Genomic DNA, 51,119 nt, shown 5'->3' with positions numbered 1-51,119 from the left:
GGCGCCTCGACGCCACCCGGCTGCGCTACCCGCCGGGCGAAGGCTGGTGCTATTCCAATGTGGGCTATCTCTATGTGGTGCGGTTGATCGAGCGACTGACCGGGCTCGGCCTTGCCGAGGCGCTGGCGCAGCGTGCGTTGGCGCCGCTCGGCCTGAAGCAGGCTCGTCTCGCCGGCACGCCGGCCGATCTGCAGTGGGTAAACCTGGGGGCAATCACTGTCTACGACCCGCGCTGGGTTTATCACGGCCTGTTGGTCGGGCCGTTGGCGGAGGCCGCCATTTGGCTGGAACGGCTGTTGTCCGGGCAGCTGTTGCCGAGCGGCTTGCTGCAGGAGATGCAACGCGTGAAAACCCTCGGCGGGCCGCTTGCCGGGCGCCCGTGGCAGGCTCCCGGCTATGCCCTGGGCCTGATGCAGGGGCCGGTCAATGGCGGGTTGGTCCTCAGTGGCCACACTGGCGGTGGACCGGGCAGCGTGGTGGCGGTGTACCGCGCCGTCCGTGGCGAGGGCTCGGCCAGCTGCGCGGTGTTCCACGCCGGCAGCGAACAGGGCGTGCTCGAGGACGAGGTCGTGACCCGGCTGCTGGCAGCTTGGGATTAGTAGCGCGGCTGCCTCGACTACTTGGCGCGCAACGCCTCCAACCGCTGTTTCTGCAGCCCCTGTGCATCGAAGTTGTCCGCCGCCAGCCAGCGCTGGAAGGCGGCGCGGCAGGCTGGCCATTCCTTGTCGATGATGGAGAACCAGGCCGTATCGCGGTTCTGCCCCTTGATCACCATGTGCTGGCGGAAGGTGCCCTCGAAGGTGAAACCCAGGCGCTCGGCGGCGCGCATGGAGCGGGCGTTCAGCGCGTTGCATTTCCATTCCAGGCGGCGGTAGCCCAGCGTGCCCAGGGCCAGCTCGGCCAGCAGGTAGACCGCCTCGGTGGAGGCCGGGCTGCGCTGCATGGCGCGGCCGAAGGCGACGTGGCCGATCTCGATGCAGCCGTCCCTGGGCGTGATGCGCAGGAAGCTGAGCAGGCCGACGGCGCGCTGGCTGGCCAGGTCGATCACGGCGAAGAACTGCGGATCGGCGCTGGCCGCGTGCCCAGCTAGCCAGGCATCGAAGGCTGTGCGCTCAGGGAAAGGGCCGTAGGGCAGGTAGTCCCACAACAGCGTATCGCTGTCCGGCCCTTGCAGGGCTTGCCACAGCTCGTCGCCGTGGCGCCCGGTTTCGAGCGGCTCCAGGCGGATATGGCGCCCGTGCAGGGTTTCGCGGGCGGGGGCGGCGACGGGCTGCCAGTCGAGTTGAGTTTGCGGGGGCATGGGGCGACTCCTGGTCAGAACAGCTTGCGGTACTGGATGAAGCCGGAGCGGTCGGCGATGCGGTCGTACAGCTGGCGGCCGGCGTAGTTGTCTTCCTGGGTCAGCCAGTGCACCCGCGAGGCTCCGGCGGCGCGCGCCTGAGCGTAGACATGTTCGATCATCTGCCGGCCGATGCCGCCGCCGCGCAGGTTTTCGTCGACGTACAGGTCCTGCAGGTAGCAGTAGTCACCACTGGTCCAGCAGGAACGGTGGAAGATCCAGTGCACCAGGGCCACGGCGTGGCCGTCCTGCCAGGCCAGGGCGGCGTGCATGGGCTCGGCCGGGTCGAGGAAGCGCTGCCAGGTAATGGTGCTGGTCTCGGCGGCGATCTCGGTCTTGTAGAAGCGCTGGTAGGCCTGCCAGAGCGGCAGCCAGTTGGCGTGGTCGGCGGCGCTGACGGCGCGGATATCGAGTTTGGACACGGGGGCTTCCTTGGTCATCATGGTTGCAGGGGCATGCGTGCGGCCAGCGCGCGGTCGCGGCTGTCGGGGCTGTTGTTCAGGCCGTCGCGCACGCCGTGCTGGTCGGCAGCGCTGCGGTTCTGGCCGAGTTTCCACTTGCCTTCCAGGCGCTGGATCGGCAGGGCGAAGCCGACGATGGCGCGCAGCATGCTGTCGATGTATTCGCGCGGCGCATCGCTGACGGCCCAGGGCTGGGCGCGGCCGGCCTCGTGCTGGTCGCTGAGGCGGCTGACCAGTTGCAGCAGGCGTTCGGGTTCGTCGAACACCTCGGCCTGGCCGTGGGCGTGCACGGCGATGTAGTTCCAGGTCGGCACCACCTTGCCGTGCTCGGCCTTGGCCGGGTACCAGGACGGGCTGACATAGGCCTCGGGGCCCTGGAAGGTCACCAGCACCTCATGACCTTCGACCAGGTCGCGCCATTGTGGGTTGGCTTTGGCGAAGTGGCCGTAGAGGGTGCCGAACTTGCCTTCGTCGGCGACCAGCAGCAACGGCAGATGGCTGGCCTGCAGGCCGCTCGGGCCGTGGCTGATCAGGGTGGCCAGGCGCGTTTCGGCGATCTGCCGGTGCAGTTCGCCGAGGTCGTCCTGGCGGAAGGAGGAGGGCAGGTACATGGGTGATCCTCTGGCGTGATGGAGCCATGCTAGGCAGGATATTGGTCTGTTGTAAGAGCCATTTCCTGTGACTTTCATGGAGCCAATTCATGGCCATGCCCGCTCCGCTGCCGGTCGACCTGTCCGGCATTCGCCTCGATCCGGCCCAGGGCCTGGCGCGCCAGCTGTACCAGGCGTTGCGCGAGCGCATTCTCGACGGCCGGCTGGCGGGCGGCGCGCGCCTGCCGGCCAGCCGCGACCTGGCGGGCCTGCTGGCAATCTCGCGCAACACGGTGAACCGCGCCTTCGACCAACTGTACGCCGAGGGTTATGTCGAGGGGCGGGTCGGCGCCGGCACCTATGTGGTTGAGCTGAGCAGCGTGGTGCGACCGCCAGCGCAGGTCGCGGCCGGCCCGGCGCCGAGTGTGGCCCTGCAGCGCCTGCAGCAGCATCACCTGGCCGCTCCGCTGGAGGGCGCGCCACGGGCCTTTCGCGTCGGCGTGCCGGCGTTCGACCTGTTTCCCTTCGAGACCTGGGCGCGGCTGTCGGCGCGCTTCTGGCGTAAGCCCTCGCCGGCGCGCCTGGGCTATGGCGACCCGGCCGGCGACAGGCAACTGCGCGAGCTGATCGCCGCCTATCTGCGCAACAGCCGCGGCCTGCACTGCGACCCGGCGCAGATCGTGGTCACCTGTGGCGCCCAGCAGGCCATCAGCCTGTGCGCCCAGTTGCTGGTGCAGCCGGGCGACCGGGTGGCGGTGGAGAACCCCGGTTATCGCGCCGCCGGGCATGCCTTCGCCGTGGCTGGCGCCGAGCTGCAGGGTATTGCCGTGGATGGCGAAGGGCTGGATACGGCGGAGCTGGAGCGAGTCGGCGGCTGTCGACTGGCCTATGTCACGCCCTCGCACCAGTACCCGACCGGCGTCACCCTGTCGCTGGCGCGGCGCCTGGAGCTGCTGGACTGGGCCGAGTGTCACGACGGCTGGATAGTCGAGGACGACTACGATGGCGAGTACCGCTACAGCGGTACCCCGCTGGCGCCCCTGGCGGCGCTGGATCGGCAGGGACGGGTGCTCTACGTCGGCACCTTCTGCAAGATCGCCTTTCCCGCCTTGCGCCTCGGCTATCTGGTGCTGCCGCCGCAACTGGCCCAGGCCTTCGCTCGCCGCCGCGCACTGGACATGCGCCACTCGGAGATCGGCACCCAGGCGGTGATGGCCGAGTTCATCGCTGCCGGACATTTCCAGCGGCATATCCGCCGCATGCGTGGTGCCGCCCGCAGCCGCCGCGATGCGCTGCTGGCCGGCTGGCCGAGCGAGATTGCCGGTTGTGCACCGCTACCGGCGGTGGAGGCCGGCCTGCATCTGTGCGTGCGCGTCGCCAGCCTGGCCCGCGAGCGCGAGCTGATTGCGGCGGCCAGTCGCGTCGGGGTGGAGCTGAATGCCCTGAGCGATTACTGGCTGAGCGACAGCAGCACCGCGCCAGACCAGCGTGCCGGCCTGGTGTTGGGCTTCGCCGCCGTGCCGGAGGCGGCGATTGGCGAGGCCCTGCGAGCGCTGCGGGGTGCCTGGGGCGTGCGCGATTAATGTTTAGTGATGACGAAACTGAACATGTAAAGAATCCGATTTAACTGGCGCTAGGCGGCGTGCGAGTCTCCTTGTTCATGAGTTCTTCCATTCCTCATTCGCCCGCGCCGTACCGCGCCGCCCCGTCGCGGCTCGCGCCTTGCTTCGGTGCCGCAGCGCACTGCGAGCTGCTGGCCTTCTGGGCGCTCTGGCATTGCCGCCACGCGCGGCCGCCGGATGCGGCGCTCGCCCGAATCTGCTGACTGCAACGGCTGAGCCTGCGCCAGCCGCGCCCCGGAGTGACTCCGGGCTACCTCGGGACAATGCTCCCGACTCTCCAACAAGGAACACCCTGATGAATGCCGCCACCCACGCCGTGATTCCCGCTGCCTCGCGGGCCAAGTCCTACTACAGCGCCACGCTGAACGAGGAAACCAACTACCCGACCCTGCAGGGTCAGGTCAGCGTCGACGTCGCCATCATCGGTGGTGGCTTCACCGGTGTGGCCACGGCGGTGGAACTGGCTGAGCGCGGTCTCAAGGTGGCCATCGTCGAGACTCACAAGATCGGCTGGGGCGCCACCGGGCGCAACGGTGGCCAGGTCACCGGCAGCCTGTCCGGCGACGAGGCCATGCGCAAGCAGATGCGCAATAAGCTCGGCGCCGAGGTGGATGACTTCATCTGGCATCTGCGCTGGCGCGGCCATGAGATCATCAAGAACCGGGTGGAGAAGTACGGCATCCAGTGCGATCTCAAGCACGGCCATCTGCACGCGGCGATGAAGCCGGCGCACATGGATGAGCTGAAAGCCTCCTACGAGGAAGCGCAGCGCCGCGGCATGGGCGACGAAGTCACCCTGCTCGATGCCGCCGGGGTGCGTGCGCACCTGGCCAGCGACATTTACCAGGGCGCGCTGAAGAACACCCGCAACATGCACCTGCACCCGCTGAACCTGTGCATCGGTGAGGCCAAGGCTGCAGAGGGCCTGGGTGCGCTGATCTTCGAACACTCCGAGGTGCTGGAGATCGTTCATGGCGCCAACCCTGCGGTGATCACCGCGGGCGGGCGTATCGATGCCAAGCAGGTGATGCTGGCCGGCGACGTCTACCACAAGCTGGAGCCCAAGCAGCTCAAGGGCAAGATTTTCCCGGCGATGGGCGGCATCGTCACCACCAAGCCGCTGGGCGAGCTGGCCAAGCAGCTCAACCCGCAGGACCTGGCGGTGTACGACTGCCGCTTCGTGCTCGACTACTACCGCATGACCGCCGACGGCCGCCTGCTGTTCGGCGGCGGCGCCAACTACTCGGGGCGTGACTCGCGGGATATCGCCGGGGAACTGCGCCCGTGCATCGAGGCCACCTTCCCGCAGCTCAAGGGCGTGGACATCGAGTTCCAGTGGAGCTGCGCCATGGGCATCGTGATGAACCGCATCCCGCAGCTGGGCAAGCTGTCGGACAACGTCTGGTACTGCCAGGGCTACTCCGGCCACGGCATCGCCACCACTCACATCATGGGCGAGATCATGGCCAACGCCCTGACCGGCACCCTGGGCCACTACGACACCTTCGCCGCCTGCAAGCACATCAAGGTGCCGATGGGCGACGTGTTCGGCAACCCGATGCTGGCCGCCGGCATGTGGTACTACCAGATGATGGAAAAGCTGCGCTGAGGTTGCGCTAGCGACGGGCGGGCGCTGCTGTCTGGCGCCCGCCGCCGGCCTGGAACTAGTGGCCTGTTTGGCTAATTCAAATACTCAACTTCGGCGCCAGGCTTTACCACGCGTCGTTGCCACTCCTCGCCGTAGCCCTGCTACGACTCGTCGCGGCGCCTAGCCTGGCAAACCCTGACACTCGAATTTGAGTGCACGAATTAACCGCACAAGCCACTAGATGAACGCCTGGCGCGAGAGGCCACGGGGCAGACGATTGCGACCCGGCAGCTGCTCCAGGCGCTTGCGCCATTCGGCGCGCGCGCCCTGGCCTGCAACGGGCTTGGCCACGGCTGCGACTGCCGGCATGCTTGGGGCGATCTTCTCGATCTTCTCGATCTTCTCGATCTTCTCGGCTTTTGCTGCGGCTCTGAGCTCGGCAAGGCTGGGCGTCTTGCGTACCGGCTCGGCAGTTTTCTTCTCCATGGCACGCAGGCATAGCTTGCATGAAACCTGAGCCGTATCCGCCGTGCTGGTGAGGCTGGCGCCAGTGCGCCCGCAGGCAACGGTATCGGATGAGGCTGCGTAGTGAATGGCCAACGTGTTGTCTCCTGAATTTCGGGCGCGGGATATTACAGGCTCATCCCGCGAGGGCCAAACATTGATGGGTCAGTCGTTGGGGGGGGGGCCGAATGGTTTCGCGCGTGGCAATGGCCACGGCTTGTGAACCCGGGCGTGGTCCTGCGGTCTGCACAGGGTCCGACCAACGATCCGGGAGCGCGGCGATGCATCGACCACTACTTTGTCTGGCGGGTCTGCTGCTGGGTGGCTGCAGCACCGATAAGGAGGGGCCCTACCAGGCGCCGGGAGCTCGCTACGATCTCTCGCACTGGAAGCTGACCCTGCCCGACGCCGACGCCAGCGAGGTGGACAGCGCCAGGCTGCGCGGCGGTTACGCCTCGCGCTACTTCCATCTGGCCGGTGACGGCAGCATGGCCTTCGTCGCGCCGGCCGGCGGCGGCAGCACCAGGAACTCCGATTACCCGCGCGCCGAGTTGCGCGAATTGCTCGATCCCGCCGACGACAACCGCAACTGGTCGGTCGCCGGCTCCCACCAGCTCAACGCCAGTGCCCAGGTGCTGCGAGCGCCGAGCACGCAGAAGATCATCGTCGGCCAGATCCACGGCTTCGACGCCCGCCCGCTGGTCAAGCTGCAGTGGCACAAAGGCCAGCTCAAGGCACTGATCAAGCGCCACCCCAAGGGTAGTAACGAGGAGTACAAGCACAGCTTCGCGGCGCAAGTGGGCAACGCGCCGTTCAGCTATGCCATCACCATGCGCGATGGGGTGGTGACGGTGCAGGTCGAGGGCGAGCGCATTCAATACGATGTGTTGGCCAGCGATCCGGCCTGGCGCGAGGTGCGCTTCTATTTCAAGGCCGGCGCCTATGTGCAGGACGACGACAGGGACGGCGACGAGGATGTTGGCGAGGTGCGTTTTACTCAGCTGGCGGTGCGGCACGGTGACTAGTTGGGCCCCGGCCTCTGTGGGAGCGGCTTTAGCCGCGATAGAGGCAACGCAACAGCATCGCGGCTGAAGCCGCTCCCACAAGAGCGGATGTGTACTGGCCCTGGAACTGAGTCTTTCCTTAGCCGCTGGCGGCCGCGCCAGCTATCCTATGCGCCCGATGTCATCGCCCAGGATCGCCCGATGAAAGCCCAACTCCTCGAACTCATCACCCTGATCAGCTCCGGCTGCATGACCGACGAGGAGATCGCTCGCATCGCCGACGAGGCGGCTCAGGCCTATGCCGACCCGGCGGCGTTCCTCGCCGCCAATCCCGATATCAACTACGACGACGATTTCCCCATCCCCCTGGGCGAGTGGGTGGTGATCGGCAGCCTGCCGGACACCGTGCTGTTCCAGGCCGACAGCTACGAGCAGCTGCTGCAGCAGATCATCGACTCCTTCGGCCCCGATGTGACGTTCAACATCAAGCCCAAGCAGCTGCAGAAGGTCGAGCCGCTCAAGGCGCTGAACCGCATCCAGGTGCAGCTCTCGGCGCTGTACAAGGAAAAGGGCGGCTATGTGCTGGTGGATATCAGCGAGCCGCTCGACGACGAGCTGCAGTGCGTACTCGTCTACACCAGCGACCTGCCGCGGGTGCTGGAGCTGGCGGTGGAGGTCGGCATCTACGCCGCACCGGCCTATGAGGCGCTCAAGGCCGAGCTGGATCAGGCCCAGTAACCTTCAAAGCCCTCTCTTCGCGTGCTTCGAGCAGGCCTGTCGTGTGGCCAGGTTGGCGCGTGCCCGGCGTCTCTGGCATCGAGGCACTCATACTTAGTAGTGATTGAGCGGATCACTCTTTCATCCGTTACCTAGGTAGAAATGATTCATTAGCTTCTGCGGCTGTCCGACACACCCAACAAGGGATAGCCTCATGACTACAAAAACAACAGGGCGCACACACTTCCGGCTGCATGCGCTAGCCGCAGCGGTAGCACTGAGCGGCGCTGCCAATGTGCACGCCGTGAGCTTCGATATCGGCGAGATCGAAGGGCAGCTGGACTCGTCCCTGTCCGTCGGTGCCAGCTGGTCGATGCGCAGTGCCGACCCGGACCTGATCGGCGCCAACAATGGCGGCGACGGCCTGTCGCAGACCTCCGACGATGCCCACCTGAACTTCAAGAAGGGCGAGACCTTCTCGAAGATCTTCAAGGGCATCCACGACCTCGAACTGAAGTACGGCGACAGCGGCGTATTCGTGCGCGGCAAGTACTGGTACGACTTCGAGCTGAAGGACGAGAGCCGCCTGTTCAAGGACATCGACGACTCCAACCGCAAGGAAGGGGCGCAGTCCTCCGGCGGGCAGATCCTCGACGCCTTCGCCTACCACAACTACTCCATCGGCGATCAGCCCGGCACCGTGCGCCTGGGCAAGCAGGTGGTGAGCTGGGGCGAGAGCACCTTCATTCTCAACTCGATCAACTCGATCAACCCGATCGACGCGGCGGCCTTCCGCCGTCCGGGCGCCGAGATCAAGGAAGGCCTGATCCCGGTCAACATGTTCTACGTGTCGCAGAGCCTGACCGACAACCTGTCTGCCGAGGCCTTCTACCAGCTGGAGTGGGACCAGACCGTTATCGACAACTGCGGCACCTTCTTCGCCCAGGCTGACGTAGCGGCCGATGGTTGCGATGACAACCTGCGTGTACTGGCGCCGCGTTCGGTGCTGGCGGGCCTGGGCGGTGGTGCGTTGCTGCCCTTGCTGGAGCAGAATTTCGGCGTCGACGTTAACGAGGAAGGTGTTCTGGTCAAGCGTAACGGCGATCGTGATGCGCGCGACGGCGGCCAGTGGGGCGCTGCCTTGCGTTACATCTTCGAGCCGCTGGACACCGAGTTCGGTGCCTACTTCATGAACTACCACAGCCGCACGCCATTCCTGGGCATTGCCGTACCCGATGCGGCGACCCTGGCTGCGATTGAGGCTGCCTTCCCGGCAGCTGGCCCGACGGGGGCTCTGCGGCCGATAGCCGGTGCCGCCCAGGCCGGCTATTACCTGGAGTATCCGGAAGATATCCAGCTCTACGGTCTGAGCTTCTCCACCACGCTGCCCACCGGCACCGCCTGGCAGGGGGAGATCAGCTACCGCCCCAACGCGCCGGTGGCCCTCAACACCACCGACGTTCTGTACGGGGGCCTGACCAACCTGGTGGGCTTGGGCAACGCGTCTCTGCTCAACCCTGCTCCAGGTCAGGACAATACCGGCTATCGCCGCAAGGAAATCACCCAGTTCCAGACCACCTTTACCCACTTCTTCGATCAGGTCATGGGCGCCAGCCGCCTGACCCTGGTTGGCGAAGTCGGCGTGGTGCATGTCGGCGGCCTGGAAAGCACCTCGGATGTGCGTTATGGCCGCGACCCGATGTACGGACCTGGTCCGTTGCCGGGCACCTTGGCTAACAGCGCCGGCCCGCTATTCGGTGCGGGTGTGTCCGCCACCTGCGTGGGGCTGAACAAGGGCACCCTCAACAACGGTTCCGGCGCCGGGGCCTCTGGCGAGAACGTCAGCAAGTACTGCGAGGACGACGGCTTCGTCACCAGCACCTCCTGGGGCTATCGCGCCCGCGCCATCTGGGATTACCCGGACGTGTTCGCCGGTGTGAACCTCAAGCCGAGCATCGCCTGGTCGCACGACGTCGACGGCTACGGCCCGAATGGTCTGTTCAACGAAGGTGCCAAGGCCGTGAGCCTCGGCCTGGATGCCGAATACCAGAACACCTACACCGCCAGCCTGTCCTACACCGATTTCTTCGGTGGCGACTACAACACGCTGATTGATCGCGACTTCCTCGCCTTCAGCGTGGGCATGAGCTTCTAAGCGCAGATCGGAATCTAGGATGACTATGCAGATGAAAGCGACAAATACCCTGTTTCAAGCTGGCGCCCTGGCACTGAGCCTGCTGGCCAGCAGCGTGGCCATGGCCAAGGTGTCCCCGGAAGAGGCTGCCCAGCTGGGCACCAGCCTGACCCCGATGGGGGCCGAGAAGGCTGCCAACGCCGACGGCAGCATTCCCGCCTGGACCGGTGGCCTGCCCGTTGACGCCGGTGCGGTCGATGCCAAGGGCTTCCTGGCCGACCCGTTCGCCAGCGAGCAGCCGCTGTTCACCATCACCGTGCAGAACGCCGAGCAGTACAAGGACAAGCTGTCCGCTGGCCAGCTGGCGATGCTCAAGCGTTACCCCGACAGCTACAAGATCCCGGTATATCCGAGCCACCGTACGGCGGCCCTGCCGGACGATATCTACGCAGCGATCAAGACCAGCGCCCTGAACACCTCGACCATCGGTGGTGGTAACGGGCTGGAGGGCTTCAGCGACAGCCGCTACTACGCCTTTCCGATTCCCAAGTCGGGCGTCGAGGTGGTGTGGAACCACAGTACCCGTTACCGCGGCGGTAACGTCAAACGTTACATGACCCGCGTACAGCCGCAGGCCAACGGCTCCTTCAATATGGTCGAGTTCACCGACGAGGTGTCCTACCCCAGCGAACTGCCGGACCTGGATAAGAGCAAGGCCGAGAACATCCTGTTCTATTTCATCCAGAACGTGACGGCGCCGGCGCGCCTGGCCGGTAACGTGCTGCTGGTGCACGAGACCATCGACCAGGTGAAAGAGCCGCGCATGGCCTGGCTGTACAACGCCGGCCAGCGCCGCGTACGCCGTGCTCCGCAGGTGGCCTACGACGGTCCGGCGACTGCCGCCGACGGCCTGGCCACCTCGGACAACTACGACATGTACAACGGTGCGCCGGATCGCTACGACTGGCAGCTGGTCGGCAAGAAGGAGATGTACATTCCGTACAACAACTACAAGCTGGACTCGCCGAAGCTGAAGTACGCCGACATCCTCAAGGCCGGCCATATCGACCAGGACCTGGTGCGCTACGAGCTGCACCGCGTGTGGGAAGTGGTGGCCAAGGTCAAGCCGGGCGAGCGTCACATCTACGCCACCCGCCACATGTACTTCGACGAGGACACCTGGCAAGCCGCGCTGATCGATCATTACGACGGCCGTGGCCAGCTGTGGCGCGTGGGTGAGGGGTACGCCCAGCAGTACTATCACAAGAAAGTCCCGGGCTATACCGCCGAGGGCCTGTATGACCTGATCTCCGGTCGTTACTCGGTGCTCGGTCTGAAGAACGAAGAGAAGCAGGCCTACGAGTTCGGTGCCAAGGCCACCGCTTCCCAGTACACCCCGGCGGCCCTGCGCCAGGCCGGCGTGCGCTGATTCAAACGAGCTACTCCAAGTCTTGAGCGGCCTCCGGGCCGCTTTTTTTATGTTTTGTACATTTGCCTAGCGCAGCGGGGCTCTGTAAGGATGAAGGCACACCAACAAGAATCGAGCACCTACACGATGCATGCCCCGCGTAACCTGCCGCGTCCACGCCTGAGAGATGCGTTGCTGGAAGCCGATTGCCGCCTGCGCCTGTTGTGGGCACAAGCCGGCAGCGGCAAGAGCACCCTGCTCGACGAGTGCATGGAGCAGTGCCCGGCCGATACCCGCTTGGTCCGTCTCGATCTGCGTGGCCAGCCGCTTGCGGCCGACACCCTGCTGGCTCGGTTGGGGCGAGCCCTGTGCCTGCCCGGCGACGATCCGCAGCGGGTTCGCGACCTGCTCATTGATCAGGCGCAAGCGCTCTGGCTGGTGCTGGACGATTACCCGCGCACCCCAGATGAGGCGCTGGATCAGCTGCTCAACGAGCTGGTGCAGGAATCCTCGACCTCCGTGCGCTGGTGGATCGCCAGTCGCCGCCGCCCCCACCTGCAACTGACACGGATGCTGCTCAGTGGCGATCTGTTCGAGCTGGACGGTCGCGAGCTGGCCTTCACCCCGGACGAGGTCTGTGAGTTGGTCAGCCTGGCCGGGCATGCCTGGCAACGTCAGGAGCTGCTTGAGTTGCACCGCTGGTCGGAGGGGTGGTGTGCGGGTGTACGGTTGCGCCTGCTGGGCCTGAAGCCGGGCCAGCCGTTGCCGGCCGAATGCAACCACGAGCTGATGCTGGACTATCTGCGGCGGGAGGTGCTCGACGAGTTGCCGGGCGACTGGCAGCTGGCGCTGTTTTCCCTGGCGCACTTTCCCCAGTTCGATGCGCCGTTGTGCGAGCAGCTGCTGGGGGTGGGCGAGGGTGCTGCGTTGCTCAAACACCTGCGCGAGTGTGCGCTGTTCGTCGAACCGGTCGACCAGGACGAGCAGGCCCTGCGCATTCAACCGGCAATAGCGGCCCTGCTGGCCGAGCAGTTGCCGGCCAGCATGACCAAGGCCTTGTTCCGCAAGGCCTGCCAGCACTACCTCGGCCTGGAGCATGTGCGACCGGCACTGGAGTACGCGCTGCGCGCCGGGCAGCCGGAGGTGGCGGCCAGTCTGATGGAGCGCTACACCGAGGACCGCCTGCTGCAGGGGCGGGGGATTGCCCTGCTGCTGGAATGGCAGCATGAGTTGCCGCAGGAGATGCTGGTCAGCACCTTGCGCCTGACGCTGCTCAATGGCTGGGCGACGGTACTCAGCGGCCGGCTCGACGAGGCGCAACACTATATTCACGCGCTGGAGCGTTGCCTGCCGCAACCCTCCGCGCGCCGCCAGCAGGAGCTGGTCGCCCAGATCAAGGCGCTGGCGGGCAAGCTGGCCTTCCATCGGGGCGACATCGCGCGAGGCGTGACGCTGCTGGCCGAGGCCGTGGAGGAGTTGCCGGAGCGGGCCTGGAGTCAGCGCCTGGTGTGTCGCTTGATGCTGGTGGAGCAAGCGCTGATCGAGGGGCAGTTCGAGCGCGCCCAGGAGCTCAATCGTGAAGCCATCAAGCAGGCGCGCGAGCATGGCAGCCTGGCGTTCGAGAGCCTGCTGACCCTGGAGCATGCCAAGCTGTTGGAGATGCGCGGTGAACTGCTGCGCGCCGAGAGCCTGTTGCGCCGCCTGCATGCCGAACTCACCCAGGCCTGGGGCGCCGAGCCGAGCCCCATGCGTGGCCGGACCCAGCTGTTGTGGGCCAGCCTGCTGCTGCAGCGCGGCCACTATGAAGAGGCCGAAACCACCTTTGTCGCGGGCATGCAGGAGTGCCGCGCCTGTGCCGACCCGGCGGTGGTCTGGGGCTGCCTGGGCCTGGTCGAGCTGGATGCGTTGCATGGCGACTATGCCTCGGCCTTTGCCCGTATCGCCGATGCCGAGCGTGAATTGCAGTACCAGCACATCGATGCCCAGCACTATCGCGGCGTGCTACTGGCTGCCAAGGCCAGGCTCTGGCTGGCCCAGGGGCAGCATGGGCAGGTGGAGAAGAGCCTGTTGAGCGCCCATGAGGCGGGTCGCCACTTGGCTCCCTTCGGCGTGCCCGATATGAATCTGCGCCTGAACCTGCTGCTCAATCTGACGCGTCTGCAGGGCGATGGCCGCCCCGACGCTCTGGCGACTCTGGAGCAGATGCACGCCGAGGCGCTTGCAGCAGGGCGCCGCCCGCTGGCCTGCGAGATAGGTTTCAGCCTGGCCGAGGGACTGCATGGCGAGGGCCGCTATGCCCAGGCCAAGCAGGCCTTTCTCGATGCCTTGGCGCTGGCCCGGCAGATGGGGCTGGTGAGTGTCGAGCAGGCACTGGCGCAGCGCAATCCGACGATGATGCGCTGGGCGGTGGAGAGCACGGGGACCGTGAATCCGCAGCTGGCGCTGCTCAGCAAGCGTGAGCTGGATGTGCTCAAACTGATCGCACGTGGGTTGTCCAACCAGCAGATTGCCGAGGAGCTGTTCATTTCCCTGCATACGGTGAAGACCCACGCCCAGCGCATCAATTTCAAGCTGGGCGTTGAGCGTCGCACCCAGGCGGTGGCGCGGGCCAAGGAGCTGGGGCTGACGGCCTAGACCGAGCGCTCCAGCAGTTGCCGACGGCGGGCGCCGGGCGTCATGGCGAACCAGCGGCGGCAAGCGCGATTGAACACGCTCTGCTCGCTGTAGCCGAGCATGCCGGCGATCTGCGACATGGGGATGTCGCGCTCGGCCAGGTAGAAATCCGCACGCTCGCGGCGAATGCCTTCGACCAGTTCGTCGAACCTGTGGTTCAGCTCGGCCAGCTGGCGCTGCAGGTTGCGTTCGTGCAGGCCGAGCTGCTCGGCGACCAGGGGCAGGCGGCACTGCTGAATCGGCAGCAGACGCAGCACCAGGCGGCGCACCTGCTCCAGCAGATCCGGTGCGCCGAGCAGATGGATCTGGCTGAGGTACTGCACCAGCGTGCGGTGCAGGGTCGGATCCTGGCGTTCGATGCGTTGCCCCAGTTGGCGCTCGGCGAACACCAGGGCATTGCGTGCCTGGCCGAGATAGACCTCGCTACCGAAGTGGCGGCGATAGCGCGCCGCCGGCACCGGGCTGGCACTGGCCAGCTGCACCGCCTGAGGGGCGAAGGTCGAGCCGCAGAGCAGCTTCATGGTCTTCAGTGCCACGCCCATGGCCAGTTCCGCCATCTGCCGTTGCGCCCCCGGCAGGCGCAGTTCGATGACCAGGCAGGGCATGTGCGCTTCGCTGAGGTCGAGATCCAGCACGATGCCCGAGCTGTGGTAGCCGATGAAGCGCACGATCTCCGCCAGGGCGTGGCCAACGCTACTGGCGTTGCAGGCAATCAGGGCGATGGGGCCGAGCACGTGCAGGTGCTGGTATTCGCTCATGCGCAGGCCGAAGTCCGGGCACTCCAGCTCGTCGGCCGCCGCCTCCAGCATCCCCACCAGCGAGCGAAAGGGTACGCGCGCGTCTTCATCGTCGAGCAGCTCGGGGCGCACCCGGAAGCGTTCCAGATAGGGCAGTGGGTCGGCCCCGAGCTGGCTGACCAGTTCGCGAAAACCGGCGAAGGAGGTGGTGCGGATGAAAGGTTCCATGTCGTCAAGAGTCAAATCTGTGTCGTCAAAGATCAATCTAAACCGACCGTGCCTCGCCAACAATGAATTTCTGAATCCAAATTCACTGTCTGTTGGAGGGTGCCATGCAGTTCGACTACGTCATCGTGGGGGCAGGTTCGGCGGGTTGCGTGCTGGCCAACCGTCTGAGTGCGAATCCGGCGGTTTCCGTGTGCTTGCTGGAGGCCGGCCCGGAAGACCGTTCGCCGCTGATTCATGCCCCCGCAGGCGTGGCCGCCATTCTGCCGACCCGGCATGTCAACTGGGCCTTCGACACCGTGCCGCAGGCCGGGCTGGGCGGGCGCAAGGGCTATCAGCCGCGCGGCAAGACCCTCGGCGGCAGCAGCTCGATCAACGGCATGATCTACATTCGTGGCCACCAGACCGACTACGACGACTGGGCGGCGTTGGGTAACCAGGGCTGGGGCTTTCAGGATGTGTTGCCGTATTTTCGCAAGAGCGAGATGCATCACCTGGGTAACAGCGAGTATCACGGTGCGGATGGCGAACTGTACGTCGGCAAGATCGAGGCCCATGCCGCCACCCACGCCTTCATCGAGGCGGGCAAGCAGGCCGGTTATGGCCACAACGACGATTTCAACGGCACCGAGCAGGAAGGTATCGGCCAGTACGAGGTGACCATCCGTGACGGTCGCCGCTGGAGCGCTGCCGCCGCCTTCCTCACGCCGATCCGCGGCAAGCGCGAGAACCTCACCGTGCTCACCGGCACCCTGGCCGAGCGCATCCTGCTGCAGGGCAAGCAAGCCACCGGGGTGCAGGTACGGCTCAAGGGGCAGTCGGTTGCCATCAATGCACGCAAGGAAGTCCTGGTTTGTGCCGGTGCATTTGGCAGCCCGCAACTGCTGATGCTGTCCGGTATCGGCCCGGAGGCCGAGCTCAAGCCCCAGGGCATCGGTGTGCAGCACGAGTTGCCGGGGGTCGGGCAGAACCTCTACGACCACCCCGACGTGGTGCTCAGCTACAAGGGTACTGACAACTCGCTGCTCGGCTACTCGCTGGGCGGCAGCCTGAAGATGGGCTCGGCCCTGCTGCAATACCTGGCTAAACGACGCGGCCCTTTGGCCAGCAACTTCGCCGAAGGCGGCGGTTTCCTCAAGACCGATCCGAGTCTGGCGCGTCCGGATATTCAGCTGCACTCGGTGGTCAGCATCCTCGACGACCACAACCGCAAGCTGCACTGGGGCCATGGTTTCAGCTGCCACGTCTGCGTGCTGCGGCCGAAGAGCGTGGGTAGCGTCGGTCTGCATTCGGCCAACCCTGCCGACGCACCGCGTATCGACCCCAACTTCCTCGGCCATGACGATGACGTGCAGACCCTGCTCAAGGGCTATCGCATGACCCGCGACATCGTCGCCCAGTCGGCGATGGCGCGCTTTGGCCTGAAGGACATGTACAGCGCCGACCTGCACAGCGACGAACAGCTGATCGACCTGCTGCGCCGTCGTACCGACTCGATCTACCACCCGATCGGCACCTGCAAGATGGGCCACGACGAGATGGCGGTGGTCGATGGCCAGCTGCGTGTGCATGGCCTGCAGAACCTGCGCGTGGTCGATGCCTCTGTGATGCCGACCCTGGTCGGCGGCAATACCAACGCGCCGACCATCATGCTGGCCGAACGTGCTGCTGAGTGGATCGCCCGGGCCTGAGGCCGCGGCAGAACAGCCATAACAACAATTGAGGACCCACTACATGTTTCATCCCTTGAAATGCCTGCTGTCGGCCAGTGTCGCTGGCGCGTTGCTGATGGCAAGCGTGGCCCAGGCTGCGCCGCAACCGACCAAGCCCGCCACCGAGTTCACCGCCGCGGCCAACCACGCCGTGCTGGAGCAATTGCCATTCGCCAATCGCCAGGACTTCGAGAATGCCCATCGCGGCTTTATCGCCAGGCCCGATACGCTGACCATCAAGGATGCCAACGGCAAGGTGGTCTGGGACATGGAGAGCTACAAGGCATTCATCAAGAATGATCTGCCGGCCCCTGCCAGCGTCAACCCGAGCCTGTGGCGACACGCCCAGCTGAACCTGGAGTACGGTCTGTTCAAGGTCACCGACGGTATCTACCAGGTGCGCGGTTACGACCTGTCGAACATCACCTTCATCGAGGGCAAGAGCGGCTGGATCGTGTTCGACCCGCTGCTGACCCAGGAAACCGCCAAGGCTGCCTACGAGCTGGTCAGCCAGCACCTGGGCCAGAAACCCGTGGTGGCTGTGGTCTACAGCCACTCGCACATCGACCATTTCGGTGGGGTACGCGGCATCGTCGACGAGGCCGACGTCAAGGCGGGCAAGGTACGCATCATCGCCCCCGAGGGCTTCAACGAGCACGCCATCAGCGAGAACGTCATCGCCGGCAATGCCATGGCTCGCCGCGGCGTGTACATGTTCGGTGCTCTGCTGCCGCGCAGCGCCGAGGGTGGTGTGAACGCGGGGCTGGCACCGACCGTGTCCACCGGCAGCACCACGCTGATTCCGCCTACCGAGTTTGTCAGCAAGACCGGCCAGGAGCTGGAGGTCGATGGGGTCAAGCTGGTATTCCAGATGACGCCGGGTACCGAGGCTCCGGCGGAAATGAACACCTATCTGCCGCAGCACAAGGCCATGTGGATGGCCGAGAACACGACCAATACCCTGCACAACCTGTACACCCTGCGCGGTGCCCAGGTGCGCGATGCGCTGGAGTGGGCCAAGTTCATCGGCGAGACCGAGGCGCTGTATGGCGACAAGGTCGAGGTCAAGTTCCAGAGCCACCACTGGCCTCTGTGGGGCAAGACGCAAATTCATGACTATCTGAAAAAGCAGCAGGCGGTCTACAAGTACATCCACGACCAGACCGTGCACATGATGAACCAGGGCATGACTGGCGAGGAGATCGCCGAGGCCATCAAGCTGCCGCCGGAGCTGGAAAGCAACTGGCCGACCCGTGGCTACTACGGCACCCTCAAGCACAATGCCAAGGCGGTCTACCAGCGTTACATGGGCTGGTATGACGGCAACCCGGCCAACCTCGACAAGCTGCCGCCGCAGCCGGCCGCGAAGAAGTATGTGGAATACATGGGCGGTTCCGCTGCCGTGCTCAAGCGCGCTAAGGCCGACTACGCCAAGGGCGAGTACCGCTGGGTTGCCGAAGCCGCCAAACAGGTGGTGTTCGCCGAGCCGGACAATGCCGAGGCCAAGAACCTGCTGGCCGACTGCTTCGAGCAGCTGGGCTATCAGGCCGAGTCCGGTCCATGGCGTTCGGTGTATCTGCAGGGCGCTTACGAGCTGCGCAACGGCGTGCCATCGGGCGCCGCTACTGTGACCGCCAGTCCGGACATGATCCGTGCGATGCCGCCGGAAATGCTCTTCGATTATCTGGCCGTGCGCCTCAATGGCGAGCGTGCGGCGGGCAAGAAGCTGGTGCTCAATTTCACCTTCACCGACCTCGGCAAGAGCTATGCCCTGACCGTGGAAAACGGTGTGTTGACCTACGAGCCCAAGGCGAGCGACAAGGCCGATGTCGGGCTGAGCATGAGCAAGGGCACTCTGGAAGCCATCCAGCTGGGCCGAGCCACCCTGGAGCAGAAGGTTGCCTCCGGCGAGCTGAAGTTCGATGGCCGTCCTGCCGCCTTCGGCGAGTTCATGGGCCTGCTCGACAAGTTCGATTTCTGGTTCAACATCGTCACGCCATGAGGCTAACGGCGCCGCGCGTGGACGCGGCGCCCTGGCCAGGAGATCGATTCTGATGCGGCCGATCCAAGCTCCCCCGTGCTCAGCCCCGCGTATGCCTGCCGGTCGCCGCTTTGCCCTGGCGTTGAGCCTGATGCTGCTGGTGCCGGGTGCGACCCGGGCCTGCAGCTATGACGGTCTGGCCGTCGACCTCAGCCTTGCCCATCCCGCCTCGCTGGGTGTTTCCCTGGCGTTGCAGCAGGCCTACGAAAGCCGGCGTCTGGCGCGGCCGTTGCCACTGCCGGGGGGCTTCGGCATGCGCCGTACGTTGCATCAGCTGGAGGCGCTGCGCACCCGCTTGCCCCTGCTAGAGACAGGCTTCAGCCTGCTGCTGGTGGAGCCAGGGCTGTGGGTACGCTTCAGCGGCCAGGGCGTAACGCTGCATGCGCCGCCGCCCAGGCCTGGTGAGGCGCTGGTGGTGACGGGCGAGGGCACCCTGCAGGCCCTCCAAGCAGGGAAGCTGGATGCCCAACAGGCCATGCGCGAGGGTTTGCTGCACCTGGAGGGCACAGCAAGGGCCCAGTTGGTTGCCGCGTGGGAAGAGGCCTATCCGCCCGTCACGCTTGCCAGTGGTGGCTGAGCGATCAGGCGCTGTTTGAGCGCGTTGAAGTACAGCAACGGATCGCCGTGAAACACCTTCGGCAATATGCCGTAGTGCGCCAGCGTCACCTCGACGTTGTCCAGCCCGGCCTGTTCGGCCAACTCGTAAGCGTGCATGCCTTTCTCGATGCGCTCGGCGGTCGAGGCGAAATCGTGGAACTGCATGTTGCGGCTGCTGGTGAAGTAGGCGAAGCGGATGCGCGGGCGTAGCGCCACGCGGCGGATCAGCGGCCAGTCGAGTTGCGCCAGCGCGGTCGCCACGGCCGGTTCGACCACCTCGGCCTGTTCCCAGAGAAAGAAGGCCTCGAACAGGTTGCGGCGTTCGCCGGGCGTCAGCGCTCGCGCCTCGGCCTGGGCGCGATGGCAGTGGTTGAGCGCGTCCAGCAGGCGCGGCTGTATGTAGCGTTCGGCCCCCGCACTCAGGCCATGCAGTTTGCTGAAGTGATAGGCGCAGTAGGCCTCTACGCAAACACGCCGGTTGATCTCGCGGAAGGCATCGGCGAAGGCGTGCAGCTGACGCAGCTTGTCGCGGCGCCGTGCCGGGTCAAGCAGGAACTGGCCGGAGAGCAGGGCGCCGATACGCAGACCCAGGGCGAAATAGCCGCTGCCCCAGAGCGCGCCATGGGCGGCAATCAGCGGGAAGACGTTGCGCCCGCCGGAGTCCTGGTACAGATGGTGGTAGACCGTGGCGCGTTGGCCGAGGTCGGGGAGGCTGCCGGCGAGCAATACCGCCTCGCGGTGAATGCGTTGATAGTCGCGGGCAAGTGCAGCATCTGCTTCTTGGTCCATGTCCCTGGCTCCTGGAGAGATCTACTGATCACACTCTAAGAGCCAGGGTGCATTCCCGCGCGTGGCATTTCGCCTCAGGTCAAAGGGTGAAACCACCATCGATGGGAATGATGGCGCCGGTCATATAGGCCCCCGCCGCGCTGCACAGAGTGATGGCCAGGGCCGACATCTCCTCTTCGCGGCCCCAGCGCTTCATCGGAATCAGCGCCACGTCGGCGGCCAGTGCGGCTTCGTCGTTGGAGATGAAGCGGGTCATCTTGCTCGGGAAACGCCCCGGGGCGATGACGTTCACGTTGATGTGCTCGCCGACCAGCTCTCGGGCCAGGTTGCGCGACAGCTGGTGCAGTGCGGCCTTGCTCGGGCCATAGGCGTAGGCCTCTTCGCTCATCGAGCTGATACCGGCCACGGAGCCGATGTTGATCACCCGCGCCGGGTTCTGCTCGTTGCCGGCCTTGCGCAGCAGCGGCAGCAGCTGCTGGATGCAGCTGAACACGGCGGTGACGTTGAGCTGCATGACCTTTTCCCAGCCCTTGACCGGGTAGCTCTCCAGCGGCGCGCCCCAGCTGGTGCCGGCGTTGTTGACCAGGATGTCGAGCTGTTCGATGCGCTGGCCCAGTTCGGCGGCCAGGGCGCGGGCGCCTTCTTCGCCGGACAGGTCGGCAGCCAGGCCGATGCACTCGCCGTACTGGCTGAGCTCGGCGGCGGTGGCCTCACAGGCGGCGCCATCGCGCCCGCAGATGAACACCCGTGCGCCGGCTTCGAGCAGGCCCTGGGCAATCATGCGGCCGATGCCGCGGCTGCCACCGGTGACCAGGGCGGTGCGCCCGGCGAGACTGAAATAGCGATGCATGCTGGCAAATCCTCGTCGTGTTTGTGCTGCTAAAGCTAAACGAGGAGGCGTTGTGGCGGCTGCGTTATTGCGTGTGCAAATGCACGGGCATCAGCGTTTGCGCAGCGGTTCCAGCAGCGGCTTGAGACCGTTGTGGTCGATCTCCTGCATCAGCATGAGCAGGCGGCCGATCTCACCCTTGGGAAAGCCTTCGCGGGCGAACCAGTTGAGGTAATGCCCCGGCAGGTCGGCCAGCAGACGGCCCTTGTACTTGCCATAGGGCATGGTGCGGGTGACGAGGAGCAGCAGGTCTTCGGGATTCATGGGGCAAATCGAGAGCGGGGGGAGGCACAGTGTGCACTGTGCCTCGTCGACACAAAAGACCAGGGCAGGGTGAGGTTGCTGTCTCGATCAGGCCGGCCTGTCCGGTACACGGAAAGGCTCTTGTGGGAGCGGCTTTAGCCGCGATGCTTCTGTGCTGTTCCTATTGCGGCTGAAGCCGCCCCCACCAGAAGGATGCTCTAACCTGGCATGAAAAAGGGCCCCGAGGGGCCCTTTGCGAACAGCGGTATCGATCAGCTGTGGCGGATCAGGTGGTCGAAGGCGGAGAGCGAGGCCTTGGAACCTTCGCCCACGGCGATGACGATCTGCTTGTACGGCACGGTGGTCACGTCACCGGCGGCGAACACGCCGGGGATGTTGGTGGCGCCCTTGGCGTCGACGATGATCTCGCCGAAGCGGTTGAGCTCCACGGTGCCCTTCAGCCAGTCGCTGTTCGGCAGCAGGCCGATCTGCACGAAGATGCCTTCCAGCTCGACGGTGTGCAGTTCTTCCGTGGTGCGGTCCTTGTAGGTCAGGCCGGTGACCTTCTGGCCGTCGCCGACCACTTCGGTGGTCTGCGCGCTCTTGATCACGGTGACGTTGGGCAGGCTGTTCAGCTTGTTCTGCAGCACGGCGTCGGCACGCAGGGTGTCGGCGAACTCCAGCAGGGTGACGTGGGCGACGATGCCGGCCAGGTCGATGGCCGCCTCGACGCCGGAGTTACCGCCGCCGATCACCGCCACGCGCTTGCCCTTGAACAGCGGGCCGTCGCAGTGCGGGCAGAAGCACACGCCCTTGGCCTTGTATTCCTGCTCGCCGGGTACGCCCATCTCGCGCCAGCGGGCGCCGGTGGAGAGGATTACTGTCTTGGCCTTGAGGCTGGCACCGTTGTCGAACTTCACTTCGTGCAGGCCGCCTTCTGCGCTGGCCGGAACCAGGGCGGAGGCGCGCTGCAGGTTCATGATGTCGACCTCGTACTGGCGCACGTGCTCTTCCAGGGCGCGGGCCAGTTTCGGGCCTTCGGTTTCCTGTACCGAGATGAAGTTCTCGATGGCCATGGTGTCGAGCACCTGGCCTCCGAAGCGCTCGGCCGCCACGCCGGTGCGGATGCCTTTACGCGCGGCGTAGATTGCAGCGGCCGCACCGGCCGGGCCACCACCAACCACCAGCACGTCGAAGGCGTCCTTGGCGTTCATCTTCTCGGCGTCGCGGCTGCCGGCATTGGTGTCGATCTTGGCGAGGATTTCCTTCACTTCCATGCGCCCGGCACCGAACACTTCACCGTTCAGGTAGATGCTCGGCACGGCCATGATCTGGCGGCGCTCGACTTCTTCCTGGAACAGCGCGCCGTCGATGGACACGTTGCGGATGTTGGGGTTGAGCACGGCCATCAGGTTCAGTGCCTGGACCACGTCCGGGCAGTTCTGGCAGCTCAGCGAGAAGTAGGTTTCGAACTCGAAGGTGCCTTCGATGCTCTTGATCTGGGCGATGGTCTCGGCGTCCAGCTTGGACGGGTGACCACCGACTTGCAGCAGGGCCAGTACCAGCGAGGTGAACTCGTGGCCCATGGGGATACCGGCGAAGCTCACGCCGGTGTCTTCGCCCGGACGGTTCAGGGCGAAGGACGGACGGCGGGCATCGCTGCCGTCGGTCTTCAGGGTGATCTTGCCGGTCAGGCCGACGATGTCCTGGAGCAGGCCGAGCAGCTCCTGGGATTTCGCGCCGTCATCGAGGGACGCGACGATCTCGAACGGCTGGGTGACCTTTTCCAGGTAGGCCTTCAACTGGGTTTTAAGATTGGCGTCCAACATGGGGGGAAGTCCTCAAAGACATAAAATTCGGGCAATAAAATGCCCGGGCGGATCGCGCCCGGGCATCGGGCACCACTAGGGTCGGGTTACGACCCTGACAGCGCAGGTCTTGGACCCAGCCCGAGCCTGGGCTCGGGGAGGGTGAGGCAGATTTAGATCTTGCCGACCAGGTCCAGGGACGGAGCCAGAGTGGCTTCGCCTTCTTTCCACTTGGCCGGGCAAACCTGACCCGGGTTGGCAGCGGTGTACTGGGCAGCTTTCAGCTTGCGCAGGGTTTCCGATACGTCGCGAGCGATTTCGTTGGAGTGGATTTCCAGGGTCTTGATCACGCCTTCCGGGTTGATCACGAAGGTGCCGCGCAGAGCCAGGCCTTCTTCGGCGATGTGCACGCCGAAAGCGTTGGTCAGCTGGTGGGTCGGGTCGCCGATCAGCGGGAACTGAGCCTTGCCAACGGCCGGGGAAGTTTCGTGCCAGACCTTGTGCGAGAAGTGGGTATCGGTGGTCACGATGTAGACCTCGGCACCGGCCTTCTGGAACTCGGCGTAGTTGTTGGCAGCGTCTTCGATTTCGGTCGGGCAGTTGAAGGTGAAGGCAGCCGGCATGAAGATCAGCACGGACCACTTGCCTTTCAGGCTTTCCTCGGTGACCTGGATGAACTCGCCATTGTGGAAAGCGTTGGCGCTGAAGGGTTGAACCTGGGTGTTGATCAGGGACATGAGAGAACTCCTGTTGGGGGTTGGAAACTTGATGCTGCGCATTCTAGCCGCATCGGCCTTAATCGCTAAATTGAATGAAGACATAACCACGATTGGTTTGGCCTATGTGTCTTCAGTCTGAGATTGGCAGTTGTCTATGACGCTCAGCCGGTCGCCTGCAATTGCGGGTTCCGCTCGCGATACTGCTCGAAGAGAAACTGGCGAATCCGTTCGGCATGTTCGCGATGCTGCAACTGCAGGTAGTAGGCCGCCTGGTCGCTATCTGTGCGGCGAATCAGCTGGCCGTGTATCGGCATGCTCTCCGCCCCTGGCAGCGCCAGCCAGAGGTCGAACAGCTCGGGTGGCGGATGGCCGTCGCTGGTCTGCAGCAGCAGGCTGCCGGGGGCCAGTTCGAGCACCCGCATGGTGCTGGCTTTGCCGTTTGCTGCGCGCAAGGCCAGCGGCTTCTTCAAGGTCAGGCGCCAGGGGCGCAGCACGGCGCCTTCTTCGAAGATGCTGGGCGCGCCCATTTCCAGTTGCAGGCCATGCAGTTCGTCTTCCACCAGGTGCAGGGGGAAACTCATGCGGCAGTGCTCCAGCTGCGCCTCCAGGCTGAGTTGCGCATGCAGGCCAAGGCGCGCGAGCAGAGCGTTGGCCAGCGGGCCGCCATCGACCTTGAAGGCCGGAATCGGCAAAGGTTTGCCGATCAGCTGGGCGCTGAACAATTGGCGAATGTAATCCAGTTCTTCCCTGGATAAGGTGGCGTGCTCGGACATGAGACCCTCCATGGGGCATGCATGATCGCAAGCAATTACTGCGCCGAACTCGTAGTGAGCGCGGTTAGCGGGCTGCTTTCAGTGAGGCGATCTCAGCCTTCAGACGACTTACCTCGCCTTCTAGTTCCCTGACGCGCTGTTTGGCTTCGACTTCTGCACTGACATCCTTCTGAATGCCGATGAAGTAGGTGAGCTGGTCGCCTTCGTTGAAGACCGGGGTAATCGAAAGCTCGTTCCAGAACGGTGCGCCATCCTTGCGGTAATTACGGATGACCTGACGGCACGGCTTGCCCTCGCGGATTGCCCGACGGATGGCAACGATGCCGGCTTGGTCACGGTCGTCGCCCTGCAGAAAGCGGCAGTCCTGATAGAGGATGTCTTCGCTGGCATAGCCGGTAAGGCGTGTGAAGGCTGCGTTGGCGTAGATCAGGATGTTGTCGTCGCCTTCCTGTTCGGCCACCACGATGCCGTCGTTGGAGGCGTCGACCACCAGTTGCAGGAGCTTGGCGTTGATCATGTGCGGGTTCCCCATCGCTGTTGCAAGCATTCTATGGCATCCCGACGGGCTGTTCACTTGCGGCATAATGCCGGGCAATTTCAGCATGTTGCGGAGTGATTCATGAAGATTGCCATCCTCTCCGGTTCGGTCTACGGCGCTGCCGAGGACGTCGCCCGGCGTGCCGTCGAAGTGCTCGACAAGGCCGGTTTCCAGTCCTGGCACAAGCCGGGTGTGGAGCTCGACGAAGTTCTGGCCTTTGCCCCGGAAGCCGTGCTGGTGGTTACCTCCACGACCGGTATGGGCGAGCTGCCAGGCAATATCCAGAACCTCTACTACGCCATCCGCGACCGCTTTCCGGCCTGGAGCGGCCTGCCTGGTGCGGTGATCGCCCTGGGCGACTCCAGTTATGACGTGTTCTGCGGCGGCGGCGAACAGATGCGCGAGCTGCTGCTCGAACTGGGCATGCGCGAAGCGCTGCCGATGCTGCGCCTGGATGCCAGCGAAACGGTGACCCCGGAAGACGACGCCCAGCCCTGGCTGGACGAACTGGTGCAGGCGTTGCGCGCCTGATGCACCCGCGCGCCGCCGAACTGATCCGCGAGCTGCAGCTGGTCGCCCATCCCGAGGGCGGCTACTACCGACGCATGTTCACGTCGAGCCAGGTGGATGCAGCCGGGCGTGCGCTATCCAGTGCCATCCTGTTTCTGTTGCCGGGCGGTATCGCCAGTCGCTGGCATCGGGTCGATGCCGACGAGTTGTGGCACTTTCACGAAGGCGCGCCGCTGGAGCTGCTGATCGGCGAGCGCCCCGACGAGCTGCGCCGCGAACGCCTCGGGCCCGTGGCCGCCGAGCAACTGCCGCAGCGCGTGGTGCCGGCCCAGGCCTGGCAGGCGGCGCGCAGCCTGGGCGATTTCACGCTGGTCGGCTGCAGCGTGGCGCCGGAGTTCCGTTTCGACGGTTTCCAGCTGCTGGCCGACGACCCGGTCGCCCAGGCGCACTGGCCGTTATTGATGGCGCGCCATCCCGAACTGTTATGACTCGCAAGGCCACTGCGCTGGCCGGCAAGGCGACTGGAGAGGCAGGCACCCGGCGCTAGACTCCTTGGCACAACAACAAGTGCCGAGGTACTCGCCGTGAACGCTCCGCTCCAGCTCCCGAACGTCAAGGATAAGGTCTCTGCCGCCGAATGGCAGGCCCGTGTGGATCTCGCCGCCTGCTACCGGCTGATCGCCATGCACGGCTGGGATGACCTGATCTTCACCCATATCTCGGCCAAGGTACCGGGCACCGAAGACTTCCTGATCAACCCCTTCGGCCTGATGTTCCACGAGATCACCGCCTCTAGCCTGGTGAAGGTCGATCTGGCTGGCAAGAAGCTGATGGATAGCCCCTACGACATCAACCCGGCCGGCTACACCATCCACAGCGCCATCCATGAAGTCCGCCACGATGTCGGTTGTGTGCTGCACACTCACACCGCTGCCGGCATCGCCGTGTCGGCGCAGAAGCAGGGCTTGCTGCCGATTTCCCAGCAGTCGTTGTTCGTGCTGTCCAGCCTGGCCTATCACGACTACGAGGGTGTGGCGATCAACCACGAGGAGAAGGAGCGTCTGCAGGCCGATCTGAACGACAAGCATTTCTTCATCCTGCCCAACCATGGCCTGCTCACCGCCTTCGGCAGCATCGCCGATGCCTTCCTCGGCATGTTCACCCTGCAGCGCGCCTGCGAGGCGCAGGTGATGGCGCAGAGTGGCGGCGCCGAACTGATCCATATTCCGCAGCAGATCCTCGACGGCTCCGCCGCAATGATCGCCGGCGTGATGAAGACCAGCCAGGGTATGGGCGGTGCGTTGGCCTGGCCGGCGCTGCTGCGCAAGCTCGATGCGCAGATGCCGGGATACGACCAGTGAGTGCGTTGCCGGGCATTTCTCTGGCCGACTGGCGAGGGCAGGGGCGCGGTTTCAGCTTCAACGGCCACGCCATCCGTTACTGGGTGGCGGGGCAGGGCGAGCCGCTGTTGCTGATCCACGGCTTCCCCACGGCCAGCTGGGACTGGCATTACCTGTGGCAGCCACTGGCGCAGAAGTACCAGGTGATCGCCTGTGACATGCTCGGCTTTGGCTACTCGGCCAAGCCCCGCGGCCATGCCTACAACCTGCTGGAGCAGGCCGACCTGCAACAAGCACTGCTGGCGCATCTGCAGATCAACGAGCCGGTGCATGTGTTGGCCCATGACTACGGCGACAGCGTGGCTCAGGAGTTGGTCGCACGGCACCAGGAAGGGCGCATCCAGCTGGCCAGTTGCGTATTTCTCAACGGTGGGCTGTTCCCCGAGACCCATCGACCGGTGCTGACCCAGAAGCTGCTGCTCGGCCCGCTAGGCCCGCTGCTGGGCCGGCTGTTCTCGCGGCGCACCCTGGCGAAGAACTTCACCCAGGTGTTCGGCCCGCAGACGCCGCCCAGCGAGGTTGAGCTGGACGCCTTCTGGGAGCTGATCGCGCACAACGACGGACCCAAGATCATGCACCGCCTGATTCGCTACATCCTCGATCGGCGGGTCAACCGCGAACGCTGGGTGGCGGCCATGCAGGAGACGAAGGTGCCCATGCGGGTGATCGATGGCGCTGTCGATCCCATCTCCGGCGCGCACATGGTGGCGCGCTATCGCGAGCTGATCGAGAGCCCGGACACGGTTTTGCTGGAGGCAATCGGCCACTATCCGCAAACCGAAGCGCCCGAAGAGGTGCTCGGCCACTATCTGCAATTCCGTGAACGTGGGCCTGTTCTCGTTCCGTTCACGGCCGCGACGGAGCCAGTTTTGACGCGGAGCTAGGCGCGAGACGCGAAGTTTGGTTGCCCAAATGAGCCGTCGAGTAACGACGTTCCGCGTCAAAACTGGCCCGTCCCGGGGTTGCGCGATTTTGCGCAGCAACGCGGCTTGCGAACGAAACGAGAACAGGCCCTAGGAGGCCAATACATGCAGCGACGCACTCTGTTGAAAGGGGCCGCAGTGGGCGGCGCGGTGGCCCTGGGGGCTGGTTTCTGGGCGTTGCCGACGGGCGTTGCGCCGGCGGCAGTGAGCCTGGAGGGCGCGCGCCAGGTACTGGCCGGCTTTCAGGGGCGTGAGCTGGCCAGCCTCAAGGGCTGGAGCCCGGCCGAGGTGTTCAACCACTGCGCGCAGAGCATCGAATACTCGATGGATGGTTATCCCGAGCTGAAGCCGGCCTGGTTCCGTCACAGTGTCGGCCCGGCCGCCTTCGCCGTGTTCAGCGCACGCGGCGCCATGCGCCACTCGCTGACCGAAGCTATCCCCGGCGCCGCGGCGCTGGTCGAACCGGCCAGCCAGGAGGCGGCACTGCAGCGCCTGCAGGCGGCGTTCGAACGCTTTGCTGCTTACCAGGGGGCGCTCGAACCGCATTTCGCCTATGGCGCACTGGGTCATGCCGAATACGCCCAGGCCCATGTCATGCATCTGTACAACCACCTGAGCCTGCTGCGCCCGGCGTGACCATCCCGTCACCTTATTGCTAGATATTCAGTGGCGCCGCGTTTGATTGCCGCGCTCACTTGGCTGCGGGACACTCGCGGTTTTCCAGACTGACCGAGGAACCCCGTTCATGAGCGACGCCATCCGTTTCCAAGACCAGGTTGTGATTGTCACCGGCGCCGGTGGCGGCCTTGGCCGCGCTCATGCGCTGCTGTTCGCCAAGCATGGCGCCAAAGTGGTGGTCAACGACCTGGGTGGCAGCACGCACGGCGAAGGCGCCAACGCCTCGGCGGCGGACAAGGTGGTGGCGGAGATCCGCGCCGCCGGTGGCGAGGCCGTGGCCAACCACGACTCGGTGACCGATGGCGGCAAGATCGTGCAGTGCGCGCTGGACAGCTTCGGTCGCGTCGACGTGGTGGTGAACAACGCCGGCATCCTGCGCGACAAGTCCTTCGTCAAGATGGAGGACGCCGACTGGGACCTGGTCTACAAGGTCCACGTCGAGGGCGCCTACAAGGTGACCCACGCCGCTTGGCCGCACCTGCGCGAGCAGGGCTTCGGGCGGGTGATCTTCACCGCGTCCACTTCCGGCATCTACGGCAACTTCGGTCAGTCCAACTACGGCATGGCCAAGCTCGGCCTGTACGGCCTGACCCGCACCCTGGCCATCGAAGGGCGCAAGAACAACGTACTGGTCAACGCCATCGCCCCCACCGGCGGCACGCGTATGACCGAAGGTCTGATTCCGCCGCAGGTGTTCGAGCAGCTCAAGCCGGAACTGGTCAGCCCGCTGGTGGTGTATCTCGGTAGCGACCATTGCCAGGACACCGGTGGCCTCTACGAAGTCGGTGGCGGCTGGATGGGCAAGGTGCGCTGGGAGCGCAGCCTGGGCGCCGGTTTCGACCCGCGCGTTGGCTTCAGCCCGGAAGACGTGGCGGCCAGCTGGAAGCAGATCGGTGATTTCGAAGGCGCCGTGCATCCAGATGACAACGTTACCGCCCTGCGCGAGATGATGGCCAACCTGCAGAAGCACATGGGTTGATGCGCCAGTGATTCGGGGAAATCGGCCAACCGGCTGATTTACCCGCAGTCCAGGGTTAAGTTGAAGGCCGGCAGCGATGCCGGCCTTTTTCGTGGGCGCGATTTGCGAGCAGATGGCTCGGCGCCGCCCTTAACCCTTTGCCGTGGAGAACCCTGTCATGAGCGTGCTGGTCGAGAAAGATGGCCCGGTCACCATCCTGACCCTGAACCGGCCGCAGGTGCGCAATGCCGTCGACCGCCCCACGGCCGAAGCTCTCGCCGCTGCGTTGCGTGACTTCGAGGCGGACGAAACGGCGCGGGTGGCGGTACTCACCGGTGCCGCCAGCACCTTCTGTGCCGGCGCCGATCTGGGAGCCGTGGCCGAGGGCGGCGAACGCAGCAACCGCCTGGAGGAAGAGGGCGATGGTCCCATGGGGCCGAGCCGCATGCAGCTCGCCAAGCCGTTGATCGCCGCCATCGAGGGCCATGCCGTCGCCGGTGGCCTGGAACTGGCTCTACTGGCCGATCTGCGGGTGATGGCGGCTGATGCCGTGCTGGGGGTGTTCTGTCGGCGCTTCGGCGTGCCGCTGATCGACGGCGGGACGGTGCGCCTGCCACGCATCGTCGGCCAGGGGCGAGCACTGGACCTGATCCTCACCGGCCGCCCGGTGCAGGCCGATGAAGCGCTGCAGATGGGGCTGGTCAATCGTGTGGTCGAGCCTGGCCAGGCCCGCGCCGTGGCCGAGAGCTTGGCCCGGCAGATCGCCACTTTCCCGCAGCGTTGCATGTTGGCCGATCGCGCCAGTGCCTATGGCCAGTGGGAGCTGCCGTTCGCCGAGGCGCTGGGTGCCGAGTTCCGGGGCGGCATGGCAGTGGTGCGCAGCGGCGAGACACAAGCCGGGGCGCAGCGTTTCACCGGCGGCAAGGGACGGCACGGTGAGTTCCAGTGACCAGAGGCCGATATGTGTTGTGGATTGCTGGTTCGGGTAGAGAGCTTGGCGAGTAGCCTCGCCATGGCCGTGATACAGGGCTCGGGTATTGTCGGCGCGACCGTCAATGCAGCGCGGGGCTTTGACCCAGGCGGGTGAGCTGATCGATGCGCTGGGCCAGGCGTACCCGCTCGCGTTCGTCCTCGCACAGCAGCAGTGCGCGCTCCAGGTCGAAGCGCTCGGCCTGCGGGCAATCCAGCTCGTGGTAGATAGCCGCGCGCAGCAGGTGATCGGCGCTGTTCGGCGGTGCCAGCAGGAGAATGCGCTCGGCATCCTTCAGCGCCGCCAGGTGATCGCCGGCCGTGCCATGTAGGTGGCAGAGGTTGCGCGACAGGCGCAGGAGCAGGGCTGGCGCATCACAGGTCATGAAGTGCCTGGCATGCAGTTCGGCCGAGGGGCCGGCCATGCGCAGCAGCAGTTCGCGGCAATCGCGGGTATACAGGCGGCGGCCGTTGCAAGGGTCGAGCAGATGGTCGGCACCGGGTACGCGCAACAGCAGGTGGCCAGGGAAGTTGACCGCCTGCAGGGGAATGTCCAGGCGCTGGGCCAGTTCCAGGGCGATCAGCGCCAGGGATAGAGGTTGGCCGCGCCGGCGTTGCAGCACCAGATGCAGCAGTGCAGCCTGTGGGCGCAGCGGATTGTCGTCGTCTTCATGGAACTCCAGCTCTCCCAGGCGCCGCAGCAGCGGCTGGGCCAGGTCCGGTGCGGCCAGATTGGGCAGGCCGGCGGACACCTGCTGGCGCAGGTTGGCGAACTCGCGCAGCACCTCGGCCGGTCGCAGTTCTGGATGGTGTTCGGCGGCAATCCACAGCGCCGCCTCCAGCAACGCCGGAGGGTTGCTTTCCAGACAGGTCAACCAGACGGGGCGAGCGGCCATGCGATGCTCCCTGACGAGACTCGATGGGCAAACTATCGACCGTCCACTGCGGCTCGTCCAGTCGCGTCAGCAGGTTGTTGAAAACTAGCTGGGTAGCCAGCGCAGCGCTCAATGCAGGCCGGGTCGCGGTGCCTCGGAATATCTGTTAGCCGCGGATAAACCCGCGACCGGGCCCGGTGCGGTTTCGTCGGCTCTTTGCTGGGCAGCCATGGGCATGCTGCGCCGCCAGCTCTCAACCGCCTGATGGCTCAGGCGTACACGCGCTGGCCACGATACATGCGTACCGAACCCTCACGCGGTGGTTCGTTCACCGCCACGGGTATTTCGGCGATCGTGCCGCGAGAAGGGGCGCTGGTTGCCGGCTTGCTGGCACCGTGGAAGTCGCTGAGTTCGGCCAGGCGAATGCCGAGGTTGCGGGTGTCCTGATCGTTGGAGCGCAGGCAGGCGAGTAGCATGGCTTCCACCACATCCGGCTGGCTCAGACGGATGTCCAGATTCAGCTCTTCGCGCAGGCGGCGACGCAGTGCTTGCATGCAGTCCAGAACGGCTTTGTTCAGTTCCATGTACGCTCCCCAGTCTGTCGAAGCCCGGCACGACCGCCGGGCGATGGCCCCGTACAGAACGTTGCAAGCGGCGTACCAGCGCAGCAGGTCGCGGAATGTGCGGTTCTTCACAGGTTGCAGGTGTCGCGGCGGCGCCGGGTTGGTGCGCGCTGCACCGGGTTAAGGCGCATTAATACCTGGGATGGTCTTGACCTTCGCCCGTGGGTAGCGGGCGAAGGTGAGGCACTGAAGACTGGGCGGTGAAGCGGTTATACTGCCGGCCCCGATTGTTCTTGCGGTTCTAGCCGAAGGTTTTTATGCGTAACGACGCTCACGACGAACTGGAGCATATGCCCAGCCTGACCACCGATCCGCGCGACCGCGATGACTATTCGGATGGCTATCAGGCTGCCCCGCAGACGGCACCCAAGCCGGCGCGAAGCTATGCGCAGGTGGAGCGTCGACGTGGTTTCGGTACCGGGCCGCTGTGGGCGCTGGTGGGCGCCTTGATGATCGCCCTGGGTGGTTTGAGCTGGTGGAGCTATCAGCAGATCGCGCTGATGGAGGCGCAACTGGTCGCTACCCAGGAGAGCTTCGCGCGGATCAGCGAGGAGGCGGCCGGGCGCATCCAGGATATCTCCGGCAAGGTGGTCGCCACCGAGTCCAATGTCACCAGCGACAGCGAAGCGCTCAAGCTGCGGGTCAAGCAACTGGAAACCAAGCTGGCGGAGCTGACCAAGCAGCAGCAGGGCGTTGCCGGTCAGCAGGGCGAGCAGGACAAGCGCCTCGAGCAGTTCGCCGCCGAGCTGAAGAGCCAGAAGAGTGCCAGCGGTGAGCTCGACGGCCGCCTGGACAAGCTGGCCAGCGAGCAGAAAAGTGGCCTGGCCGGTGTGGCCAAGCTGCAGGACCAGCTCAAGGGACTGGATAAGGACATCGCGGCCCTGAAGAAGCAGGGCGACCCCAGCCAGGCCATCGGCCGTCTGGAGCAGGATCTGCTGGTGCTGCGCAGCGAGTTCGACAATCGTCCGCAACCGAGCAACAACACGGCCGAGTTCGATGCCTTCCGTGCTCAGGTAACGCGCAACATCAATGCCCTGACCGCCCAGGTGCAGAACCTGCAGCAACAGCTCAACGCGCGCCCCTGAGTTTTGTTGAACCTGTGAAAGGCCCCGCTTAGGCGGGGCTTTTGCGTTTCTGTCAGGCGCATTCAGCCTGGCGCAGGATGTGCTGACGCACGCGGATGAACTGGCCGATGGCTTGTACCAGCAGGCCACTGTCGTCGAGGGTCAGCTCGCAGGGGGCGTGCCCTTCCGCTTCGCACAGATAAACCGCATGGCTGGCCTGGCGCTGCTGGCAGAGGTAGCGTTGCTGGCGTGCCTCGACGCCCAGGCTGAGCAAGTCGACATGGGCGACGCAGACGCGCTCGCTGTCGCCAGCGGCCAGGGCGCTGCGCTGCAGCAAGGGAGTATGGGTGAAGGGTGAGGCGGAGAGCATGACCTGCTGGCATTCGCCGAGGTCTTCACGCAATTGGCCGTCGAGATACCAGCGGCCGCGGATATCGCGACGCAGATCGAGGCTGCGCTGGCCCTGATTGTCGGCTTTCAGCCAGAGGCTGCGAAAACGCCAACGTTCGTCGTAGCGGAGCACATAGGTCGCGGCGATGCTGTTGCCGCGGATACTCTGGATCAGGTGGCTGCTGGCGTGGACGCCGTCATGGGCGATGGCCAGGCTGAGATGTTCGACCCCGGGGTTGGTCCAGGGCTTCCAGGCCAGGTTCTGCTGCATCCTTGCACTCCACGGATAGAACCGCGCCAGCATCCTGCTGGCGCTCGGTGGGGCAAGCTTACGCGGGGAATCGACAGCTGTCTGTCAGCCAAAACCGACAGTTGGGCAGCTTCTTGCGCAGTTCAGGCCTTGCGCTGGAGTGCGGGCTGTTCGAACTGCACGCCACCCAGGCCACTGTTCTGCAGGGCGCGGATATTGGCGTGGTCGTTGCCGTCCGGGGTGGCCAGGACCGAGCGGTAGTGTTCGCCGAAGGCGCGCAGGGTTTCTTCCAGGCTGAAACCTTCGAGCAGGGCCAGGCCGAGGGTCTTGCACGAGCCTTCGTTCTGGCCGGCGGCGTTGCTCACGTCGCCGTTGCGAAAGGCGCTGGGCTGGTAGTCGTAATGCTCGGCAACGAAGGCCAGGGTTTCGGCGAACTGGAACTGTTCGTTGTGCAGGCGGGCGCGGAAGTCTTGCAGGGTCATCAGGGTTTTCCTTTGGCGAAGGCGGCTTGCTGCTCGGCGCTGGCTTCCTTCTGGTGTTTGGCTTTCCACTCGGCATAGGGCATGCCGTAGATCTCTTCGCGGGCCTGGTCCTGGCTGACGTCCAGGTCGAGGTCATCGGCGGCGGCTTTGTACCACTTGGACAGGCAGTTGCGGCAGAAGCCGGCTAGGTTCATCAGGTCGATGTTTTGCACGTCGGGGCGCGAGCGCAGGTGCTGGACCAGGCTGCGGAAGGCGGCGGCTTCCAGTTCGAGGCGTTCTTGATCGGTCATGACAGGCATTCGACAGTTCGTGGGTTGGGCTGACCTTCTCGGCAGAGCTGGGTCAGCTGTTTTGCCCGCATGCTCTGCGAGCGGCTTCATTGTAGGCCTGAGCCGCAACATCTACTTCAGTGTGTGGCGTTTCAGATGGCGGCCGCCATTGATGACGATGTTGTTGCCGCTGTGGTACGTGCTGTGCAGCAGGTAGAGCACGGCGTCGACCAGCGGCGCGTTGCCCGGCTCGATCTCCAGGAGCGCCTTGCGGATGGTCTTGTCCCGGTATTCGGCGTCGCTGCCTTCCTTGAGCATCAGCAGGCCCGGCGAGATGGCATTGACGCGAATGTTCGGGGCCAGTTTCTCGGCGAAGGACAGGGCCAGATTGAGCAGGGCGGCCTTGCTGGCGGCGTAGGCGATATGGTTCTTGGTGCCCTGGGTGGCGGTGTCGTCGCAGACATGGATGATGTCCGCTCGCTCAACGCCCTGCAGCAATGGAGTCAGGGCTTCGTTCAGCTGGTAGGGTGCCTCGACATGCACTTGCAGCATCTGGCCCAGGTTGTCGAGCGAGTCGTCCAGCCATAGCGAGGCGTTGTGGATGATGCCTCGTAGGGCCGGATAGCGGTTCTTGATGTCGTCGATCAAGGCGGCACGGCTGTCGCGCTGGCTAAGGTCGGCCTGGAGCATGTCCACATTGGCCAGGCTGGCCAGTTCGCCTGGGGTGTCTCGGTAGATGGCGACTACGGGCTGGCCTTGTGCGAGCAGCGCCTGGCAGATGGCCAGGCCGCCGCGCTTGTTGGCGCCTGTCACTAGGATGGGGGCGTGCGTCGTCATGGTCGTGCTGAGCTTGCGGCAGGAGGATATGAACGGCTGCGTCAGGCGCAGGGGTGGTGCAGAGTATTCCCGACCGGGGCACGCATTGCTACCCCGGGGGCGTCATGACGAGGTTGCGGGCGGCTCAGTGCACTTCAAGCGGCAGTTTCTGTTCTTGCGGCTTTGCCTGTAGCCAGGGCTCCAGCAGCCGTGTGGAGAGCGGGATGAACCAGTAGGTCATCAGTGGCGTCAGGGCCAGGGTGCCGAGCAGTATGCGCAACACCAGCGGCAATTCGGCCAGCCATCCGCCGAACAGCAGGTTGAAGGCCAAAGAGACCGGGAAGAACGCTAGCCAGATTGCCACGCTCTGCTTCCAGCGAGGTGGTTGGCGCAGGGCGTTGCCGAACCAGGCATCCAGACCCTGGGCGCGCTGTTCGTGGGGCTGGGCGAACAGGCCGGCGCCGCGTTGCAGCCAGGACCTGCGCGAGGCCGAGTGCTCCCAGGTGGCGAGGGTGGTGGCGTCGGTGAAGCGGAAGACGATCTGGAACTCATCGTCGTCCGGTGGCGGCGCCAGTACGCCGGAGCCCAGGTAGCCGGGGAAGTCGGCGGCCAGTTGCTGGCCTTCGTGCAGCCAGAGACGAAATTCCTGCAGGCACTCGCGCGGAACGCGGCGTGCCACCAGCATGGTGACGGGGGACATTGTGTATCTCCAATGTGACTGGCGCGGCCCGGATAGGGCGTGGCGCATGATGCGTCGCCGGGGTGATGGCGGCGCATGACAGGACAGGCAAGGATTATTCCTGTTTTGCCGGATTAAGCCAGAGCCCTTATGCACCGGTGACTGCAGCTCGTCGCGTGGCCTGCGTCTGCACCAGAGTTGTGCGTGCTGGAGTCGCGATGGGCGGTTCAGGTCGGACTCGGGCCGGGGTACACTCGGATCATCTTCCCTTGCCGATCCTTCAGGCCATGACCGAACCCGCCCGCGCCGCCGCCGAGTCCTTCTCGCAGGAGGAACTGTTCCCCATTCGCGAAGTGTCGCGAGCCACCGGGGTCAATCCGGTCACCCTGCGTGCCTGGGAGCGGCGTTATGGGCTGATCCAGCCCACCCGTACCGACAGTGGTCACCGGCTCTATTCGGCCGCCGATATCGAGGCGGTGCGCAACATCCTGGCCTGGATAGAGCGGGGCGTTGCGGTGAGCAAGGTGGGCAAGATCCTCGCCCGTAGCCAGGCGGTACGTCCACCGGTAGCGGTAGACGACGCGGCCGAAGCCAGCGAGTGGGGCGAGTATCAGGACGCTATTCGTGACGCGCTGGCGGCGTTCGACGCACATGCTCTGGCGCGACTCTACCAGCAGATGTGTGCCCGCCATTCCCCGGGGACGGTGCTGCAGGACGTGTGCATGCCGTTGTGGCAGGAGCTTTTGCTGCGCCGCGACGAGCCTGGGCAGACCGGCGAGTGGCTGTTCCTCGATGCCTTCCTGCGCGCTCGCGCCCTGCAGCACCTGCAGCCGAGTGGCAGGCCGGCGCGAGTGGTTCTGGCGGCCCTGCCAGGCCACTGTCGCGAACTGGAACTGCTGGTGGCCGGGGTGTTGCTGGCTGACGAAGATACCGATGTGCAGGTATTCGGCCCTGGCTTGCCGCTGCCGGAACTGGCGCTGGTCTGCGCCAGGGTGGCCCCGCAGGCCATGGTGCTGTTCTCCAATCGCCCGCCAGGCGAAGACTTGCTGCCGCAACTGCAACGCTTTGCCTTGTCGCTGGACTACCCTCTGGCTCTGGCTGGAGATGCCTCGGACCTGGCCGAAGACGAGCTGACCGGCTCGCCCATTGCCTGCCTGGGCAGCACCGGGCGCCTGATGCAGAGCCGCCTGCAGCAGTTCCTCAGCGGCCATCTGGACACCTGACTGCAACGTCTGTCCGCAGAAAGCAGGAGGGGATAAAGCAAAAGCCCGGCAGTGAGCCGGGCTTTTGTATGGCGCCAGAAGCGTTTACTTCACTTCCACGGCCAGGCTTTCGGCGATCTTCTTGTTCCAGATCGCCGGGCCGGTGATATGCACCGACTCACCGTTGGTGTCGACCGCGACGGTCACTGGCATGTCCTTCACCTCGAACTCATAGATGGCTTCCATACCCAGTTCGGCAAAGGCCAGCACCTTGGACTTCTTGATCGCCTGGGCTACCAGGTAGGCGGCGCCGCCGACGGCCATCAGGTACACGGCCTTGTTGTCCTTGATTGCCTCGATGGCGATCGGGCCGCGTTCGGACTTGCCGATCATGCCCAGCAGACCAGTGCTTTCCAGAATCTGACGGGTGAACTTGTCCATGCGCGTGGCAGTGGTCGGACCAGCCGGGCCAACCACTTCGTCACCGACCGGATCGACCGGGCCGACGTAGTAGATGAAGCGGCCTTTCAGGTCGACCGGCAGCTCTTCGCCCTTGTTCAGCATGTCGACCATGCGCTTATGCGCGGCGTCGCGGCCGGTGAGCATCTTGCCGTTGAGCAGCACGGTCTCGCCCGGTTTCCAGCTCTGCACTTCTTCCGGGGTCAGGGTGTCGAGGTTGACGCGACGGGCACTCGGGCCGGCTTCCCAGACAATTTCCGGGTAGGCGTCCAGGTCCGGCGCTTCCAGCTCTGCCGGGCCGGAGCCGTCGAGCACGAAGTGGGCGTGACGGGTGGCGGCGCAGTTGGGGATCATGCACACCGGCAGCGAGGCGGCGTGGGTCGGGTAGTCCATGATCTTGACGTCGAGCACGGTGGTCAGGCCGCCCAGGCCCTGGGCGCCGATGCCCAGCTGGTTGACCTTCTCGAACAGCTCCAGACGCAGCTCTTCGATACGGTTCTGCGGGCCGCGGGCCTGCAGTTCGTGGATATCGATGTGCTCCATCAGCACTTCCTTGGCCATCACCGCGGCCTTCTCGGCGGTGCCGCCGATGCCGATGCCGAGCATACCCGGCGGGCACCAGCCGGCGCCCATGGTCGGTACGGTCTTCAGCACCCAGTCGACGATGGAGTCGGACGGGTTGAGCATGGCCATCTTCGACTTGTTCTCGGAGCCGCCGCCCTTGGCTGCGACGTCCACTTCCACCTTGTCGCCGGGGACGATGGAGTAGTGGATCACCGCCGGGGTGTTGTCCTTGGTGTTCTTGCGGGCACCGGCCGGGTCGGCCAGGATCGAGGCGCGCAGGACGTTCTCCGGCAGGTTGTAGGCGCGCCGCACGCCTTCATTGATCATGTCGTCGACGCTCATGGTGGCGCCGTCCCAGCGCACATCCATGCCAACCTTGATGAATACGGTGACGATCCCGGTGTCCTGGCAGATCGGGCGGTGGCCGGTGGCGCACATGCGCGAGTTGATCAGGATCTGCGCCATGGAGTCGCGCGCGGCTGGCGACTCTTCCTTCAGGTAGGCCTCATGCATGGCCTGGATGAAGTCGACGGGGTGGTAGTAGGAGATGAACTGCAGGGCGTCGGCGACGCTCTGAATCAGGTCGTCCTGTTTGATCACGGTCATGGGGGCGCTCCTCTATCAGGGAACATCTATAAGGAAACGCCGGACCACGACCCGGCGCAACTGCGAAAAAATCATCAGGAACGATTTTTGATGTCGTCCCGCGATGGCCAGCAGGGTAGCCGTCGAGGATGACAGGCCACAAAAAAGGCGGCGCAGTATAACGCGCCGACACCGCAGCGGCACAGCCGCAGGCACTGGCCAATGGTCGCGTACGCGCTATCAATTTTGTGATCACGGGGGTAGAGTTGGGCAAGGTGCCAGTACGGGACGGAGCCCATGAGTACGAGCAGTTCAGGGGTCACGAAAAGAAGCCTGCAAAGCCTGTTGCTGAAGCGTTTCGGCATGGCAGTGGCGACTTATGCCCTGGTGGTTCTGCTGATCTGGATTGCCAACTGGGCGGGTCTGTATCAGGGCGGTAGTGTCTTTGCCCTGGTCTGTACCGGGCTGGTGGTGACAAGCCAGCTGGCCTTCTTCGCCCTGCTGCGCAGCGGCATCAACCTGCGCTTTCGCGACCCCAGCCTGACCGAACCGCAGATTCTTGTTGGCCTGGCGTTGCATACCGTGCTGCTGGCGCAACTCGACAGTGCGCGCGGCAGCTTGTTGCTCTTCTATGTGATCATCCTGATGTTCGGCGTGTTCCAGTTGCGCCCTCGCGTGTTCGTGCGTTGCGCGGCGATCGCCTTTTTCGCCTTTGCCGGACTCAATCTCTGGGAAGGTTACCACTTGCGCCTGGGTAACCCGGGCCAGGCCCTGCTGCAGTGCTGTGCGCTATTCGTTGCGCTGATCTGGCTGAGCCTGTTCGCCAGTTACGTGCAGGCTCTGCGTCAGCGCATGCGCCAGCGCCGTTATGCCTTGCAGGCGCACCAGGACACCCTGCGCGGCATGATGCGCCAGCTCGAAGACCTGGTGGCCACCGATGAGCTGACCGGTCTGTTCAATCGACGTCACTTCCTGCGCCTGGCCCTGCGCGAGCTGGATAACCTCGGCCACGGGCGTCAGCACGGTCTGGCGCTGATCGACCTGGACCACTTCAAGCGGATCAACGATGTGCACGGCCATGCCGCCGGTGACCGCGTCCTGCAGACCTTCGCCGCCGTGGCCAGAGCCTGCCTGCGCGACGGCGATGTGCTGGCTCGCTACGGTGGTGAGGAGTTCGTCCTGCTGCTGCCCAACACCGATGCCGACCAGTTCACCAGCTGTTGCGAGCGCCTGCGCGAGGCTTTCGCCTGCGCCGAGCCGATCGGTGTGCAGGTGCACAGCCTCAGCCTGTCTGCCGGCATGACCCTGTTGGTCGAAGGCGATGATCTCGACGAGGCGCTGCAGCGCGCCGACCAGGCCTTGTACCGGGCCAAGCGCGGCGGGCGGAACCGTTGCGATGCGGCTTGGGAGGGTGCCGGTGCCTGATCCGGCCACCTTCGAGCTGCACGCGGCTGGCCAGGCCTGGTCGGTGCCCTCCGGTAGCAATCTGCTCGACGCCCTCAACGGTGTGGGTTTACGGGTGCCCTACAGCTGTCGTTCCGGTAGCTGTCATGCCTGTCTGGTGCGCTGCGTGCGCGGCGAGGTGCTGGACGCGCAGCCCGACGCCTTGAGTGCGCAGCGGCGCGAGCAGGGTTGGCGCCTGGCCTGTCAGTGCCGGGTGGTCGATGACCTCGAGGTACAGCTATTCGAGCCGACCCGAGACGGCCTGCCGGCGCAGGTCCAGTCGCTCGACTGGCTGAGCCCGTACGTGCTGCGCCTGCGCCTGCAGGCAGAGCGACCGCTGCGCTATGCGGCGGGCCAACACCTGGTGCTGTGGAATGACCAGGGCATCGCGCGGCCCTATTCCCTGGCCAGCCTGCCGGGCGAGGAACCCTGGCTGGAGTTCCATCTCGACTGCCGCCGGCCGGGAGCCTTCAGCGATCACGCGCGTCAGTTGCAACCCGGCGACAGCCTGCGCCTGGGTGAGCTGCGTGGCGGGGCCCTGCACTACGACCCGGACTGGCAGGAGCGCCCGCTTTGGCTGCTGGCCGCCGGCACCGGCCTGGCGCCGCTGTGGGGCGTGCTGCGCGAGGCATTGCGCCAGCATCACCAGGGACCGATTCGCCTTATTCACCTGGCCCATGACACCAGCGAGCACTACCTGGCCGAACCCTTGCGGGCATTGGCTGCGCAGCACGCCAACCTGCAAATAGACCTGCTGGCCGCGACCGAGCCGGCGGCGGCTTTGGCGGATCTACGGCTTGTTTCGCGCCAGACCATCGCCTTACTCTGCGGCTCTCCCGCCAGCGTGGAAGCCTTCGCCCGCCGTCTCTATCTGCTCGGTGTGCCGCGTAACCAGATGCTGGCCGATATTTTTCTGCCCCGCGCCTGACCCTCTGGCTGTGCGAGGCCCGCCCAAGGAGTTGCCATGAGCGAACATGTACTGGTCGAGCGCGACGCTGGTCTGCTGACCCTGCGCCTGAACCGTCCGGACAAGATGAATGCGTTGACCCGCGCCATGTACAGCCAGATGGCCGAGGTGCTGGATGCGGCCGACCAGGACCCCGGCGAGCGTGCGGTGCTGATTACTGGCGGTGCCGAGTGTTTTACCAGTGGTAACGACGTGGCCGATTTCCTCCAGGCACCGCCCACCGGCATGGACAGCCCGGTGTTCCAGTTCATGCGTGCGCTGTTCGATTTCAGCAAACCGGTGGTGGCCGCGGTGGCCGGCCCGGCGGTGGGTATCGGCACCACGTTGCTGCTGCACTGTGATCTGGTCTACGTCAGTCGCGATGCCAAGCTGCGCACCCCCTTCGTCAATCTCGGTCTGTGCCCGGAGTTCGGCTCCAGCCTGCTTCTGCCGCGCCTGCTCGGTCAGGCCCGCGCTTCTGAAGTGCTGTTGCTTGGTGAGAGTTTCACCGGTGCCCAGGCGGCCGAGTGGGGCATCGCCAGTGCCGCTCTGGAAGACGGGCCGAGTGCCCTGGCCAAGGCTCGAGAAATGGCCCTGCGTTTCCTCGATCTGGCGCCGTCGGCGCTGGCCGTCAGCAAGCGCCTGATGCGTGCACCCGGGCGTGAGGAGCTGCGCAAGGTGATCGAAGAGGAGGGCGAGCTGTTTGGTCAGCGCCTGCGCTCGCCAGAAGCCATCGAGGCGTTGTCTGCGTTCATGCAGCGGCGCAAGCCGGATTTCTCCCGGTTCGTCTGATGGACGGCGCACAACTGCTCTGGGGCCTGCTGTTCGGCAGTATCGGCCTGGGTTATGTGATTTACGGTCGCCGGCAGAGCAAGCCGGTGCCGTTTGTCTGCGGTTTGGCGCTGATGGGCTTCCCCTATCTGGTCGACAGCAACCTGGCGCTGGTGCTTGTCGGCAGCACCCTCTCTGCAATTCCCTACTTCGTGCGTCTGTGAGTGGCAGCGCTTGAGGCACTGGACATGAAAAAGGCCGCTCGATGAGCGGCCTTTTCGTTACAGCGCGTGCTTACACCATCGGGTCGCCGACATGCAGGATCTTCATGGTGTTGGTGCCGCCGGTGCCGTGATAGCTGTCGCCCTTGGTCAGGATCACCCAGTCGCCGGGCTCGACCACGCCGAGCTTGAGCAGTTCATCGACTGCAGCCTGGCTGACCTTGTTGGCCGGCAGCGCGGCCGGGTCGAACGGCACGGTGTAGACGCCGCGGAACAGCGCTACGCGTGCCTGCGCCTCACGGTGCGGGGTGAAGGCGTAGATCGGGATCGACGAGCGGATGCGCGACATGATCAGCGGGCTGTAGCCACTCTCGGTCAGGCTGATGATGGCCTTGACGCCCGGAAAGTGGTTGGCGGTGTACATGGTGGCCAGAGCCACGCTCTCGTCGCAGCGCTCGAAGGTGCGACCGATGCGGTGGCTGGATTTCTGGCTGGTCGGATGTTTCTCGGCGCCAAGGCACACGCGGGCCATGGCCTCGACGGCTTCCACCGGGTATTCGCCGGCGGCGCTTTCGGCCGAGAGCATCACCGCATCAGTGTAGTCCAGCGCGGCGTTGGCCACGTCGGAGACTTCCGCGCGGGTCGGCATCGGGCTGTGGATCATCGACTCCATCATCTGGGTCGCGGTGATCACCGCTTTGTTGTAGCGGCGGGCGTGGGCGATGATCTTTTTCTGGATACCGACCAGCTCGGCATCGCCGACCTCCACGCCGAGGTCGCCGCGGGCGACCATCACGGCGTCGCTGGCGCGGATCAGACCGTCCAGCGCCGCGTCGTCGGCCACGGCCTCGGCGCGTTCGATCTTGGCCACCAGCCAGGCCTTGCCGCCGGACTCGTCGCGCAGGCGGCGGGCCAGCTCCATGTCGGCGGCGTCACGCGGGAAGGACACCGCCAGATAGTCGACCTCCATCTCCGCGGCCAGCTTGATGTCGGCCTTGTCCTTCTCGGTCAGCGCCGGTGCGGTGAGGCCACCGCCGCGACGGTTGATGCCCTTGTTGTCCGACAGCGGGCCGCCGATGAGCACCCGGCAGTGCAGTTCGTCGGCGCCCTTGAGTTCGACGCGCATGACCACGCGGCCGTCGTCGAGCAGCAGCTCGTCGCCCACGTCGCAGTCCTGGATCAGCGCCGGGTAGTCGATGCCGACCACTTCCTCGGTGCCCTCGGTGCGTGAGTGGCTGGAGGACAGGCGGAACAGGTCGCCTTCGTCGAGCTCAATGCGCTTGTTGGCGAACTTGGCGATGCGGATCTTCGGACCCTGCAGGTCACCGAGCAGGGCGACGTGGCGGCCGTGCTTGGCGGCCAGCTCGCGGACCAGCTGGGCACGAGCCTTGTGGTCCTCGGCGGTGCCGTGAGAGAAGTTCAGGCGGGCGACGTCGATGCCGGCGACGATCAGCTGCTCCAGGACTTCTGGCGAGCTGCTGGCTGGGCCGAGGGTGGCGACGATTTTGGTGCGACGCAGGGTCATGCGGTAACTCCATTCTCAATGCGTGCGGCGAGGCTACTACGGCCTTGCACTGTAGTCATTGTTCACCTGCACTACTCACCGTTAATTGCGCCTGCGAGCAGTTGCCGCGCTGTCGCCGCTGCAGAAAAATGCCGACCAGCCGATACACTGCGCAGCGGAGGAGTCGACCATGCGTACCCTGATCCTGTTTCTTGTCCTGGCCAGCCTGGCTGGCTGCAATCGAATGTCCCTCGACCGCCATATGGACGAGGCCTATCGGCACTACACCGAGGGCGACTGTGACCAGGCCCTGCTCGATCTGTCACGGGCGGAGCGGACCAGTCGCTCGCGTAGCTATGTGCAACCGGAGATTTCCCTGCTGCGCGGCCAGTGTCTGGAGCGGCAGAACCTGTTCGTCGATGCGGCGCAGACCTATGAGTTCATCCTGCGCAGCTACCCGGCCAGCGAATACGCCTACCGTGCCCGTGCCCGGCTGGAGACTCTGCGCCAGCTCGGGCATTATTCGGCCAGCGAACCGGCCAAGGCGTCCCCCGCATCGCTCTGATGTGGCCGTCAGTCGGCGCACCATCAGGGAGTGGCTTGCGCGGTTAAGCTGCGCAGAGGGAGGAAGTCGTATGCGTCATCTGCTGTTCGTACTCTTGCTCGCCCCGGCTGTGGCCAGCGCGGAAATCTACCGCTGGACCGATGCTCAGGGTCGGGTGCACTTCTCCGAAAAGCCCGGTGGGGCAGGGGCCGAGCAGGTGGAGGTCAAGCCGCAGGTGGTCGAGCGGGACGACGCCACCCGCGAGCGCGAACAGCGTAGCCAGCAGTATTTCGATGCGCGGCGTGACGAACGCGCCCAGGCCGAGTCCCGTGCTGCGTCGGCCCGTGCCGAGCGCAGCGCGGAGTGCGGCAAGCTGCGTCAGCAACTGCAGCAGATCGAACGCAATGGTCGGTACTTCACCACCGATGCCAACGGTGAGCGCAATTACGTCAGCGAAGCAGAAGTAGAAGCGGCACGCAGCCGTTTGTCGTCTCGAATTGCCGCACGGTGCGGCTGAGTCTGGTACTGCGGCACCTCAGAGCCCATACTCGGAAACCCGTCCATAGCGATTGGCCACCATGCATATCCAACGTCGCATAGATCGCCACCAGCTGCCCTACTACCTGAAGGTGTTCAACCGCATCACCGACAAGCCCATGGGCTACATCGGCAATGTTTCGTTGGACGGACTGATGCTGATCAGCCAGTACCCCATGCTGGTCGATGCGCGCTTCGACATGCGCCTGAAGATTCCGGGGCGCGACGGGCGTATCCACAACATCGACTTTGCTGCCACCTGCCAGTGGAGTCGCGAGGATGTGACCCCCGGCACCTACGATTCCGGCTTTGCTCTGGTGGCGCCGCCCGCCGAATACGTCGAGATGGTCGACGCCCTGCATCTGTACTTCAGCTTTCATCCCCTGGCCGCTTCGGCCTGAGTTATCCCTCAGGTAAACGGCGGCAGGATGATTTCGTCGCTGCGGCGGATACCGGCCGTCATTTCCCTGCACAGTTCGAGGAATTCGCGCATCGCCGCGGTCTGGTACTTCTGCTTGTGCCAGATGAAATAGAACTGGCGGATCAGGTCCAGTTCGGGTGTTTCCACCGCCACCAGGCTGCCGCGGCGGAAGGCGTCGCGTAGCGCCAGGCGCGAGATACAGCCGATACCCAGGCCGGACTCCACGGCGCGCTTGATCGCCTCGGTGTGCTCCAGTTCCAGGCGGATATTCAACTGCGCCGGGTGGTGGCGCATGGCCTGGTCGAAGGTCAGGCGCGTGCCCGAACCCTGCTCGCGGAGAATCCAGGCTTCGCGGGAAAGCTCCTCCAGGCTGGCAACACCGCGTTCGGCCAGTGGGTGTTGCGGCGCGCAGAACACCACCAGCTCATCCTCCACCCAGGGTTGCACCTCGATATCCGGGTGCTGGCAATCGCCTTCGATCAGGCCCAGGTCCAGCTCGTAGTGAGCGACCTGGGCCACTACGTTGGCGGTGTTCTGCACGTGCAGCTTGAGCCGGCATTCCGGGTGGCGCTGCATGAAGTTGCCGATCAGCAGGGTTGCCAGGTAATTGCCCACGGTCAGCGTGGCACCGACTTCCAGCAGGCCGAAGCCGGTCTTGCCGCTGAGCAGGCGCTCGATTTCCTTGGCCTGGTCCAGCAGTGCGACCGCCTGGGGTAGCAACTGGCGGCCCAGGGCATTGAGCGACAGGCGCTTGCCGGCGCGGTCGAACAGTTGGCAATCGGATTGCCGCTCCAGCTCACTGAGCGAGGTACTGGCGGCGGACTGCGAGAGGGCGAGGGATTCGGCCGCGCGGGAGACACTTTCCTGCTTGGCCACGGCGACGAAGACTTCCAGCTGTCTGAGTGTGAATCGCATATCTATATAACCAATATTCCATATCTTGATAATCCACTTAACAGATATTGTGCGCCTGCCTAGAATGACGCGCAATCCTGCCGGCCCGGCAGCACGATCTATTCAAGGAATTCAGCATGAGCAACATGAACTCGGAGCGCGTCGTCAGTGTGCATCACTGGAACGACACCCTGTTCAGCTTCAAGTGCACCCGCGACCCGGGCCTGCGCTTCGAGAACGGCCAGTTCGTCATGATCGGCCTGCAGCAGCCCAACGGCCGCCCGCTGATGCGCGCCTACTCCATCGCCAGCCCGAACTGGGAAGAGCACCTGGAGTTCTTCAGCATCAAGGTGCCGGATGGCCCGCTGACCTCGCAGCTGCAACACCTGAAAGAAGGCGACGAGATCATCATCAGCAAGAAGCCCACCGGAACGCTGGTGCTCGACGACCTCAACCCGGGCAAGCACCTGTACCTGCTCAGCACCGGTACCGGCCTGGCGCCGTTCATGAGCGTGATCCAGGACCCGGAAACCTACGAGCGTTTCGAGAAGGTCATCCTGGTGCACGGCGTGCGCTACGTGAACGAAGTGGCGTACAAGGAGTTCATCACCGAGCACCTGCCGACCAACGAGTTCTTCGGCGACGCCCTGAAGGAAAAGCTGATCTATTACCCGACCGTGACTCGCGAGCCGTTCGAGAACCAGGGCCGCCTGACCGACCTGATGCGCAGCGGCAAACTGTTCGCCGACATCGGCCTGCCGCCGATCAACCCGCAGGACGACCGCGCCATGATCTGCGGCAGCCCGAGCATGCTCGACGAGACCAGCGAAGTGCTCGACAGCTTCGGCCTGAAGATCTCCCCGCGCATGCGCGAACCGGGCGACTACCTGATCGAGCGTGCTTTCGTCGAGAAGTAAGTTCCATTGTCCTCAACAACAAACCCGCCATCTGGCGGGTTTGTTGTTTCTGGTGGTGCGCTTGTCGGTTGCGCTAGCAAGGCGCCATAAATCCGGGACGCATCAGGCTACTCCATGAGTACTCCTTCTCGTTCCAGCAGCGCCGCCTTGCGCGGCACGCCCCAGCGGTAGCCGGTGAGGGCGCCGCTGGCGCCGATGACCCGGTGGCAGGGCACCAGCAGGCCCAGCGGGTTGCTGGCGCAGGCGCGGGCCACGGCGCGGGCGTGGCTGTCGAGCTGCTCGGCCAGTTCGCCGTAGCGGCGTGTCTGCCCGGCGGGGATGCTGCGTAGAGCCTGCCACACCCGTTGCTGGAAGGCCGTGCCGCGCATATCCAATGGCAACTGGGCCGCCCTTGCCGGTTCCTCGATCTGTGCCACCACCTCACGCAGCCAGTCGCGCAGGCCACGCTGGTCGCGACGCAGTTCGGCAGCGGCGAAACGCCCCTGAAGTTCGTGCTCCAGCTCCAGTTCGTCGTCGCCGAACAGCAGGGCACAGGCACCTTTGCTGCTGGCGGCGAGCAGCAGCAGGCCCAGCGGACAGTCGCCGATGGCGTAGCGCAGCACTTCGCCGGCCCCGCGCTGGCGCCGCTGCGCCGGGCTTAGGGCTGACGGTTGTTCATAGAGTGCGCGAGTGCCGGAGTAGCCGGCGTCCAAGGCGGCCTGCAACACCGAGCTTGCCCGGGGCAAGGTGGCTTCTAGGCGTTGGCGGCGCTGCGCGTCGAACCAGGCGCGAGGTGTCAGTCCGGTGCGGGCCTTGAAGGCGCGGGTCAGGTGCGAGGCGGACAGGCCGATACGTCTGGCCAGCTGTTCCAGGGTCGGTGCCTGTTCAGTGGTCTGCAGGAGCTGACAGGTGGCGAGGACCAGTTCGTCCAGTTGTTCGGCCGGGCTCTTGCCGGTCGGCGAGCAGCGTTTGCAGGGACGAAAGCCGGCGGCTTCGGCACTGGCCGGATCGGCGTGGAAGCTGACATTGGTACGGTTCGGTCGGCGTGCCGGGCAGCTGGGGCGGCAGTAGATGCCGGTGCTGCGTACGGCAAAGACGAACCGGCCGTCCTGAGCGGTATCGCGCTCACATACGGCGTGCCAGCAGCGGTCGAGGTCGAGCATGGCGATTTCCTCAGTGTTCATGGCCCGATTGTCGAACGGCAGCCCCGGCCTGCCAATCCGCATCTGACTTTCAAAGCCTATGCTGAAGGCGCATCCGTATGACAAGGACGCTGTTCCATGTTGCGCACCTTCATTGTGATCTGCTTGTGTCTGTTGCCTCTGCTCGCGCCAGCGGCCCTGCGCCTGGACGACACCGAGCGAGCCTGGGTGGCGGAGCATCCCGTGCTCAAGGTTGGCGTCGAGCGGTCCGGTTGGCCGCCTTTCGATGTGATCGACGAGCAGGGGCGTCATCGTGGGCTCAGTGGCGACTACCTGGCCTTGCTGAGTCAGCGTCTTGGTCTGCGCTTCGAGCCAGTGCTGTTCGATGACTGGGATTCGGCGCTCAAGGCCCTGCGCGAAGGTCGGGTCGATGTGCTGCCTTCGGTGGCACAAACACCCGAGCGCGACGCGTACATGGCCTTCACGCGTGCCTACCTGGTCAGCAGCAGTCTGATCTTCACCCGTGGCGACCAGGGGGTGCAGCGGATTCCCGATCTGGCCGGGCGCCTGGTGGCGATCGAGCGCGGCTATGTTCTGCAGCAGGCCCTGCGTGACAAGGTTCCCGATGTCCGTCTGCTGGAGGTGAGCGACACCGAGGCGGCCTTGCGCGCCGTTTCGTCCGGGCGTGCCGATGCCTATGTGGGCGACATGATCGTTGCCAGCTATCTGATCCGCGAGCTGAATCTGACCAATCTGGAGTTGCGCGGTGAGACGGGGCTCTCCACCAGCGAGTTCCGCTTCGCCGCGCAGCGTAAGCAGACCCAGCTGATCGCGTTGCTGGACAAGGCCCTGACCAGTCTGAGCGAGCAGGAGCAGGATGCGATCAAGGAACGCTGGCTGCCGCCACTCACGGCCTTCAACTGGCAGCGTCTGTTGCAGGTCGGCTGGCCTTATCTGATCGCGCTGGTCGTACTGATCGCCTTCGTCCTGGTGTGGAACCGCCGCCTGGCGGTGCAGATCGCCGAGCGCCAGCGTGCCGAGGCCGAAGCACAGCGCCAGCGCAGCACCCTGGTGGCGTTGATCAACGCGATTCCCGATCCGATCTGGTTCAAGGATGCCCAGGGGCGTTACCTGGGCGTCAATCAGGCCTGCGCCGAGCTGTTCGGCCAAAGCCACGCGCAGGTGCTGGGCAAGTGTGACGAGGAACTGCTGCATCCCGAGTGGGCGGCGAGCCGTCGCGAGCACGACCTGACTGCACTGAACTGGAGCGGCCCCTTCGAGAGCGAAGGCTTTTCCATCTACCCGGATGGCCGGCGGGTGGTGTTCGATACCTTGCGCACCACTTTTCACGATGACCAGGGCAAGCTGCTCGGCCTGGTCGGTGTGAGCCGTGACATCACCCTGCGCAAGCAGGCCGAGGACGAGCTGGCCAAGGCCAAGGAGCTGGCCGAGGAAGCGGCGCGGCTGAAGTCGGATTTCCTCGCCAACATGAGCCATGAGATCCGCACGCCGATGAACGCCATCATCGGCATGTCGCACCTGGCTCTGAAGACCGACCTCAACCCGCGCCAGCGCGACTACCTGGGCAAGATCCAGCAGGCCGGCCAGCACCTGCTGGGGATCATCAACGACATCCTCGACTTCTCCAAGATCGAGGCCGGCAAGCTGAGCATCGAGCACATCGACTTCGACCTGCAGCAGGTGCTGGAAAACCTCGCCAGCCTGATCGGCGACAAGGTCGGCAGCAAGGGCCTGGAGCTGGTGTTCAACCTGGATCCGGCGGTGCCCCAGCACCTGGTTGGCGACCCGCTGCGCCTGGGTCAGATCCTGATCAACTACGCCAACAATGCCGTGAAGTTCACCGAGGCGGGTGAGGTGGAAGTCATCCTGCGCGCCGAACAGCGCGGTGCCGAGCAGTTGTTGCTGTACATGGGCGTGCGCGACACCGGCATCGGCCTGACGCCCGAGCAACAGGGGCGGCTGTTCGAGTCGTTCCAGCAGGCCGACACCTCCACCACGCGCAAGTACGGTGGCACCGGTCTCGGCCTGGCCATCTGCAAGAGCCTGGCCGAGGCCATGGGAGGGCATGTCGGGGTGGAAAGCACGGTCGGTCAGGGCAGCCTGTTCTGGTGCAGGGTGCCCCTGGGGATCGCTGGAGAACAAGGCCCGCGATTGTTGCCGCAGGCCGACCTGCGTGGCCGGCGGGTGTTGGTGGTGGACGACAACGACAGCGCCCGCCAGGTGCTGTACGACCTGCTCGGCAGCATGAGCTTTCGCGTCGACGCGGCGGCCTCCGGGCCGGACGCTCTGCGTCAGGTGCAGGAGGCCGCGCTGCGCCGCGAACCCTACGAGCTGATCGTGCTGGACTGGCAGATGCCGGGCATGGACGGCCTGGAAACCGGTCGGCGCATTCTGGAGCTGGGCCTGCAACCGCCGCCACACTTGCTGATGGTGACCGCCTACGGCCGCGAGGAAGTGTTGCAGGGCGCCGAGCGGGTGGGCATCGAGGATGTGTTGCTCAAACCGATCAACCCTTCGCTGTTGTTCGATTCGCTGATCCGCAGCCTGGGCGGAAAAGGCTCTGCCCAGGGTTTCGCGCGCCTGCCGGTGGGCGAGGCGGTGCCCAATTTCGCCGGTCAGCGCGTGCTGCTGGTGGAAGATAACGAGCTGAACCGCGAGGTGGCCTGCGGCCTGCTGGAGGAGAGCGGCCTGCAGATCGACCAGGCCGAGCATGGCCAGATTGCCCTCGACCTGCTGCGGGCCAACCCCGATGGCCATTACGCCCTGGTGCTGATGGACATGCAGATGCCGGTGCTGGATGGCATCGCCACCACCGAGGCACTGCGCCGCGAGCCGCGCTTCGCCGGGCTGCCGATCGTGGCCATGACTGCCAACGCCATGCCCGCCGACCGCGAACGCTGCCTGGCCGCCGGGATGAACGATCACCTGGGCAAACCCATCGAGCCTGCCGAGTTGTGGCAGGCGCTGAGCCG

General features: G+C 65.0%; 51 protein-coding genes and 2 pseudogenes (1 of these 53 running past the window's edge). 30 read left to right on the top strand and 23 right to left on the bottom strand.

The window, feature by feature from the left end:
• On the top strand, positions 1 to 599 hold a 599-nt coding region (locus AYB31_RS16485), incomplete at its 5' end, for a serine hydrolase (RefSeq protein ID WP_068829795.1).
• Positions 600 to 616: 17 nt separating this feature from the next.
• Here the strand turns inward: AYB31_RS16485 and AYB31_RS16480 are convergent.
• Genes AYB31_RS16480 through AYB31_RS16470 form a run of 3 tightly spaced genes read right to left on the bottom strand, consistent with a single transcriptional unit; the run spans position 617 to position 2,411 of the window.
• Positions 617 to 1,300, bottom strand: a complete 684-nt coding sequence (locus tag AYB31_RS16480; RefSeq protein WP_068829794.1) for a GNAT family N-acetyltransferase — start codon at positions 1,298 to 1,300, stop codon at positions 617 to 619.
• A gap of 14 nt (positions 1,301 to 1,314) precedes the next feature.
• On the bottom strand, positions 1,315 to 1,761 hold the full coding sequence (locus AYB31_RS16475) for a GNAT family N-acetyltransferase (RefSeq protein WP_442961825.1): 447 nt from the start codon (positions 1,759 to 1,761) through the stop codon (positions 1,315 to 1,317).
• A gap of 17 nt (positions 1,762 to 1,778) precedes the next feature.
• Positions 1,779 to 2,411 carry an FMN-binding negative transcriptional regulator gene (locus tag AYB31_RS16470; RefSeq protein ID WP_068829792.1) on the bottom strand — a complete coding sequence of 211 codons (633 nt, stop codon included), beginning with the start codon at positions 2,409 to 2,411 and terminating at the stop codon, positions 1,779 to 1,781.
• Between the two features lie 89 nt (positions 2,412 to 2,500).
• Here AYB31_RS16470 and pdxR point away from each other — a divergent pair, with 89 nt between their 5' ends.
• Positions 2,501 to 3,973: a MocR-like pyridoxine biosynthesis transcription factor PdxR gene (gene pdxR / locus AYB31_RS16465; protein WP_068829791.1), complete on the top strand. Its 1,473-nt coding sequence runs from the start codon at positions 2,501 to 2,503 to the stop codon at positions 3,971 to 3,973.
• A 334-nt stretch (positions 3,974 to 4,307) separates the two neighbouring features.
• A complete protein-coding gene (locus tag AYB31_RS16460; RefSeq protein WP_068829790.1) occupies positions 4,308 to 5,621 on the top strand; it encodes an NAD(P)/FAD-dependent oxidoreductase in 1,314 nt (437 codons plus the stop codon).
• Positions 5,622 to 5,837: 216 nt separating this feature from the next.
• Here the strand turns inward: AYB31_RS16460 and AYB31_RS16455 are convergent, their stop codons facing one another.
• Positions 5,838 to 6,200 (bottom strand): hypothetical protein, encoded by a 363-nt coding sequence (locus AYB31_RS16455; protein WP_068829789.1) that lies wholly within the window; start codon positions 6,198 to 6,200, stop codon positions 5,838 to 5,840.
• A 185-nt stretch (positions 6,201 to 6,385) separates the two neighbouring features.
• Here AYB31_RS16455 and AYB31_RS16450 point away from each other — a divergent pair, with 185 nt between their 5' ends.
• The 6 genes and pseudogenes from AYB31_RS16450 to AYB31_RS22360 form a co-directional block, all read left to right on the top strand.
• Positions 6,386 to 7,129 (top strand): polysaccharide lyase family 7 protein, encoded by a 744-nt coding sequence (locus AYB31_RS16450; RefSeq protein WP_068829788.1) that lies wholly within the window; start codon positions 6,386 to 6,388, stop codon positions 7,127 to 7,129.
• A 180-nt stretch (positions 7,130 to 7,309) separates the two neighbouring features.
• Positions 7,310 to 7,846, top strand: a complete 537-nt coding sequence (locus tag AYB31_RS16445) for a hypothetical protein (RefSeq protein ID WP_068829787.1) — start codon at positions 7,310 to 7,312, stop codon at positions 7,844 to 7,846.
• Positions 7,847 to 8,039: 193 nt separating this feature from the next.
• Complete coding sequence (locus tag AYB31_RS16440) at positions 8,040 to 9,980, top strand: DUF1302 domain-containing protein (RefSeq protein WP_068829786.1); 1,941 nt, start codon at positions 8,040 to 8,042, stop codon at positions 9,978 to 9,980.
• 31 nt (positions 9,981 to 10,011) lie between these two features.
• On the top strand, positions 10,012 to 11,388 hold the full coding sequence (locus AYB31_RS16435; protein WP_068829803.1) for a DUF1329 domain-containing protein: 1,377 nt from the start codon (positions 10,012 to 10,014) through the stop codon (positions 11,386 to 11,388).
• Between the two features lie 90 nt (positions 11,389 to 11,478).
• A pseudogene (locus tag AYB31_RS16430) lies at positions 11,479 to 13,710 on the top strand (helix-turn-helix transcriptional regulator); the annotation flags it as partial.
• Between the two features lie 99 nt (positions 13,711 to 13,809).
• Positions 13,810 to 14,001: pseudogene (locus AYB31_RS22360) on the top strand (response regulator transcription factor); the annotation flags it as partial.
• Here the strand turns inward: AYB31_RS22360 and AYB31_RS16425 are convergent.
• A complete protein-coding gene (locus AYB31_RS16425; protein ID WP_236715570.1) occupies positions 13,998 to 15,020 on the bottom strand; it encodes an AraC family transcriptional regulator in 1,023 nt (340 codons plus the stop codon). The pseudogene AYB31_RS22360 and the gene AYB31_RS16425 sit on opposite strands and share 4 nt — an antisense overlap.
• An 89-nt stretch (positions 15,021 to 15,109) precedes the next feature.
• Here AYB31_RS16425 and AYB31_RS16420 point away from each other — a divergent pair, with 89 nt between their 5' ends.
• The 3 genes from AYB31_RS16420 (at position 15,110) to AYB31_RS16410 (ending at position 19,332) form a co-directional block, all read left to right on the top strand.
• Complete coding sequence (locus tag AYB31_RS16420; protein WP_068829783.1) at positions 15,110 to 16,693, top strand: GMC family oxidoreductase; 1,584 nt, start codon at positions 15,110 to 15,112, stop codon at positions 16,691 to 16,693.
• A 43-nt stretch (positions 16,694 to 16,736) separates the two neighbouring features.
• A complete protein-coding gene (locus tag AYB31_RS16415) occupies positions 16,737 to 18,716 on the top strand; it encodes an alkyl/aryl-sulfatase (protein ID WP_068829782.1) in 1,980 nt (659 codons plus the stop codon).
• A 91-nt stretch (positions 18,717 to 18,807) separates the two neighbouring features.
• Entirely contained in the window at positions 18,808 to 19,332 is a 525-nt protein-coding gene (locus tag AYB31_RS16410) for a hypothetical protein (RefSeq protein ID WP_068829781.1), read from the top strand.
• Here the strand turns inward: AYB31_RS16410 and AYB31_RS16405 are convergent.
• From AYB31_RS16405 to AYB31_RS16375, 7 genes are all read right to left on the bottom strand, one after another.
• On the bottom strand, positions 19,299 to 20,141 hold the full coding sequence (locus AYB31_RS16405; RefSeq protein WP_068829780.1) for a hypothetical protein: 843 nt from the start codon (positions 20,139 to 20,141) through the stop codon (positions 19,299 to 19,301). The two genes, AYB31_RS16410 and AYB31_RS16405, sit on opposite strands and share 34 nt — an antisense overlap.
• A gap of 79 nt (positions 20,142 to 20,220) precedes the next feature.
• Positions 20,221 to 20,991 (bottom strand): SDR family oxidoreductase, encoded by a 771-nt coding sequence (locus AYB31_RS16400; RefSeq protein ID WP_068829779.1) that lies wholly within the window; start codon positions 20,989 to 20,991, stop codon positions 20,221 to 20,223.
• A 90-nt stretch (positions 20,992 to 21,081) separates the two neighbouring features.
• On the bottom strand, positions 21,082 to 21,294 hold the full coding sequence (locus AYB31_RS16395) for a DUF3820 family protein (RefSeq protein ID WP_068829778.1): 213 nt from the start codon (positions 21,292 to 21,294) through the stop codon (positions 21,082 to 21,084).
• A 251-nt stretch (positions 21,295 to 21,545) separates the two neighbouring features.
• Positions 21,546 to 23,102: an alkyl hydroperoxide reductase subunit F gene (ahpF, locus tag AYB31_RS16390; RefSeq protein ID WP_068829777.1), complete on the bottom strand. Its 1,557-nt coding sequence runs from the start codon at positions 23,100 to 23,102 to the stop codon at positions 21,546 to 21,548.
• Between the two features lie 152 nt (positions 23,103 to 23,254).
• Entirely contained in the window at positions 23,255 to 23,818 is a 564-nt protein-coding gene (gene ahpC / locus AYB31_RS16385; RefSeq protein WP_068829776.1) for an alkyl hydroperoxide reductase subunit C, read from the bottom strand.
• A 143-nt stretch (positions 23,819 to 23,961) separates the two neighbouring features.
• Positions 23,962 to 24,573 carry a hypothetical protein gene (locus AYB31_RS16380; RefSeq protein ID WP_068829775.1) on the bottom strand — a complete coding sequence of 204 codons (612 nt, stop codon included), beginning with the start codon at positions 24,571 to 24,573 and terminating at the stop codon, positions 23,962 to 23,964.
• Between the two features lie 64 nt (positions 24,574 to 24,637).
• Positions 24,638 to 25,090, bottom strand: coding sequence for a PAS domain-containing protein (locus AYB31_RS16375; protein WP_068829774.1), 453 nt, complete (start codon positions 25,088 to 25,090; stop codon positions 24,638 to 24,640).
• Between the two features lie 102 nt (positions 25,091 to 25,192).
• Between AYB31_RS16375 and AYB31_RS16370 the strand changes: the two genes are divergently transcribed.
• The 7 genes from AYB31_RS16370 (at position 25,193) to AYB31_RS16340 (ending at position 30,529) form a co-directional block, all read left to right on the top strand.
• Entirely contained in the window at positions 25,193 to 25,642 is a 450-nt protein-coding gene (locus AYB31_RS16370) for a flavodoxin (protein ID WP_068829773.1), read from the top strand.
• Positions 25,642 to 26,109: a cupin domain-containing protein gene (locus AYB31_RS16365; RefSeq protein ID WP_068829772.1), complete on the top strand. Its 468-nt coding sequence runs from the start codon at positions 25,642 to 25,644 to the stop codon at positions 26,107 to 26,109. Before AYB31_RS16370 ends, AYB31_RS16365 begins: the two co-directional genes overlap by 1 nt.
• Before the next feature lie 96 nt (positions 26,110 to 26,205).
• Positions 26,206 to 26,982: a class II aldolase/adducin family protein gene (locus AYB31_RS16360; protein WP_068829771.1), complete on the top strand. Its 777-nt coding sequence runs from the start codon at positions 26,206 to 26,208 to the stop codon at positions 26,980 to 26,982.
• Positions 26,979 to 27,905, top strand: coding sequence for an alpha/beta fold hydrolase (locus AYB31_RS16355; protein WP_068829770.1), 927 nt, complete (start codon positions 26,979 to 26,981; stop codon positions 27,903 to 27,905). Before AYB31_RS16360 ends, AYB31_RS16355 begins: the two co-directional genes overlap by 4 nt.
• Positions 27,906 to 28,049: 144 nt before the next feature.
• Entirely contained in the window at positions 28,050 to 28,580 is a 531-nt protein-coding gene (locus tag AYB31_RS16350; RefSeq protein WP_068829769.1) for a DUF1569 domain-containing protein, read from the top strand.
• Between the two features lie 109 nt (positions 28,581 to 28,689).
• Positions 28,690 to 29,601 (top strand): SDR family oxidoreductase, encoded by a 912-nt coding sequence (locus AYB31_RS16345; RefSeq protein ID WP_068829768.1) that lies wholly within the window; start codon positions 28,690 to 28,692, stop codon positions 29,599 to 29,601.
• 157 nt (positions 29,602 to 29,758) lie between these two features.
• Positions 29,759 to 30,529: a crotonase/enoyl-CoA hydratase family protein gene (locus tag AYB31_RS16340; protein WP_068829767.1), complete on the top strand. Its 771-nt coding sequence runs from the start codon at positions 29,759 to 29,761 to the stop codon at positions 30,527 to 30,529.
• Between the two features lie 103 nt (positions 30,530 to 30,632).
• Here AYB31_RS16340 and AYB31_RS16335 read toward each other — a convergent pair whose 3' ends face one another.
• Both AYB31_RS16335 and AYB31_RS16330 read right to left on the bottom strand, forming a co-directional pair.
• Positions 30,633 to 31,445, bottom strand: coding sequence for a SirB1 family protein (locus AYB31_RS16335; RefSeq protein ID WP_068829766.1), 813 nt, complete (start codon positions 31,443 to 31,445; stop codon positions 30,633 to 30,635).
• Positions 31,446 to 31,693: 248 nt separating this feature from the next.
• The gene (locus AYB31_RS16330; RefSeq protein WP_068829765.1) at positions 31,694 to 32,008 is read right to left on the bottom strand and encodes a hypothetical protein; all 315 of its coding nucleotides are present in this window, start codon (positions 32,006 to 32,008) and stop codon (positions 31,694 to 31,696) included.
• A 296-nt stretch (positions 32,009 to 32,304) separates the two neighbouring features.
• On the opposite strand from AYB31_RS16330, the gene AYB31_RS16325 reads away from it, so the two are divergent.
• The gene (locus tag AYB31_RS16325) at positions 32,305 to 33,132 is read left to right on the top strand and encodes an ATPase (RefSeq protein ID WP_068829764.1); all 828 of its coding nucleotides are present in this window, start codon (positions 32,305 to 32,307) and stop codon (positions 33,130 to 33,132) included.
• Between the two features lie 52 nt (positions 33,133 to 33,184).
• Here the strand turns inward: AYB31_RS16325 and AYB31_RS16320 are convergent, their stop codons facing one another.
• The 5 genes from AYB31_RS16320 to AYB31_RS16300 form a co-directional block, all read right to left on the bottom strand.
• Positions 33,185 to 33,772, bottom strand: a complete 588-nt coding sequence (locus AYB31_RS16320; protein ID WP_068829763.1) for a putative glycolipid-binding domain-containing protein — start codon at positions 33,770 to 33,772, stop codon at positions 33,185 to 33,187.
• A gap of 122 nt (positions 33,773 to 33,894) precedes the next feature.
• Complete coding sequence (locus AYB31_RS16315) at positions 33,895 to 34,233, bottom strand: HopJ type III effector protein (RefSeq protein WP_068829762.1); 339 nt, start codon at positions 34,231 to 34,233, stop codon at positions 33,895 to 33,897.
• Entirely contained in the window at positions 34,233 to 34,523 is a 291-nt protein-coding gene (locus AYB31_RS16310; protein WP_068829802.1) for a DUF1244 domain-containing protein, read from the bottom strand. The genes AYB31_RS16315 and AYB31_RS16310 overlap by 1 nt, the downstream gene beginning before the upstream one ends.
• Positions 34,524 to 34,634: 111 nt before the next feature.
• Positions 34,635 to 35,339: a dihydromonapterin reductase gene (folM, locus tag AYB31_RS16305; protein WP_068829761.1), complete on the bottom strand. Its 705-nt coding sequence runs from the start codon at positions 35,337 to 35,339 to the stop codon at positions 34,635 to 34,637.
• A gap of 124 nt (positions 35,340 to 35,463) precedes the next feature.
• A complete protein-coding gene (locus tag AYB31_RS16300; protein WP_068829760.1) occupies positions 35,464 to 36,018 on the bottom strand; it encodes an antibiotic biosynthesis monooxygenase in 555 nt (184 codons plus the stop codon).
• Positions 36,019 to 36,284: 266 nt separating this feature from the next.
• Here AYB31_RS16300 and AYB31_RS16295 point away from each other — a divergent pair, with 266 nt between their 5' ends.
• Positions 36,285 to 37,220 (top strand): MerR family transcriptional regulator, encoded by a 936-nt coding sequence (locus tag AYB31_RS16295; protein WP_068829759.1) that lies wholly within the window; start codon positions 36,285 to 36,287, stop codon positions 37,218 to 37,220.
• 84 nt (positions 37,221 to 37,304) lie between these two features.
• Here AYB31_RS16295 and AYB31_RS16290 read toward each other — a convergent pair whose 3' ends face one another.
• A complete protein-coding gene (locus tag AYB31_RS16290; protein WP_068829758.1) occupies positions 37,305 to 38,828 on the bottom strand; it encodes a fumarate hydratase in 1,524 nt (507 codons plus the stop codon).
• 276 nt (positions 38,829 to 39,104) lie between these two features.
• Between AYB31_RS16290 and AYB31_RS16285 the strand changes: the two genes are divergently transcribed.
• From AYB31_RS16285 to AYB31_RS16270, 4 genes are read left to right on the top strand one after another with little or no spacing between them, the layout of a single operon-like run.
• On the top strand, positions 39,105 to 40,232 hold the full coding sequence (locus AYB31_RS16285) for a GGDEF domain-containing protein (protein WP_068829757.1): 1,128 nt from the start codon (positions 39,105 to 39,107) through the stop codon (positions 40,230 to 40,232).
• Positions 40,204 to 41,178, top strand: coding sequence for an iron-sulfur-binding ferredoxin reductase (locus tag AYB31_RS16280; protein WP_068829756.1), 975 nt, complete (start codon positions 40,204 to 40,206; stop codon positions 41,176 to 41,178). Before AYB31_RS16285 ends, AYB31_RS16280 begins: the two co-directional genes overlap by 29 nt.
• Positions 41,179 to 41,214: 36 nt before the next feature.
• Positions 41,215 to 41,988, top strand: coding sequence for an enoyl-CoA hydratase (locus AYB31_RS16275; protein WP_068829755.1), 774 nt, complete (start codon positions 41,215 to 41,217; stop codon positions 41,986 to 41,988).
• On the top strand, positions 41,988 to 42,191 hold the full coding sequence (locus AYB31_RS16270; RefSeq protein WP_068829754.1) for a hypothetical protein: 204 nt from the start codon (positions 41,988 to 41,990) through the stop codon (positions 42,189 to 42,191). The genes AYB31_RS16275 and AYB31_RS16270 overlap by 1 nt, the downstream gene beginning before the upstream one ends.
• A 70-nt stretch (positions 42,192 to 42,261) precedes the next feature.
• Here the strand turns inward: AYB31_RS16270 and pyk are convergent, their stop codons facing one another.
• Entirely contained in the window at positions 42,262 to 43,713 is a 1,452-nt protein-coding gene (gene pyk, locus AYB31_RS16265) for a pyruvate kinase (RefSeq protein WP_068829753.1), read from the bottom strand.
• 169 nt (positions 43,714 to 43,882) lie between these two features.
• Between pyk and AYB31_RS16260 the strand changes: the two genes are divergently transcribed.
• The 3 genes from AYB31_RS16260 to AYB31_RS16250 all read left to right on the top strand — a co-directional run bounded on the left by AYB31_RS16260 (position 43,883) and on the right by AYB31_RS16250 (position 45,174).
• The gene (locus AYB31_RS16260) at positions 43,883 to 44,257 is read left to right on the top strand and encodes a tetratricopeptide repeat protein (RefSeq protein WP_068829752.1); all 375 of its coding nucleotides are present in this window, start codon (positions 43,883 to 43,885) and stop codon (positions 44,255 to 44,257) included.
• A 70-nt stretch (positions 44,258 to 44,327) separates the two neighbouring features.
• The gene (locus AYB31_RS16255; RefSeq protein ID WP_068829751.1) at positions 44,328 to 44,753 is read left to right on the top strand and encodes a DUF4124 domain-containing protein; all 426 of its coding nucleotides are present in this window, start codon (positions 44,328 to 44,330) and stop codon (positions 44,751 to 44,753) included.
• A gap of 61 nt (positions 44,754 to 44,814) precedes the next feature.
• Positions 44,815 to 45,174, top strand: coding sequence for a PilZ domain-containing protein (locus AYB31_RS16250; RefSeq protein ID WP_068829750.1), 360 nt, complete (start codon positions 44,815 to 44,817; stop codon positions 45,172 to 45,174).
• 8 nt (positions 45,175 to 45,182) lie between these two features.
• Here AYB31_RS16250 and AYB31_RS16245 read toward each other — a convergent pair whose 3' ends face one another.
• Positions 45,183 to 46,109: a LysR family transcriptional regulator gene (locus AYB31_RS16245; RefSeq protein WP_068829749.1), complete on the bottom strand. Its 927-nt coding sequence runs from the start codon at positions 46,107 to 46,109 to the stop codon at positions 45,183 to 45,185.
• A gap of 116 nt (positions 46,110 to 46,225) precedes the next feature.
• On the opposite strand from AYB31_RS16245, the gene fpr reads away from it, so the two are divergent.
• A complete protein-coding gene (fpr, locus tag AYB31_RS16240; RefSeq protein WP_068829748.1) occupies positions 46,226 to 47,005 on the top strand; it encodes a ferredoxin-NADP reductase in 780 nt (259 codons plus the stop codon).
• Positions 47,006 to 47,112: 107 nt separating this feature from the next.
• Here the strand turns inward: fpr and ada are convergent, their stop codons facing one another.
• The gene (gene ada, locus AYB31_RS16235) at positions 47,113 to 48,147 is read right to left on the bottom strand and encodes a bifunctional DNA-binding transcriptional regulator/O6-methylguanine-DNA methyltransferase Ada (protein ID WP_068829747.1); all 1,035 of its coding nucleotides are present in this window, start codon (positions 48,145 to 48,147) and stop codon (positions 47,113 to 47,115) included.
• A 117-nt stretch (positions 48,148 to 48,264) separates the two neighbouring features.
• Between ada and AYB31_RS16230 the strand changes: the two genes are divergently transcribed.
• Positions 48,265 to 51,119: the 5' portion of a response regulator gene (locus AYB31_RS16230; RefSeq protein ID WP_068829746.1), read on the top strand. It continues 640 nt past the right edge of the window; 2,855 of the gene's 3,495 nt are visible here — the first part of the coding sequence; it begins with the start codon at positions 48,265 to 48,267; its stop codon lies off the right edge, out of view.

Origin of the sequence: Pseudomonas sp. BMS12 (assembly GCF_001592875.1) — a bacterium.
GTDB lineage: Bacteria > Pseudomonadota > Gammaproteobacteria > Pseudomonadales > Pseudomonadaceae > Aquipseudomonas.
Note: the sequence above shows the minus strand (reverse complement) of the source record. Positions and strands in the feature narration are given on the sequence as shown.

What these genes read in the sequence shown, in the direction of transcription:
- AYB31_RS16320 (WP_068829763.1), bottom strand. Translation starts at nt 33,772, where the DNA reads ATGCAGCAGAACCTGGCCTGGAAGCCCTGGACCAACCCCGGGGTCGAA.
- AYB31_RS16290 (WP_068829758.1), bottom strand. Translation starts at nt 38,828, where the DNA reads ATGACCGTGATCAAACAGGACGACCTGATTCAGAGCGTCGCCGACGCC.
- AYB31_RS16300 (WP_068829760.1), bottom strand. Translation starts at nt 36,018, where the DNA reads ATGTCCCCCGTCACCATGCTGGTGGCACGCCGCGTTCCGCGCGAGTGC.
- AYB31_RS16330 (WP_068829765.1), bottom strand. Translation starts at nt 32,008, where the DNA reads ATGGAACTGAACAAAGCCGTTCTGGACTGCATGCAAGCACTGCGTCGC.
- AYB31_RS16460 (WP_068829790.1), top strand. Translation starts at nt 4,308, where the DNA reads ATGAATGCCGCCACCCACGCCGTGATTCCCGCTGCCTCGCGGGCCAAG.
- AYB31_RS16445 (WP_068829787.1), top strand. Translation starts at nt 7,310, where the DNA reads ATGAAAGCCCAACTCCTCGAACTCATCACCCTGATCAGCTCCGGCTGC.
- AYB31_RS16440 (WP_068829786.1), top strand. Translation starts at nt 8,040, where the DNA reads ATGACTACAAAAACAACAGGGCGCACACACTTCCGGCTGCATGCGCTA.
- AYB31_RS16335 (WP_068829766.1), bottom strand. Translation starts at nt 31,445, where the DNA reads ATGGCCGCTCGCCCCGTCTGGTTGACCTGTCTGGAAAGCAACCCTCCG.
- AYB31_RS16325 (WP_068829764.1), top strand. Translation starts at nt 32,305, where the DNA reads ATGCGTAACGACGCTCACGACGAACTGGAGCATATGCCCAGCCTGACC.
- AYB31_RS16295 (WP_068829759.1), top strand. Translation starts at nt 36,285, where the DNA reads ATGACCGAACCCGCCCGCGCCGCCGCCGAGTCCTTCTCGCAGGAGGAA.
- pdxR (WP_068829791.1), top strand. Translation starts at nt 2,501, where the DNA reads ATGGCCATGCCCGCTCCGCTGCCGGTCGACCTGTCCGGCATTCGCCTC.
- AYB31_RS16310 (WP_068829802.1), bottom strand. Translation starts at nt 34,523, where the DNA reads ATGACCGATCAAGAACGCCTCGAACTGGAAGCCGCCGCCTTCCGCAGC.
- AYB31_RS16395 (WP_068829778.1), bottom strand. Translation starts at nt 21,294, where the DNA reads ATGAATCCCGAAGACCTGCTGCTCCTCGTCACCCGCACCATGCCCTAT.
- AYB31_RS16375 (WP_068829774.1), bottom strand. Translation starts at nt 25,090, where the DNA reads ATGATCAACGCCAAGCTCCTGCAACTGGTGGTCGACGCCTCCAACGAC.
- pyk (WP_068829753.1), bottom strand. Translation starts at nt 43,713, where the DNA reads ATGACCCTGCGTCGCACCAAAATCGTCGCCACCCTCGGCCCAGCCAGC.
- AYB31_RS16415 (WP_068829782.1), top strand. Translation starts at nt 16,737, where the DNA reads ATGTTTCATCCCTTGAAATGCCTGCTGTCGGCCAGTGTCGCTGGCGCG.
- AYB31_RS16345 (WP_068829768.1), top strand. Translation starts at nt 28,690, where the DNA reads ATGAGCGACGCCATCCGTTTCCAAGACCAGGTTGTGATTGTCACCGGC.
- AYB31_RS16315 (WP_068829762.1), bottom strand. Translation starts at nt 34,233, where the DNA reads ATGACCCTGCAAGACTTCCGCGCCCGCCTGCACAACGAACAGTTCCAG.
- AYB31_RS16245 (WP_068829749.1), bottom strand. Translation starts at nt 46,109, where the DNA reads ATGCGATTCACACTCAGACAGCTGGAAGTCTTCGTCGCCGTGGCCAAG.
- AYB31_RS16380 (WP_068829775.1), bottom strand. Translation starts at nt 24,573, where the DNA reads ATGTCCGAGCACGCCACCTTATCCAGGGAAGAACTGGATTACATTCGC.
- ahpC (WP_068829776.1), bottom strand. Translation starts at nt 23,818, where the DNA reads ATGTCCCTGATCAACACCCAGGTTCAACCCTTCAGCGCCAACGCTTTC.
- AYB31_RS16420 (WP_068829783.1), top strand. Translation starts at nt 15,110, where the DNA reads ATGCAGTTCGACTACGTCATCGTGGGGGCAGGTTCGGCGGGTTGCGTG.
- AYB31_RS16340 (WP_068829767.1), top strand. Translation starts at nt 29,759, where the DNA reads ATGAGCGTGCTGGTCGAGAAAGATGGCCCGGTCACCATCCTGACCCTG.
- AYB31_RS16250 (WP_068829750.1), top strand. Translation starts at nt 44,815, where the DNA reads ATGCATATCCAACGTCGCATAGATCGCCACCAGCTGCCCTACTACCTG.
- ahpF (WP_068829777.1), bottom strand. Translation starts at nt 23,102, where the DNA reads ATGTTGGACGCCAATCTTAAAACCCAGTTGAAGGCCTACCTGGAAAAG.
- AYB31_RS16270 (WP_068829754.1), top strand. Translation starts at nt 41,988, where the DNA reads ATGGACGGCGCACAACTGCTCTGGGGCCTGCTGTTCGGCAGTATCGGC.
- AYB31_RS16410 (WP_068829781.1), top strand. Translation starts at nt 18,808, where the DNA reads ATGCCTGCCGGTCGCCGCTTTGCCCTGGCGTTGAGCCTGATGCTGCTG.
- AYB31_RS16435 (WP_068829803.1), top strand. Translation starts at nt 10,012, where the DNA reads ATGAAAGCGACAAATACCCTGTTTCAAGCTGGCGCCCTGGCACTGAGC.
- AYB31_RS16280 (WP_068829756.1), top strand. Translation starts at nt 40,204, where the DNA reads ATGCGGCTTGGGAGGGTGCCGGTGCCTGATCCGGCCACCTTCGAGCTG.
- AYB31_RS16480 (WP_068829794.1), bottom strand. Translation starts at nt 1,300, where the DNA reads ATGCCCCCGCAAACTCAACTCGACTGGCAGCCCGTCGCCGCCCCCGCC.
- AYB31_RS16400 (WP_068829779.1), bottom strand. Translation starts at nt 20,991, where the DNA reads ATGCATCGCTATTTCAGTCTCGCCGGGCGCACCGCCCTGGTCACCGGT.
- AYB31_RS16260 (WP_068829752.1), top strand. Translation starts at nt 43,883, where the DNA reads ATGCGTACCCTGATCCTGTTTCTTGTCCTGGCCAGCCTGGCTGGCTGC.
- AYB31_RS16350 (WP_068829769.1), top strand. Translation starts at nt 28,050, where the DNA reads ATGCAGCGACGCACTCTGTTGAAAGGGGCCGCAGTGGGCGGCGCGGTG.
- fpr (WP_068829748.1), top strand. Translation starts at nt 46,226, where the DNA reads ATGAGCAACATGAACTCGGAGCGCGTCGTCAGTGTGCATCACTGGAAC.
- AYB31_RS16255 (WP_068829751.1), top strand. Translation starts at nt 44,328, where the DNA reads ATGCGTCATCTGCTGTTCGTACTCTTGCTCGCCCCGGCTGTGGCCAGC.
- AYB31_RS16285 (WP_068829757.1), top strand. Translation starts at nt 39,105, where the DNA reads ATGAGTACGAGCAGTTCAGGGGTCACGAAAAGAAGCCTGCAAAGCCTG.
- ada (WP_068829747.1), bottom strand. Translation starts at nt 48,147, where the DNA reads ATGCTCGACCTCGACCGCTGCTGGCACGCCGTATGTGAGCGCGATACC.
- AYB31_RS16370 (WP_068829773.1), top strand. Translation starts at nt 25,193, where the DNA reads ATGAAGATTGCCATCCTCTCCGGTTCGGTCTACGGCGCTGCCGAGGAC.
- AYB31_RS16275 (WP_068829755.1), top strand. Translation starts at nt 41,215, where the DNA reads ATGAGCGAACATGTACTGGTCGAGCGCGACGCTGGTCTGCTGACCCTG.
- AYB31_RS16365 (WP_068829772.1), top strand. Translation starts at nt 25,642, where the DNA reads ATGCACCCGCGCGCCGCCGAACTGATCCGCGAGCTGCAGCTGGTCGCC.
- AYB31_RS16470 (WP_068829792.1), bottom strand. Translation starts at nt 2,411, where the DNA reads ATGTACCTGCCCTCCTCCTTCCGCCAGGACGACCTCGGCGAACTGCAC.
- AYB31_RS16450 (WP_068829788.1), top strand. Translation starts at nt 6,386, where the DNA reads ATGCATCGACCACTACTTTGTCTGGCGGGTCTGCTGCTGGGTGGCTGC.
- folM (WP_068829761.1), bottom strand. Translation starts at nt 35,339, where the DNA reads ATGACGACGCACGCCCCCATCCTAGTGACAGGCGCCAACAAGCGCGGC.
- AYB31_RS16405 (WP_068829780.1), bottom strand. Translation starts at nt 20,141, where the DNA reads ATGGACCAAGAAGCAGATGCTGCACTTGCCCGCGACTATCAACGCATT.